This window comes from Halanaerobium saccharolyticum, assembly GCF_004362045.1.
Taxonomy (GTDB): domain Bacteria; phylum Bacillota; class Halanaerobiia; order Halanaerobiales; family Halanaerobiaceae; genus Halanaerobium; species Halanaerobium saccharolyticum_C.
On sequence record NZ_SNWX01000013.1, the window covers coordinates 1 to 57671 of the forward strand.

A 57671-nucleotide genomic window follows, 5' to 3' on the forward strand; every position below is an offset into this window, starting at 1 on the left:
GGGGGAGGGATTCCTGCATTTTATGCAGATTCCTAACCTGACAATTATGATAACTATTAATATTTTTAAAAAAACTATTAGATTTGACGTAACGAATATTATTATGGGAGGAAAATAAAATGATTTTAAGATTATCTTTATTAAGTTTATTTATTACAGTATTTATTGGAGGAATAATTATGTTTAAAAAGACTAAGAAAAGATGGATTAAATACTCGGTTTTAAGTGTAAGTCTAGTTCTGCTGCTGACTTTTGTGATTTTAGGTTCCAATATTGCTCTGCCGGAAAAAGTATATGCTGCCGAAACAGCTGTTAACTCTACTTCTAATAATTTAGGCCTTGGTTATCTGGCAGCCGGACTTGCAGTTGGAATTGCTTCTATTGGAGCTGGTATTGCAGTTGGAATTGCTGGCTCAGCAGCTATCGGCGCCATCAGTGAAAAACCAGAAATTTTAGGTAGGGCTTTAATTATTATTGGTTTAGGTGAAGGTATAGCTATTTATGGATTGATAATTTCAATTATGATTCTGGGAAGATTATAGGTGTCAGATTATGAAAATATACTGTATAAGTGACAATATTGATACAAATATTGGTTTAAGGCTGGTTGGAATTGATGGTAAGGTAATTCATGAAAAAGAGAAAGTTATAGAAGAAATTAATAGAGTCAGGAAAGAGGAAGATATAGGAGTTCTTTTAATTACAAGGAAATTAGCAGAAATGGTACCTGATTTAATTGATGAGCTAAAACTTTCTGCAGAGCTTCCTCTGATACTTGAGATTCCAGATCGACACGTTGACCCTGAAAAAGAACCTGAATATATTACAAAATATGTTCAGGAATCAATTGGAATAAAAATTTAAGAAAATTCAGCGTGCCATGCTCGATGCATAAATGCAGAGTTATCCTTGCGTTTATAAAAGAAAACTCAGCGTGCCATGCTCGATGCATAAATGCAGAGTTATCCTTGCGTTTATAAAAGAAAACTCAGCGAAAGAGGTGAGATATGAGTGGATATTGCAGAAAAAATAATGGCTATTGAAACTGAGATTATTGATGAAGTTAAGGAAAAAAATGATAGTCAAATTGAAAAGAAGAAGGAAGAATTAAAAGAAAGGTATGATGATTTTCAAAAAGAAATAAAAAATGAACAGGAAAATATATTAAATGAATATAAAAGCAGAGCTGAACAGAAAAAGGAACAAATAATATCCAGAGCTATTCTGGAAAAGAAAAATTCCAGGCGAAAAAAATTGAATGATTTAATAAATGATTTTATCGATGAACTACACAGCAAATTAAATGATTTTACTGATCAAAAAGATTATTTTTTGTTTATTATTGATTCAATTAAAGAAGCTGCAGGAGAATTGGATGATAGTGAGTTTATTATTTTATTGAGAAACAAGGATCAAAATTTGAAAGCTGATTTAGAAGAACACCTGGAAAAAGAGATGGAGAATTATAAATTTGAAATTGAACTGATGGATAAAATTAAAACTGGTGGTTTTATTATTAAGGCAAAAAATAGGCAGCAGTTGATTGAAAATACTTTTACTGCTCTAATTGATTCTTTCAGGGAAGAAATTGCAATAGAATTAAAGAATAATATTCTAACATAAAAGTAGATAAATGGATTAGGAGTTGGTGAGTGTGGAAAAACAGGGAAAAATAACCTTTATCAATGGTCCGGTTGTTGAAGCAGAAAATATGACCGGCTATATTATGAGAGAGCTGGTTTATGTAGGTAAACTTAAACTGGTTGGAGAAATAATAGAACTGGATGGAAATTCAGCTACAATTCAGGTTTACGAAGAAACAAGTGGAATGAAACCCGGAGAACCAGTATTTTCTACCGGGCATCCACTTTCTGTTCAGCTGGGACCGGGAATTATAGGTAATATTTTTGATGGTATTCAGCGCCCTCTCCCTTTTTTAGAGGAAAAAGACGGTCCTTTTATCCAGAGGGGTACCAGGGTAAGTGCTTTAGATCCAGAAAAGGAATGGGAATTAAAAATACTGATTGAAGAAGGTGATTATCTTAAGTCAGGCCAGATTGTTGCAGAATTTGATGAGACTTCAGTTATTATTCATAAGATAATGGTTCCTCCTGGAAAAGAAGGTGAAGTGATTGAGAGGGTGCCTGATGGTAGATACTCGATTGATCATGTGATTGCAAAAATAAAAGATAAAGAAGAAAATATAACCGAAATAAAACTTTATCAGGAATGGCCAATTAGAAAACCAAGGCCTTATCTAGATAGACTGGAATTAGGAGTGCCGCTGCTGACAGGTCAGCGGGTACTTGATACCTTTTTTCCAATTGCCAAAGGAGGTACAGCTGCTATCCCGGGAGGATTTGGAGCTGGTAAAACAATGACTCAACACCAGCTTGCTAAATGGTCAGATGCAGACATAATAATTTATATTGGCTGTGGTGAAAGAGGAAATGAAATGACAGATGTTCTGGAGGAGTTTCCAGAATTAGAGGATCCTGAAACTGGTAAATCAATGATGGAGCGAACAGTATTAATTGCAAACACCTCCAATATGCCAGTATCAGCAAGAGAAGCCAGTATTTATACCGGGATTACTCTGGGAGAATATTATCGTGATATGGGATATCATGTAGCAATTATGGCTGATTCCACTTCCCGCTGGGCAGAAGCTTTAAGAGAAATTTCAGGTCGTCTGGAAGAAATGCCGGCAGAGGAAGGATTTCCGGCTTATTTACCCACCAGACTGGCCGAGTTTTATGAAAGAGCAGGTTATGTTAAGACCCTTGGTGAAGAAAATGAAGGGTCAATCTCATTAATTGGGGCAGTATCTCCTCCAGGTGCAGATTTTTCGGAGCCTGTTACTCAAAATACTAAAAGATTTGTCCGCTGTTTCTGGGCTCTTGATAAATCACTTGCTGCTTCCCGACATTTTCCAGCAGTAAGCTGGCTCGATAGTTATAGTGAGTACTTAAATGACCTCGAGCCCTGGTATAAAGATAATGTAAATGAAGAATGGTTTGAGCTGAGAAGCAGAGCAATGTCTTTATTAAAAGAAGAATCAAGACTGCAGGATATAGTGCAGCTGGTTGGAGAAGATGTCCTTCCTGATAATCAACGTCTGATTTTAGAAGTAGCAAAATTGATTAAAATTGGGTTTTTACAGCAGAATGCTTTTGATGATATTGATAGATATTCGGATATAAATAAACAGTACTGGCTTTTAAAGATAATTCTTTATCTTTATGATCAGGCCCAGCCTCTGGTAAAGAAAAGTGTGCCGATCAGTCAGCTGAAAAATGATGAGTTATTTAACAAATTATTAAGACTAAAAAATACTGTTGCTAATGATGAAATAGATAAAATAAAAGAATTTCGGCAGGAAATCGATGATTTTTATCAGCAGCTTGCTGATAGTTATCAAAAATAGTGGGGGAGTATATAATGTTAAAAAAAGAGTATACTGGACTTGCTAATATTAATGGTCCATTAATTGTAATAGAAAATGTTGATGATGTAGCATATGATGAAATGGTTGAAATCACTGCTCCAGATGGAGAAGTGAGAAAGGGTAGAGTATTACAGGTGAGTTCAAATAAAGCTGTTGTTCAGGTATTTGAAGGCAGTACCGGTTTAAATATCAACGAAAGTAGAGTTAAGTTTCTTAAAGAGCCAATGAAAGTTGCACTAAGCAAGGATATTCTGGGTAGGGTTTTTAATGGAGTTGGGGAAGCTGCTGATGATGGTGGTCAGATCTATTCTGAAAATAAATATGATATTAATTCCAAGCCAATGAATCCTTATTCCAGGCAGTATCCACGAAATTATATTCAGACTGGAGTTTCTGCAGTGGATGGCTTAATGACCTTAATTAGAGGTCAAAAACTGCCTATTTTTTCAGGGAATGGGCTGCCTCATAATCAACTTGCAGCTCAAATAACAAGACAGGCAAAACTTGGTAAAGATGATGAAAAATTTGCAGTAGTTTTTGTGGCGATGGGCATCAAGCATGATGAATCAAGGTATTTTATTAAGAGTTTTGAAGAAAGTGGAGTTTTACAAAATGTAGTGATGTATGTTAATTTAGCTGATGACCCTTCAGTAGAAAGAATTATTGCACCTCGAGTTGCCCTTACTGCAGCTGAATATCTTGCTTTTGAAGAAAACATGCATATTTTAGTTGTAATGACAGATATGACAAGTTATTCTGAAGCTTTAAGGGAACTCTCATCCAGGAGAGGAGAAGTCCCGGGACGAAAGGGCTATCCCGGCTATCTTTACAGTGATCTGGCAAGTCTTTACGAAAGAGCAGGGATGATTAAAGGAAGAGAAGGTTCAATAACTCAGATTCCTATCTTAACAATGCCTAATGATGATATAACCCATCCAATACCTGATTTAACAGGGTATATAACAGAAGGTCAGATAGTTTTAAAAAGAGATTTATTTCAGCGAGACGTTTATCCCCCCATTAATATTCTGCCTTCACTTTCTCGTCTGATGAAAGATGGTGTTGGGGCTGAATACACAAGAGAAGATCATTCTGATATTTCAAGTCAGCTTTATGCTGCTTATTCTCATGTTAATGAAGTTAAGTCTTTAGCATCAGTTATAGGAGAAGACGAACTGTCAAAAATAGATCAAAAATACCTTGAATTTGGAGAGAAATTTGAAAACAAATTTCTCAAACAGGATAAATTTAACAGTAGGGATATTGAAGAAACTCTTTCTCTGGCCTGGGATTTAATTTCTGAGCTTCCAGAACATGAATTAGATAGACTATCTGAAAAAATGATTGATAAATATTACAGGAGGAAAGATGAAAATGGAGAAACTTAATATATCTCCAACTAAAAGCAATCTTTTATCGGCAAAAAGTTCACTTGAGCTGGCAGAAGAAGGTTATGAACTTCTTGATAAAAAGAGAAATATCTTAATTCAAGAAATGATGGAAAGAATTGATGAAGCAAAAGAAATTCAATCTCAGATTAATCAGTATTTCTATAATGCCTATGAAGCTCTGCAGATTGTTGATATTACTCAGGGCATAAAGACTGTAGAAGAAATAGCTGCGGGAATTGATTTAATAGATAATCTAAAAATAAGGACTTACAGCGTAATGGGGGTCGAAATACCGGAGGTAGAAGAATTATCACAAGAAATTTCTCCTCATTACAGTTTTTACAAAACAAACCTATCTTTGGATAGAGCCTATAAAAATTTTCAAAGAGTAGTTTATTTAATTAGCAGACTTGCCGAAATAGAAACCTCTGTTTACAGACTTGCAACTTCAATTAAGAAGACACAAAAAAGAGCCAATGCTTTAGAGAATATTTCAATCCCTCGTTATAAAAACACGATTAAGTTTATTGAAGAAAGACTGGAAGAAAAAGAAAGAGAAGAATTCTTTAGAATGAAATTACTTAAAGAAAAATTATAAACAAAACCTCTCTCGACTGGCAGTCACGAGAGAGGTCTATTTTTTAAAACTCTTCAGTTTCTGCAAAGAACTTTATTTCTGCCCATTCCATTTTAACAAATCTTCTAATCACGATTAAAGCTACAATTAAAAATGAAATTATCTCGGCAATCCAGACTCCTGCTACTCCATAGTCGGAAACAACTATTAAGTAATAGGAGAGGGGAATGAAAATAACCCAGAGTCTGATGATAGTAATGTACATGGCTCCTTTTGTATCTCCGGCTCCTCTTAATGCTCCAACCATAATTATTACAAAGGCTAAAAAAGCTTGGTTTAAAGCTACAATTCTTAAGATGGGTGCCGAATAATTAATAACTTCTGCTTCAGTTGTAAAAATTCTGAGGGCAAAAACCGGAAAAATAAGATAAACCAGGGCAAGTCCGGTTCCGATTACTGCTCCCATTACTGCAGCTGTTAAACCACTTTTTAATGATTCATCTGCTCGATCTTCTCCCAGATGCTTGCCGACAATCGTAGTGGCCGCAATCGCAATACCTATTGCCGGCATAAATGATAATGATTCAATGTTCAGCAGGATTCTAAATGAGGCTTCTGCAGTAGTATCCAGTTTAGAAATAAAGATTCCATTAAGAAAAAAAGCTACCTGCATAAATAACTGTTCAATCCCGGCTGCATAACTTAAATTGATTAAGGGTTTAAAGATCTTGCTGCTGATTTTCATCCAGCTGGGATGGAGTTTTAAAATTCCTTTACTGCTGGCAAATAAACCTAAATAGAGAGCCGCTGCGACAAAGCGGGCAAAAGCAGTTGAAATCGCTGCTCCTGCAATACCTAATTCCGGAAAAATCCAGAAACCGGTAATTAGAAGATAGTTACCAATAATATTTAATATGTTAGCAATTCCTGTAACATACATTGGAGTTTTTGTATCTCCAGCCCCTCTTAGTGAGGCAGCAGAGGCAAAGGAAATAAACATAAAAACCTGACCGATAGCAATATATTTCAAATATGTGGTTCCATAAGATTTAACAACAGCTGTAATATCAAAAATATTTAAGATTTGATCGGCAAAAAAGAAAGTAAATAAAGTAACTATAATCCCTAAAATTAGATTTAAAGTTAAATTTTCATTCATTATTTTATTCATTCTTTTTTTGTTACCCTCACCATAGCTGCGGGATACCATGGCAGTTGCACCTGCATTAAAAGCAGAAAAAACAAAAATCAAAGTAAAAATAATTTGATTGGCAAAGCCAACCGCTGCCAGAGCTTCTTTCCCGACAAAACGGCTAATCATGATGGTGTCTGCCATACCTACCAGAGTATTTAGTGACATTTCCAGCATCGCCGGTAGAGCAAGCATAAAAATTGTTTTTGCTCTTCGACTGCTGTTTTTAGTTAGTGTTAATTTCATAATCTTTCATCCTTTATTTATGTAGTTGGATGTGAGAGGACATCAAAAATAATCATCCATCTCTTATCTTAGCATATAATATTATAATATAAAAGAGTGATTTTTAATTGTTTAAATTATTTCTATATGTTAAAATTATAGATGGAGTTGAGACTATGTTGATTGTTGCTTTTTCGATAGTTATTATTTTCATTGATCAATTAAGTAAATTTTTAATTCGAAGTAATTTTCATCAATCACATCAATTATCAATTATTGGAGATTATTTATATCTAACTTTTGTCAAAAATAGAGGAGCGGCTTTTGGGATTCTCAAGGGGCAGCGCAGTTTTTTTATTTTGATAACAGTTTTTCTTTTAATATTTATTATTTATATTTATCAAAATGAGTTGAAGCAGACAGCTGCAGTTAAAGCAGCGATTGGTTTCTTATTAGGTGGGAGTATAGCGAACCTCATTGACCGGCTGCTGCTGCATTATGTGACCGATTTTATTGCTTTTAATCTATTTGATTTTTATCAGCTGCCGGTGGTCAATATTGCAGATATTTTTATATTTTTTGGAGTTTTAATATTAATTTATAACCTGCTTTTTTCGGCAGATAGAGGTGTTTAAATGGAGGAGTACAGTCTAACAGTAGGAAAAAAAAATCAGGGAACGAGAATAGATAAATTTTTAGCAGCTGAGTTTGATGATTTATCCCGCTCTTATATTCAAAAATTGATTGAAAGCGGGAAAATCACTGTCAGTGAGAATACAGTTGATAAAAGTTACAAAATTGCTGCAGGAGATTTTATAAAAATAATTATTGAAGAAAAAGAAAGTGAAATTAAAGCAGTTGAGATGGAACTGGATATTGTCTATGAAGATCAGGATATAATTGTGATTAATAAAAATGCAGACCGGGTCGTTCATCCCGCTCCAGGCCATTACAACGATACCATTGTTAATGCTCTGCTGGCCCACGTGGATAATTTATCTGCAATCAATGGGGTAAAAAGACCGGGCATTGTTCACCGGCTTGACAAGGACACGTCAGGGCTTTTGATAGTGGCTAAAAATGATAAAAGTCACAAAGAACTGGCACGACAATTTAAAAACAGAAGTGTAGAAAAGTATTATTATGCTCTGGTTGAAGGTAATCTGGCCTACGAAAAAGGAAAAATTGAGGCTCCAATTGGCAGAGATCCCAATAATCGAAAAAAAATGGCGGTTCGTAAACACCACAGTAAAAATGCTGTTAGCCGTTTTAAAATTATTGAAGAATTTAAACATCATACTTTAGTAGAAGTAAAAATCGAAACTGGAAGAACTCACCAGATCAGGGTTCACTTTTCCTATTTGGGTCATCCAGTGGTTGGAGATAAAAGATACGGATCTAAAAATCTGCTGAAAGCAGAAAGACAGCTTTTACATGCCAAAAAACTAATTATTATTCACCCCGGTACCGGGGAGAAGATGGAGTTTGAAGCTGAGTTGAAATCTGATTTTAAGGCAGTTCTGGATAAATTAAGAAGAGATAAATAAAATTTTAAAGCAGGAATTTTTGGATTTTAATAGAAATTAATTTATAGAAAATAATTTCAGGAGGAGATTACCTTGTATAATTCAATTAAACTTAGCGAAAATGTGCACTGGGTTGGAGTCAATGATAAAGAAACTGATCTATTTGAGTCTTTGTGGCCTTTACCGGAGGGAATTTCTTATAATTCATATGTGATTAATGATGATCAGGTGGCATTAATAGACACAGTTAAAATTAATTATACAGATACTTTTTTAGAAAAGGTTAAAGATGTGATTGGAGATAAAAAGGTCGACTACCTAATTATCAATCATATGGAACCCGACCACTCTGGCTCAATAAAATCAATGCGTGAGGCTTTCCCGGAGATGAAGATTGTAGGTAATGCTAAAACAATGAATTTTTTAGAAGGATTTTATGGGATTACAGAAGGCACAATGGTCATTGAAGACGGAGATGAACTTAATTTAGGTTCCAGAACTCTCAAATTTTACCTTACTCCAATGGTTCACTGGCCGGAGACTATGATGACCTTTGATCAAAAGGATAAAATTTTATTTTCTGGTGATGCTTTTGGAGGTTTTGGTTCATTAAATGGCTATTTATTTGATGATGAGGTGAATGTTGAACATTTCGAAGAAGAAATCAGAAGATATTTTTCCAATATTATTGGTAAATATGGCCCGGTTGTTCATAGAGCTATTTCCAGACTGCGTCAGGAAATTGATGAAGTTGGAATGGTTGCCTCTACCCACGGTCTTGTCTGGCGCAAGGATCCTGCTCATATAATTGATGAATATGATAAGTGGAGTCAGCAGCAGACAGAAGAGGGAGTTGTAGTAGTTTATGGCTCAATGTATGGTAATACAAAAGTAATGGCAGAAGCAGTAGCTCGTTCGTTATCTGAAAATGGAATTGAGCAGATTAAATTATTTGATGTTTCCCGTAAAGATGTGTCATTTATAATTAATGATATCTGGAAATATAATGGTATTGTTTTAGGGAGCTGCACCTATAATACTAAAATCTTTCCACCAATGGAATATCTGCTTAAAAGCCTGGAAAGCAGAAATCTAAAAAAACGAGTACTTGGTATTTTTGGTTCTTACAGCTGGAGTGGTGGAGCTCTGGATAGATTAGAAGACTTTAAAGAAAAAGTTAACTGTGATCTGGTGGAGCCTGTAATCGAATCACAATTTGCACCTGGAGGAGATATTTTAGAAAAATGTTATTTACTGGGTAAAAATGTAGCAGAACAGGTAAAAGCAAATAACTAAATTTTATTCTGACTGAATGGCTGAATTTAATTCTTAATTAATCTACTCTGTTTTGACCTTGATTTTTTCTGTTTTTCTGAAAGAATAAGTTTGACAGAGTAGATTAATTTTTAAAATAATATTCAAAAAATTAAAGGAATTTAAATAACTATTGTAGAAGTAATGAAATACAGAAATTTTTTTAAAGTGTAATGTCAGAATATTTAAATCAATTATTATGACATCCTATTCAATAAACATTAATAAAATGAAAGGTTGGTGGAAAAATTGAGTAAAATTACTAGTAAAGACATTAGAAATTTTTGCTTTATATCACATGGAGGTGCGGGTAAATCAACACTGACTGAGATGCTGCTCTATAATGCAGGAGTGATTAATGAGCCGGGCAGTGTTGATCAAGGAAATACCCAATCCGATTTTAGTGCAGTGGAGAAAGAACATCATCATTCAGTTCATAATAGTTATTTTAATTTTGAATGGCATAATAAATTATTTCATTTTATTGATACACCCGGTTATGCGGATTTCCGCAGTGAAGTAATCAGTGCCTTAAGAATGGTAGAGAGTGCGGTGCTTTTAGTTGATGCAGCAGCCGGGATTGAAGTTAATACAGGCTATGTCTGGGATCTAGCAGAGAAAAACGATCTGGCAAAGGCCGTATTTATTAATAAAATTGATAAAGAAGATGCAGATTTTGATAATGTGGTTGATCAGCTTCGTTCTACATATGATGACAGTTTTGCAATTGTAACTATCCCGCATTATGAGAACGGAAAATTTGAAGGGATAATTGATTTATTAGATGAAAAATTATATAAAAATGTAGACGGAAAGCCTGAGGCTTTTCCAGTACCTGATTCTGAAAAGGAAAGAGTCGAAGATTATGAATTAAAACTCACCGAAGAGATAGTTGAATTAAAGGAAGATTTGATGATTAAATATCTTGATGGTGAAAAAATAACTATTAAAGAATTAACTAAAGCTTTTGAAGAGGAGGTTGCAAGTGAACAGTTAGTTCCTGTTTTTGCAGGATCTGCCTTAGAAAACTGTGGGGTAGCTAAATTTTTAGATGATTTAACGAAAATATTTCCTTCAGCATCTGAAGTGCATTCCGATCATTTAGTTGAATCAGGAGAAACTCTGGCACCAGAACCGGATAGTAAATTCAGTGCTCAGGTATGTAAAACAATGGTTGATCCCTATATTGGTAAATTATCTATCTTTAGAGTCTTTTCTGGTAAATTAGAGCGAGATGATTTAGTTTATATTCCCAATATTGATGAGGAAATTAAAGTTACTAAACTTTATAAACTTAATGGAAAAGACCAGGATAATGTTGATGATTTAACTGCAGGAGAAATTGGAGCTGTAGCAAAGTTAGAGGATCTGGAGACTTCTTTTACTATGAGAGATCCAGCAGCAGATATCTATTATCATGAATTAGAATATCCGAAGCCGATGTACAGTCGGGCAGTCTATCCGACAGAAGGAATAGATGAAGAAAAAATGGCTTCTGCTTTACATCGTTATAGTGATTCCGATCCAACATTTAATGTTAATTATAATAAAGTGACTAAAGAATTAATTTGTGATGGAATGGGAACAATCCACTTTACTATGGTTAAAGAAGAATGTCAGCGCAAATATGATATTGACTTTACAACTCAGGAGCCAGATGTTGCCTATAGAGAAACTATTCAGAAAAAAGCAGATGTAGAAGAAAAGTATAAAAAACAATCCGGTGGACGTGGTCAGTATGGACATGTAATGATGAAGGTGGAGCCGCTTCCGCGGGGTAGAGGTTTTGAATTTCAGGAAGAAATTTTTGGTGGTGCAATTCCAGGACAGTATATACCTGGTGTAGAAAAAGGTATTATTGAAGCCAAAGCAGAAGGAGTACTGGCCGGTTATCCTGTAGTTGATTTTAAGGTCATTTTATATGATGGTTCTTATCATGATGTTGATTCTTCAGAAATGGCTTTTAAGATTGCAGCTTCTAAAGCATTTAGAAAAGCACTGGCTCAGTCCAAATGTGTTTTATTAGAGCCAATTATGACTGTTAAGGTTACGGTTCCTCAGGACTTTATGGGAGATATAATGGGTGATTTCAACTCCAGACGTGGTAGAATTGAAGGTATGGAACCTCAGGATGGAGTTCAGATTATTAAAGCTAAAGTGCCTCAGTCAGAGATGTTTAACTACGCTGTAGAACTGAAATCAATTACAGGTGGTTATGGTTCCTTTGATATGGAATTTTCTCATTATGATAAAGTTCCAGGAGATATCAGCGAAAAAATTATAGAAGAGGTTAATAAAAAAAATTCTTAACCATAAATTTAAATAAGAAAATAATCAAGACCAGCTTTTATAGCTGGTCTTTTTTCAGTTTATATTATATAATAATTGCTGGAGGCAGAGATATGGAATTTTTATTAATCATTTTATCATCATTATTATTTACAATACCATACTATTTTCCCGCCTTATTTTTCTTGAGCTGGTTTGCTTTTATACCTTTAATTTATTTGATTAGAGATTATGATTACAATCATTCTTTTATAATTGCTTTACTGGTAGGTTTTTTTAACTCTGTTTTTTCTCTTTACTGGCTTTATCAACCCCTGAGTTCAGTCCTTAAAATGCCATCTTCTTTTAATTTATTTATTTTATTTCTATATTTTTTACTTTCAGCTTTACCGCTTGCTGTCTGGGCTTTGGTTAATAAATTTTTGCAGCCGGAACATTCGTATAGCCCTTTTATTGCTGCAATCAGCTGGACAGTACTAGAATATCTGCGCTTTGAGTTTTTAAATTTCAATCCCTTTAATTATTTAGCCTATACACAGAGTTCTTTTGCTTTAATTGTTCAGTATGCTTCCTATGGTGGAATTTTTATTGTCTCCTTTATTGCAGTTTTAATTGCTTCTTATTTTGTTAAAATTCATTTGGATCCGGACTGGAAGAAGGCTCTGCCGCTGCTTGTGCTTTTTATAATTTTAGCAGCTGTCCCAATTTTTATAGAGTCCGATGATGAGGCGGCACTAAGGAGGCAGTCAGTTGATCTGCTGGTATCCAATTCTGGTCAAAAAGATAATGTTTTTGAAAAAATAGAAACAGAGATTGACAATCTATCAGTCCTGGTTGAAAATAGTGAGAGTAAATTTATTTTTACACCCGAAAAAAGTCTCAGTTTTGATTTGATTAGAAATAATTATTATAGAGATCAGCTTTTTTCTCAGCTGGAAAACAGTGAACAAAATTTCTATTTGCAGTTAGGTGCTCGGGCAGCAGCAGATAAGAATTATAATTCTGAAATTTTTAATTCGTTGTTCTTATTATCAGAAGAAATGGAAGTTATTAATCGCAGTAATCAACAGAGAAATATTCTGGCAGGATTCAACTTTCCTTATTTTAGTAAAATAACTGATTTGCTGGCAGATTATTTAAATTTCAGCCTCAAGCAAACTGAATTCCCTGATTCGGCAGCTTCAATTAAGGTAGAAGAGATCCAGTATATCAATCTTTTTGCAGAAGAAATATTTGTTCCCCTTGTTTCAAGAGATAAAAATTATGTTCAGGAACCGCACCTAATTGTTCATTCAGCAGCAGAAGATATAATTGACTCGCCAGTTTATAGCAATTTTAGTTTTGCAGCAGCAGTCTATAGGGCTGCAGAGACTAATACGGATTTAATCAGAACAATTAGAGGTGGCTATAGTGGTTATATAAATCAGCGGGGAAAGATAGTTAAAAAACTTAGAATAAAAAACAGCAGGGAAACTGTTAATCTTGTTTTACAAAATAAAGAGAGTTATTATCAGAAACATCCAGCAAGAATAATAAATATTATAATTGCTGTCTTTTTGATTATTTCCTTAATTAAAATGATTATTATAGTTAAAAATGAATGGAGCAGCAGAAATTAATCTGCTGCTAATTTTTTTAATAATGTTTTATCTGCCGGATCAATATAAATTGTTTGATATTTTTCGTAGTAGACCAGGCCGGGTTTTGCCCCTTTAGGTTTATTAACATTTTCTACTGGAGTGTAATCTATGGGTACATTTGTGGATTCTCTTGCTTTACTATAATAAGCGGCAACTGCTGCTGCTTCAGTTAATGTTTGATCAGGAACTTCTTTTTCGGTGTCTCTTTTAATTATTACATGCGAGCCGGCTATTACTTTGGTATGCAGCCAGATATCACCATCATTAGCAATTTTTTTAGTTAGTCGATCATTCTGCTTATTATTTCTACCCACCAGTATCTGGTAACCATCACTGGAAATGAATTTTCGGGGCGGTAGTTTTTTATTGCTCTTATTCCTTTTATTCTGTTTTTGTTTTTTAATATAGTTTTCTTCTTTTAATTCTTCTTTAATTTCCTCTAAGTCATCTAAAGTTTCTGCCTGTTCAATATTCATGCTGACCTGTTTTAAATATTTTTCCTCATGTCTGAGTTTAGCAATTTCTCTTTTTAAATGCTTAACACTTTTTTTCAGTTTATTGTATTTTTTAAAATACTTTTGAGCATTTTCTGAGGCTGATTTTGAAGGATCCAGTTTGATTTCTATTTCGTTCTGGTCTTTACTGTAATAATCATTAACTACAACTTTTTTATCTCCCCGATCGATCTGGTAAATATTAGCTGTAATTAATTCGCCCATTTTTTTATACTTTTCTGCATTTTTGCTTTCCTGCAGCTGTTTTTTTAATTTTTTCTGTTTTTTAAGATTTTTATTTAAATAAGTGTTAACCACTTTGTTTAATTCTCTGATTCCCCGCTTTAATTCTCTGTCCTTTAAAAATTCTCTGAAATAATAATCCATCATCAGATCGAGGTCCTCAAATTTTTTGATTTTCTCGGGATCTCTATGTTTGAGAATGAAAGCAGAGATATAATCAACTTCGCCTTTTTCTATTGCAAGTACTGGATTATAAATACCCTTTTTAAACTGGGCAAAAAGATTAAGCAGAGATTTAGCAATCCTATTTTTTTCTGAATCAGATAAATCATTATAATTTTCAGAGGGATCTATTCCGGCTCTAAAGACTATCTCGCGAGCTGAGTAGGGACCAATTCCTCTGAAGTTATACATTACGGCCCTAAATGCTGCCTGAGAAAAATCTTCCTCAATAATCTGTCTAAATTCATCTTTGGTGTTTAGTTCAAGCGGATTTAATTTATCCTGGCCAGGTGGGTTTTGATATTTGATTCCAGGATACAACTGCCGCTCAGAATTTTGCTTTTCTGTAATTCTTTTCATGGCATCAAGTACCATTTCATTATCATCTAAAAGAATTACATTACTGTATTTACCCATAAGTTCGGCAATTAAACTGAATTTTTTACCTCTTTTTTCAATATCAATTCTAATCATTCTTTCAAATTTAGGCTGTACTATCTGCTGAATATAAGAATTCTTCAGATATTTGCGGAGCATCATACAGAAGTCAGGGGGATAAGAGGGAAAGTCAAAATCTAATTCAGTTAAATTCATTCTTGCTCCCTGAGGATCAGTAGAAATTAAAAGTTCTAAGTTTTGATTATTATTTCTTAAACGGATAATTAAATATTTTTTGTCTATTTGATAAGCCTTTTCGATCCGGGCACCTGTTATTTTTTCTTTTAAATTATCTTTTAGTGCAGATAACATAATTCCATCAAAGGCCATATAGATCACTCCATTCTTTAATATATTTCTTTAAGTATAAAAGAAACTCAGCTAAGAGTCAATTGATTAAACCTTTGTTCGGACCGAGAACTCGTTCAACCCTTGTCAAAAAAGTAATGCTGTGGTATCATTAATAAAGATAAGAGGCGAAATTATTTTAGCTAAATAAGTTTTTGGGAGGTATAAATAAATGGATGTTAATTTAATTAATATTGGTTTTGGTAATATTATTGCAGCAAACAGGGTGATCGCAGTAGTAAGTCCAGAATCAGCACCTATAAAAAGAATTATTCAGGAAGCACGTGAACGAGGAATGTTAATAGATGCTACCTATGGACGTCGTACAAGAGCAGTTATTATTACAGACAGTGATCATGTGGTATTATCTGCAATTCAACCGGAGACTGTCGCCCATCGTTTGGAAGACGATAAATAAACTGGAGGTATAAATAAATGACAAAAGGTTTACTATTTGTATTATCCGGGCCATCAGGTGTGGGCAAAAATACAGTGCTGGACGAATTATTTAAAAATTTTGATGGAGTTTCTTATTCTGTTTCTGCTACTACCAGAGATAGAAGAGAAGGGGAAATTGAGGGAGAGGATTATTTCTTTATTACTGAAAAAGAATTTAAAGAAATTAATGCAGATGATGGCTTTATAGAAAGTGCAGTTGTACATGGTCATTATTATGGAACTCCTAAAAAATTTGTTGATAAGAAACTAGAAGAGGGAGAAGATATAATTTTAGAAATTGACACCCAGGGTGCCAAACAGGTACGAGAAAAGTATCCAGAAGCAGTTTATATTTTTTTATTACCCCCATCTTTAGAAGAGTTAGAAAATCGACTTGATAAAAGAGGGTCAGAAAGTGACAAAAGCAAAAATATTCGTTTAAAAAATGCTCGTCAGGAACTTAAAGAGGTACATAATTATGATTATGAAGTTATTAATGATAATCTAGCTGATACAGTTAAGGAAATTAAAAAAATCATCATTAAAGAACAAAAAAGGAGAGATTTGCAATGATTACTGAGCCTTCTGCAGAACAATTAATAGATAAAGCAGATAGTTTATATACGGTTATTATTTTGGCATCAAAGAGAGCCAGACACCTTAATGAAGGCGGTCTAGAACTTATGGAAAATTACCGCAGTCATAAGTTAGTTTCCAGAAGTTTAGAAGAAATTGAAAAAGATAAGCTTACTTATGAAAAGAAAAGTGAGGATTTATAGAATAAAAATGATTATTTGAAAATTAATTAATCATTGAAATTATATTGTAAAGGAGTAGTAAAAATGTCTGCAAATATTGTTTTAGGAGTAACTGGTGGAATTGCAGCCTATAAATCTTTGCAGGTTGCAAGCAGTTTAACAAAATTAGATCATAATGTTTATACGATTATGACCGAAGCCGCAGCAGAATTTATTAAGCCAATTACATTTCATTCATTAACTCATATGCCGGTAGAGAGTAAATTATTTAGTACTACGACCAGTGAAGTTAAACATATAGGTCTGGCAGATAAAGCAGATCTTTTTTTAATAGCTCCTGCTACTGCAAATTTTATTGCGAAAGCAGCTGCCGGTATTGCAGATGATTTGTTGACAACAGTAATTTTAGCTACCCAGGCTCCAATTATGATTGCCCCTTCAATGAATGTCCATATGTTTGAGAATCCTGTAGTTCAGAGAAATATGCTGACTTTAGAAGAATTGGGATATAAAATTATTACTCCAGAAGCTGGATATTTAGCCTGTGGATATACAGGTCAGGGGCGTTTGCCTGACCCGCAGAGACTGGTAGAAGAAATAAAAAAAGAACTTTCTCAAAAAGATCTCCAGAATAAAAAAGTGCTTATTACAGCGGGTCCAACCAGAGAAGCAATAGATCCTGTTCGTTTTCTAACAAATTATTCCAGTGGGAAAATGGGTTATGCTTTAGCTAAGGCAGCTTCTTATAGAGGTGCTGATGTAAAGTTGATTTCTGGACCAACTGAACTGGAGACACCTTTAGGTGTTGAACTAATAAAAGTGGAAAGTGCTGACGAGATGAAAAACGAGGTATTTAAAGAAGCTGAAACTGCAGATATTATAATTATGGCTGCAGCTGTTGCTGATTATCGTCCCGGGGAATACAGCACTCAGAAAATTAAAAAAGAAGATAGAGATTTAATCATAAATCTGGAGAGAACAACTGATATATTATCTGAACTGGGGAAAAGAAAAAAGAACTCACAGTTATTAATTGGTTTTGCAGCTGAAAGCGAAAATTTATTAGAAAACGCCCAGCAGAAGTTGAGAAAAAAACGGGCAGATTATATTATTGCCAATGATATCAGCGATAAAAATATTGCATTTGGCAGTGACAAAAATCAGGTTAGTATTTTAAGTGAAGAAAGCACTACTAAATTGCCATTACTTGAAAAAGAAAAGCTGGCCCACAAAATATTTAATTATATTTTGGATAAGAAATAAAATATAAATTTAATTTACATTTATTATATTTTATTACAAAAAGTTATTAAACAAGAATTGACTTAAGTTGAAAAATCAAATATAATATATATAAGCATAAAATTATTTTTGTTAATATTCTATCAATATAATAAATGGAGGTGATTATAAAAAACAAAGGGGTTAAAATTAAATAATTTCTACAAAAAAAGAGGAGGAAGAAGATAGTATGAGAAAAATAACTTTAACAACTTTTATTATTTTAGCAGTAATTATGTCAGTGTTTGTAACAGGGGTAATGGCACAGGAACAGGGTGGGACCTTAGTTTTTGGTCGTGGAGGAGACTCAGTTGGGCTGGATCCAATTCAGGTTACTGATGGCGAATCATTTAAGGTAACTCAGCAGATTTATGATACCCTTGTTGATTATAAACCTGGCACCACAGAAGTAGAGCCAGCTCTGGCAACAGACTGGAAAGTATCGGAAGATGGTTTAACCTGGACTTTCAATTTGCGTGAAGGTGTAGAATTTCATGATGGAAATCCTTTTAATGCAGAAGCAGTAAAATGGAATTTTGATCGCTGGCGTTTAGAAGATCATCCTTATCATATTGGTGGAGAATTCACTTATTATGGTTATATGTTTAAGGGTTTTCCCGGAGTTATTCAGGAAGTTAATGTAGTAGATGAATACACAGTAGAGTTTGTTCTTTCTGAAAAACAGGCTCCTTTTTTAAACAACCTGGCTATGGTTCCTTTTGGTATTGCCAGTCCAGAAGCAGTTAAGAAATATGGAGAGAATTACTTTAAAAATCCTGTAGGAACTGGTGCTTATACTTTGGAAGAATGGCGTCAGGGAGATAGAATTATTTTAAAAGCAAATGAAAATTACTGGAGAGAAAGAGCCTATCTGGATAAAATTGTTTTCCGTTCAATTCCTGATAACTCAGCCAGATATATGGAATTGCAGGCTGGATCAATTGACATGATGGATGGTGTAAGTCCAGAGGATGTAGAAAGTGTAAAAGATTCTGATCAATTAAAACTTTCTTTAAGACCAAGTATGAATGTTGGTTACTTTGCTATGAACTTTAAATTTGAGCCATTTGATGATGTTAGAGTCAGAAGAGCATTTAACCATGCAATTGATAAGCAGGCTATTATTGATGCTTTCTATGCAGGACTGGCAGAACCAGCAAAGAATCCAATGCCACCTTCTATCTGGGGCTATAATGAGGATATAGAACCTTATGAATATAATCCAGAAAAAGCAAAAAAATTATTAGCTGAAGCTGGATATCCAGATGGTTTTGAATTTGATCTCTGGTATTTACCTGTTCCAAGACCCTATATACCTCAGGGTAAATTTATTGGTCAGGCTATTCAAAGTTATTTAAGCGAAATTGGTGTAACAGCTAATCTGGTTACTTATGATTGGGCTACCTATCTTGACAAAACTGAACATCAGGAAGCTCCAACATATATGTTAGGATGGACCGGTGATAATGGTGATCCAGATAACTTCTTATATGTGCTTTTAGACAAAACTAATAGTAACAATGCCTATGAAAGTGAAGAACTGCATAAAGTATTAGTTGAGGCACAAAAAACAATGGATCATGACAGAAGAGTTGAACTTTACATGGAAGCCCAGGAAATCATCCATAAAGATGCACCATGGGTACCTTTAGTTCACTCAACACCACCAATTGCTTTGAAATCAAAAGTACAAAATTATATTCCTAATCCAACCGGAACTGAAAAGTTGCACAGAGTCTGGTTAGAAGAATAAATTGAATATAATTTAATAATTAAATTAATCTGCGGCCTTTTTGAGGCCGCAGATTAACTTTGAATAGGAGGGTATAATGAGGAAATGATTAACTATATTATTAAAAGATTACTTGCTTTGATTCCAATATTGATTGGAGTTGCAGTTATTGTTTTTCTAATTGTCCATTTAATTCCTGGAGATCCTGCTCAAACAATGCTCGGGGAACGAGCTACAACTGAGGCTTTACAGAGATTAAGAGAACAGATGGGGCTTAATGATCCTCTACCAGTACAATTCTGGCGCTATGTTAAAGATCTTTTGAGAGGTGATTTAGGAAGGTCTATAATGAGTAATAATCCAGTGAGTTCAGAATTAGCCCAGAGATTTCCCGCAACCCTGGAGTTATCATTTTTTGCAATGATGTTTGCAGTTTTGGTAGGGGTGCCAGCAGGAATATTTGCTTCTATTAATCAAAATTCCTGGTTTGATAACTTGAGTATGTTGATAGCCTTGATAGGAGTTTCAATGCCTATTTTTTGGCTGGGATTAATGTTTATCTGGCTTTTTGCTGTTGAATTAGGCTGGTTTCCGCCTTCATCAAGAATCGGTGTAGGTCTTAACTTTACTCCGATTACAAATCTATACGTGCTTGATAGTATTCTGCAGTTGAATTTTAATGCTTTAAAGAATGTTTTACATCACCTCGTCTTACCAGCAGTTGCTCTGGGAACAATTCCGATGGCCATAATAGCACGGATGACCCGCTCATCAATGCTGGAAGTATTAAAAAAAGATTTTATTAGAACTGCCTATGCTAAAGGACTAATGAAAAAAATTGTTATATTTAAACACGCTCTAAAAAATGCAATGGTTCCAATTATTACAGTTGTTGGACTTCAATTTGGAGTTTTACTCGGGGGAGCTGTAATGACCGAAACTATTTTTTCCTGGCCTGGACTTGGTAAATTTCTTGTTGATGCAATATATGCCAGAGATTTTCCAATAGTACAGGGAGGAATCTTATTTTTTGCAGGTGTTTTTGTTATAGTAAATTTAATTGTTGATTTATCATATGCTTTAGTAGATCCACGGATTCAGTATGAGTAGGAGAGGAGTGAAAGTAGATGTCAGATAAAAATAAAGTAATGAAAAAGAATACAAACCCCTGGTTTGAAGCCTGGCGGAGATTGCTGCAGAGTAAAATTGGTATAGCTGGTTTAGGTATAATTGTTTTTTTAATAGTTGTGGCAGCTTTAGCACCGGTTTTGGCTCCCTATGATCCAATTAAAACTGATATTTTAGCCCGCTATCGAGCTCCATCTTCAGAACATTTATTGGGGACAGATGGATTAGGTAGAGATATTTTAAGCAGAATTATCTATGGTTCAAGAATTTCACTGCAGGTAGGTCTGCTTTCTGTTGCGTTAGCTTTAGTATTTGGAGTTAGTTTTGGCCTGATTGCAGGTTTTTATGGTGGTAAATTGGATATGGCAATTATGAGATTTATGGATATTATGCTTGCTTTTCCAAGTATATTACTGGCGATAGGTATTGTAGCTATTTTAGGACCACAATTAAAAAATGCAATGATTGCGATTGGAATTATTAATGTTCCTAGATTTGCTCGAATTGTAAGGTCTTCGGTTTTATCAATTAAAGAAAGTGAATATATAAGTGCTGCCAGAGCCTTAGGAGCAGGTGATTTGAGAATAATTTTTAAGCATCTTTTGCCAAATGCTATGGCTCCGTTGATCGTTCAAACAACTCTAAGTATAGCTACTGCTATTTTGGAAGCGGCAGCTTTAAGTTTCCTTGGACTTGGTGCTCAACCACCATCTCCAGAGTGGGGCGCTATGTTAAGTGATGCTCGTAGTTCTTTACAGAAAGCTCCCTGGGTAGCAACTTTTCCTGGTTTAGCAATAATCTTTGGGGTTTTAGGATTCAATTTACTTGGTGATGGTTTAAGAGATGCGCTGGATCCCAAAATGAAGAATGTTTAAATAATATTAAAGCAAGGTGATTAAAATTATTGATCCAATTTTGATACGATTTTTTTCTTTAGAGATAAGATGGTATGGCTTCTTAATTGTATTAGCCCTTCTTATCTCACTTTTTATTTTAAAGCTGCTTTTAAAAGGGGAGGAAAGATTAAATTTTGAATTTTTTCTCGACTTTATAATTATAGCTTTTCCTCTGGGAATACTTGGAGCCAGATTATATTATGTAGTTTTTAATATACAATATTATATTAATAGACCTGCCAAAATAATGGCAGTCACTGATGGAGGTCTGGCAATCCATGGGGGGCTGCTGGTGGGAATAATAATCCTTTGTCTGCTTGCTAAAAGAAAAGAAAAAAATATTCTGCTGGCACTGGATTATTTAGCTCCTCTGACGGCTTTTTCTCAATCAATTGGTCGCTGGGGTAATTTTTTTAATCAGGAAGCTTACGGTCAAATTGTCAGTGAAAGCTATTATAGTTTATTTCCTGATTTTATTAAGAAACAGATGTATATTAGGGGAGCATACCGAGAAGCTGCCTTTTTTTATGAATCAGCAGCAGATTTTATGTTATTTGTTTTTTTACTATTTTATCTGGGTTCTGATATTAAAAAAGATGGAGAAGTATTCTCTCTTTACCTGATTTTTTATTCTATATTTAGGTTTTTTATAGAAGAACAGCGAACAGATAGTTTATTTATTGCTGATTTTAAAGTTGCAAAATTGATTAGCTTAATTTTGATATTTATCGGAATTTCTTTATTCTATTATATTCGTAAAGTAAAAAATTCTGCCTGAATGACTAAATTGACAGCATAAACTTTATATGCTAAACTAAATTTATTGACTGTGATTTCTAATATAAAACTTAAAGAATTGAATACGAATAGATGAAAGGTGATAATATGACACGGAAATATTTGTTTAGCTCAGAGTCTGTAACCGAGGGTCATCCTGATAAAGTTGCTGACCAGATCTCTGATGCTGTCCTGGATGCAATTTTAGAAAAAGATCCGGATGCAAGAGTTGCCTGTGAGACACTGGTTACAACAGGTTTGATTTTGATTGCAGGAGAAATAACTACCTCCTGTTATGTGGACTTAAAGAAGATTGCCCGTCAGACAGTAAAAGAAATCGGCTACACAAGAGCTAAATATGGTTTTGATGGAGAAACCTGTGCTGTTTTAACAGCTATTGATGAACAGTCAGGTGATATTGCTCTGGGAGTAGATCATTCTCTTGAGGAAAAAGAAGGTAAATCTGATTCAGATCTTGGAGCTGGAGATCAGGGCTTAATGTTTGGTTATGCTTCTAATGAAACTGAAGAGTTAATGCCTCTGCCAATTATGCTGGCCCATAAGCTGGCACGCAGGCTGGCTGAAGTCAGGAAAAATGGACCTTTAAAATATTTGAGACCTGATGGTAAAACTCAGGTTACTGTAGCTTATGAAGATAATAAACCAGTAGCTGTAGATAAAGTTTTAATTTCTTCTCAACATAGTTCAAAAATAAGTCAGGAACAGATAAAAAAGGATATTACAAAACATGTTATTAAAGAAATTATTGATGCTGATTTATTAAAAGAAGATACTGAGATTTTAGTTAATCCTACAGGAAGATTTGTTATTGGAGGTCCCAATGGTGATGCAGGATTAACTGGTAGAAAGATTATTGTTGATACATATGGTGGAACAGCTCATCATGGTGGAGGAGCGTTTTCGGGAAAAGATTCAACTAAAGTTGATCGTTCTGCTTCTTATGCCGCCCGCTATATTGCAAAAAATATAGTAGCTGCAGAATTAGCAGAAAGATGTGAGGTTCAGATTGCATATGCAATTGGAGTAGCAAAACCTCTGTCTGTAATGGTTGATACCTTTGGTACTGCAAAGATTTCTGAAAATAAACTAGAACATATTATAAAAGAAGAATTTGATTTAAGACCGGCACAGATAATTAAAAATTTAAATTTAAGAAATCCAATTTATAAACAGGTAGCTGCTTATGGTCATTTTGGACGCCATGATTTAGATCTACCATGGGAAAAAATTGATAGAGTGGATAATTTGAGGAATAAAGCTGATTTAAAATAAAGTAAAGATCATAATTATTGCTTAAGCTGCCGGAGGTTTTTACCTTCGGCTTTTTATAATTTACGAAAAATGAAAAAATTTACTTTTATAATATTTATTTTGCTTAACTTAAGAAGGGAAAAATAATGAAGGATATAGTAAAGGTTGTGGTTGATTTACCTTTAAAAACAATAAATAAAGAATTTGATTATCTTTTACCAGAGAGCTTAAAATCAGAGATAGAAGTGGGGCAGCTTGTCAGAGTTCCTTTTGGCCGCAGAAAATTGTCTGCTTTTGTGACGGGATTTAAGACTAAATCAGATATAAAAAATTCAAAATTAAAGAAAATTGATTCTCTCTTATATAAACAGAGTTTTTTTGGGGATGAATTATTAAAAGTTTTTTACTGGACAGCCGCTTATTATCATGCCTATCTGGCCCAGGTTATAAAAAAAGCTTTACCACCTGGGATTACTGATCAAAAAATTAGTAAAAAAGAGGTGGAATTTCTTAAGTTAAACCCAGAAATTACTAATTATAAAAATGAGCTTAATAAATTAAAAAAAAGAGCACCAAAACAATATTTAATTCTAAAATATTTATTAGAAAATAGTGAAGAAAAACACAAATTCAAGACGGTTGTCGATTCTGCAGAAACTTCTCGTCAGACTGTTTACCGTTTAATAGACAAAGATTTAATAAATATATATACTGATATTAAGGAAAGAATTCCAGAAGTAAGTATTAATTTTAAAAAAGAACATGAATTTAATTTTCAGCTCAAGCAGGAAGAAAAAAAACTTTTAGATCAATTCGTAGATAATGTTTCGGAAGACAATATTTCAGCAAATAATTCATATCTTTTGACTACAGAAAATAGTCAGAGGAGATATAACTTTATTATCAAACTGCTGGAAAAATTGCTGGCAGAAGAGAAAAATATTATACTTTTAATTCCAGAAATTGAAAAGGATAAGGTATTTCTGGGACAAGTAAATAATCAGTTTGGGGATGAGATAGCCTTTATCCACAGTCAATTATCCAGAGGTGAACGTTTTGATCAGTGGCAGCAGATAAAAAAGGGTAAAGTTAAAGTTGCTGTAGGTGCCCGGTCGGCTATTTTTGCTCCTTTTTCTGAGCTTAATGCTGTAATTATTATGGAAGAAAATAATGATAGTTATAAGGGTCAGGAACATCCTTTATATCATGCCAGACAGATTGCCGTTAAGCGTTTAAAAAAGAACAATTCTCTTCTGCTTTTAGAATCACCATTTCCCTCTCTGGAAAGTCAATACCATGCTTCTGCTGGCGAATATCAGCAGCTCAAATTAAGCTCTGAAAAAAGTAGGCTGCAGACGAAAATTATTGACATGAAAAAAGAAGTAGAAAAAGGTAATCTCGGTGATTTAAGCCAGGATTTAAAAGCAGAGATTAAACTTCAACTTAAAAAAAATAATAAAATCATTTTATTTTTAAACCGGCGTGGTTCTGCAAATTATCTAATCTGTAGAAAATGTGGTCATGTGCTTAAATGTGATAACTGTAATATTTCTTTAAATTATCACAGAGAAGAGCATCAGCTGCGCTGTCATTACTGTGGTTTAAAAAAAGAAGTGCCTGATCAGTGTCCGGAATGTGGAAGTCGTTTTATTTCCCGGGCCGGGGTTGGAACCGAAAAAATTATTGAACAATTAAAGGTTCTATATCAGGACCTTAAAATTGCCAGAGTTGATAGTGATTTAAAGGAAAAGGAAGTAAAAAAGAGATTGAATGATTTTAAAAAAGGGAAAATCGATATTTTAGTTGGAACTTCAATTTTGATAAGAAATCAGTTTTATGATCAGCTTAAATTTTTAGCTGTTATTTCTGCAGATACAGCTTTAAATAGTTCCGATTTTAGAGCTGCAGAAGAAAATTATTCTCTATTGATGGATTTAAAATCTCTGCTTATAAATAAGTCGGAGAGTAAATTCTGGCTGCAGAGTTATGATCCTGATCATTACAGCATTCAGTCTGCCCTGGATCCTGATAAATATTCTTTTTATCAGGAGGAAATTAAAATCAGAAGGCAGAGGAATTACCCACCTTTTTGCAGGCTTCTAAATATCATAATTAGTGCAGAAGATGAGGAAAAGGCAGCAGCTAAAAGTAAAAAATTATCAATTTTTTTGGATGGTTATAGAGAAAAGTATCTGGAGAAATTAGGGGCATCACCTGCAGTTTTAAGTAAAATTAGAAATAAATATCGCTGGCAGTTGATTTTAAAATTTAATTCGATGCGTAATCGCGAATATATTATTCAATTAATAGAAAAAAAGTTTATCGAGAAAAATGATAATGATTCAGTTGAAATTCGTATTGATGTAGATCCCTATCAAATGTTATAATATAATTTAGGAGGTAGATATCATGGCTCTTTTAAAGGTCAGAGAAATTGGAGATCCTGTTTTGAGAAGTAAAGCAAAACAAATAGATGCTGTAAGTAAAAAAACTAATGATTTAATAGATAATTTGTTTGATACAATGTATGCAGAAGATGGAGTTGGTTTAGCAGCTCCTCAGGTTGGAATTTTAAAAAGAATAGCTGTAGTAGACATCCGGGAAGAAAATAAAATTATTTTAATAAACCCCGAAATTATAGAAACAGAGGGAAAAGCAATCATGGAAGAAGGTTGTCTCAGTATTCCCGGTGAAACTGGTGATGTAATTAGAGCCGAAAAAATAAAAGTAAGAAGTTTAGATAGAGAAGGTAAGTTAATAGAGTTTGAAGCAGAAGGTTTTGAGGCCAGAGCAATTCAACATGAAATTGATCATTTAGATGGAATATTATTTGTGGATAAAATTGTAAAAATTGCGGAGTGATTTGATGAAAATTGTATTTATGGGAACACCAGAATTTGCAGTTCCTTCACTGATGAAATTAAATAATGATCAGCAGATTGAAATTGAAGCTGTAGTTACCCAGCCTGATCGTAAAAGTGGTAGAGGGCAGAAAGTTCATTATTCTGATATTAAAAAGAAGGCTCTTGCATTGAACTTAGAAATTCTGCAGAGTGAAAATGTAAATCAACCAGATTTTTTGGATAAATTAAGGGCAATGCAACCTGATTTTATAGTTGTAGTAGCTTTTGGGCAGAAATTGAGCCCGGAGTTACTGGCGATTCCGAAATATGGATGTATTAATCTCCATGCCTCTTTACTGCCTGAATACAGAGGCTCCAGTCCGATTCATAAAGCAATAATAGATGGAAAAAAAGTTACCGGAAACACTACTATGTATATGGCTGAAGGCTGGGATGATGGAGATATTATCTATCAGCAGAAAATTGAAATCAAAGAAGACTACACTGTGGGTGATCTGCATGATAAACTGGCAGATAAAGGTGCTGAACTGCTGCTTAGAACACTAAAAGATGTTAAGGCAGGAAAAGCACCTCGAATACCACAGAGTGATTCTGAAGCAACATTTGCCTATAAAATTGATAAATCACTGGGAGAAATCGACTGGAATCAGAATGCTGAAGATATTTATAATTTAATTAGAGGTGTTAACCCCTGGCCTGGAGCTTATACAAAACTTGATGAGCATAAAATTAAGATCTGGGAAAGTAAAATAATTGATGCTGAAGACAGCGATTTTGAGCCAGGAACAATTATCAAAGCAAATCAGGATGAAGGAATACTGGTTCAGACAGCTGATGGAGTTTTATCCATAGAAAAATTACAGCTTCCAGGTGGAAAAAAGATGAATGTTCATGACTTTTTAAATGGTCATCAAATTGAAACAGGGGAAAAATTTACTAGCGCTTAAATAATTGAGGAGGTAAGATTATGATTCCATTTTTATTTGATCCAACAATAATTATAATTATTCCCGCACTACTGCTTGCGGGATATGCACAGTATAAGGTTAAACATACATTTAGTAAATATAATGATATTAAATTGAATTCTGATTTAACTGGTGCTGAAGCTGCCAGAAAAATCTTAGTAAATAATAATTTAGGAAATATTGAAATCAAAAAAACTGATGGCAAATTAAGTGATCATTATGATCCTTCAAATAAGACCCTTAATCTATCAACAGATGTCTATAATAATAATTCTGTTGCTGCAGTTGGTGTAGCAGCTCATGAGGTAGGACACGCTATACAGGATAAAGAAAATTACAGACCGCTTTCTTTAAGAGCCTCTTTGGTTCCTGCTGCTAATATTGGGTCCAGTTTTGGACTGCCGCTTGCAATTTTTGGTTTTTTTATTCGAGCTGATTTTTTGATTATGACCGGATTTGTGCTTTTTTCTGCAGCATTTTTGTTTCATCTGGTTACTTTACCAGTAGAATTTAATGCCAGCAATAGAGCAATTAGTAATTTAAAAAGTACAGATTTATTAACTGAGTCAGAAATCAAGGGTGCCAAAAAAGTCTTGAAAGCAGCAGCTTTTACCTATGTAGCTACAACTCTGGTTGCTCTGGCAAATATGATTAGAATTTTACTTTTAGCAGGTATGGGTGATGATTAATTGAAAAACTTGAGGCTGGAAATTTTAAAAGCACTGCTCAGAGTTGAAAAAGGAAGTTATTCTAATTTGCTGCTCAATTCGAAATTGGAAAACGTTGATGATCAGAGAGATAAAAATCTTTTTACAGAAATTTTTTATGGTGTAATTAGAAATAAATTATATCTTGATTATATAATTGAACATTTTTCTAAAACTCCACTGCAGAAAATGGATGAAGAAGTATTAATGGGGCTGAGAATTGGTGTCTATCAGCTCTTTTTTCTTGATAAGATACCGGCAAGAGCAGCTATTTTTGAGAGTGTAGAAGCGGTAAAGATTTTATTACCTGCCCGCAGAAAGGGAGCTGTTTCTTTTACCAATGGTGTTTTAAGAAATATCAATCGAAACCAGGATAGGATTCAACTTCCTTCTAAAAAGGAGGATCCTGAAAAATTTTTATCCATAAAATATTCCTATCCTATCTGGCTGGTCAGGCGTTTTTGTAAAGATTATGGTTTAGAAAAAACTGAAATGATTTTGAAGGCAGGAAATAGAAGGTCAGAGGTTATTTATCGTCATAATTCTTTGAAAGTCAAGCGGCAAGAATTTATTGATTTGCTGGTAGAAGATCAAATAAAATATGAAAATACATTTTTAGATGCTTTTTATCGACTTAAGGAAGTTAATAATCCTGCAGCAACCCGGGCTTTTAAAAGGGGAGCTGCTTATATCCAGGGTACATCTGCAGGACTAGCCTCTTTATTATTAGATCCTCAGGCAGATATGAAGGTTCTTGATCTGGCTGCTGCTCCGGGTGGGAAAACTTCGCATCTGGCTGATTTAATGAACAACACTGGTCAGATTACAGCCTTAGATATCAGTCAGAACCGTTTAAATCTGGTTAAAGAAAATTTATCCAGGCTGGGAGTTGAAAATGTTATTATAAAAAAAGCGGATGCTGCTCAATATGAGGATAACAAAAAATATGATAGAATACTGGCCGATCTACCCTGTTCCGGATTGGGGCTAATTGCTTCTAAACCGGAGATTAAGTGGGAGAAAGATGAGAAAGTAATTAAAAAAATGGCTGAACTGCAGTATAATATTCTGACTAATAATCTGGATAAACTTAAAATGGGGGGAGAATTATTATATTCTACCTGTACTTTAACCAGGGAAGAAAATCAGGATCTTATAAAAAGAATCCTGGTTGAAAATAAAGACTTTAAATTGATAGATCTTAATAAAAAATTGAAACAGGTAAGTAGTTTAAACATAGAAAACAGGAATAAGTATTTAGAACTTTTGCCGGGAGAAGTAGATTCCGAAGGCTTTTTCTATGCATTATTAAAAAAAGTGGAGAGTGATTAAATTTACGATGAAAGATTTAAAAGAATTAAATAGAAGTGAATTAATAGACGAATTAAAAGAGGCAGGTTTTCCGTCTTATAGAGGGGAACAGATATTTAATTGGCTTTATAAGAATGGTATATCAAGTACAGAAGACATGAAAAACATTCCCAAAAAGATGCGTAACTTTCTGGATGAAAACTATAAATTGACCGATCTGGAAGAAATAAATAGAAGTGCGGCTGCTGATGGGACTGTTAAATACTTATGGCAGTTAAAGGATGGAGAAAACATTGAAGGAGTTTATCTTCCTTTCCCTGAGTCTGGTCGTCACAGTGCCTGTATTTCTACTCAGGTAGGTTGTGGTCTTGGTTGTTCTTTTTGTGCTACTGGAATTGATGGTTTAAAGAGGAATTTAACTGCTGGTGAGATTGTTGACCAGGTAATTAAAGTCCAGAAGGATATCAGTGGTTCGAATTTTGCTGAGCCAAGATTAAGTAATGTTGTGTTTATGGGTATGGGAGAGCCACTTGCTAATTTTGATAATTTAATGAAAGCAGTAGAAATTATAAATGCGGATCATGGCCTAAATATTGGAATGCGAAAAATGACTATTTCTACAGCGGGTTTAGTACCAGAGATTAAAAAGCTGGCTGAGGTTAATGATCAGATTGGTCTTGCAGTTTCTCTCCATGCTCCTAATGATCGTCTGCGAAACAAAATAATGCCCATCAATAAAAAATATAATTTAAACCAGCTTTTAACAGCTGTAGTCGAGTATATTGAAAAAACAGGTAGAAGGGTTACCTTCGAATATGTGTTAATGGACAGTGTTAATGATAGTCCAGAACTCTCTGTGCAGCTGGCTGAACTGCTGCGGGGAATAAACTGTCATGTAAACTTAATCCCAGCTAACCCAGTACCTGAATTGGGTATTGAACGGCCAGTGCAAAAGGTAATAGATAGTTTTTATGGAACTTTACAGAGTAATGGGATTCAGGTTACACTGAGAAAAGAAATGGGAACTCAGATTGATGCTGCCTGTGGTCAGTTAAAAAGAAAAGAAAAATAGAGGCTGAATTTGAAGGAGGAGAAATATGCGGTTTAAAGCTTTAAGTGATAAAGGAAATAAACGCAGTACAAATGAAGATAACTTTTTTATCAGGGAAGAAATTAATTTTTTTATGGTTGCTGACGGTATGGGGGGGCATGCTGCAGGAGAAGTTGCAAGTCAGACGGCAGTAAATTCTGCCTCTAACTTTGATTTTGATTTATCATCTCCTCTGGAAAGTTTGGGCCAGTTAACTTATAAAATTAATCAAGAAATTATAAATAAAAGTCAGCACAATTCTGAATATACAGGAATGGGGACAACCTTTGCTGCTGCGTTAATTCAGGAAAATAAACTTTATTATGTTAATTTAGGTGACAGCCGCATTTACTGTTATAATAGTACAGAAAAGAAAATAAGAAAAATCTCTAAGGATCATTCTCTGGTTGCTAATTTGCTTCAAAGAGGAGAGATTACCGAAGAAGAGGCTTTTAATCACCCCAAAAAAAATATTGTTACTCAGGCTTTAGGTCTGGATACGAATCTGGATTTGGATAGAGGAAAAATTAATATTTCTAGTGATGATTATTTATTATTATGTACTGATGGATTAACAGATATGATCAGAGAAAAGAAAATTGAAGCTGTTTTTAAAGAATATCAGGAAGCTGATATAATAGCTGAGCAGCTGCTTAAAAAAGCTCTGACCAGTGGTGGCCTGGACAATGTTACTTTAATAGTTGTTGATTTAAATGAAAATTAATTATTGTTTAATGATAATAGAGGTGAATTTATGCAGGGCAAGATTTTAAATAACCGTTATAAGATAATAAAAGAAATTGGCCGTGGTGGAATGGCAATTGTTTATTCAGCCCGAGATACTCTGTTAGAAAGAAGAGTAGCTTTAAAAATGATGCGTCCGGAATATAAATCTGATGATAAATTTATTGATAAATTCAGACAGGAAGCAAGGGCTGTAGCTAGATTATCTCATCCCAATGTTGTAAGCATTTATGATATTGTAGTTGATGAAGAAAGAATTTATCTTGTAATGGAAATAGTAGAAGGTAAAACTTTAAAGGACATAATTGAAGAAAGGTCAAAACTTTCTATAGTTGAATCCCTGGAGATAGCCAGGCAGATTGCTGCTGCTCTAACTGTGGCTCATGGTAATCAGATTGTTCACTGTGATATAAAACCTCACAATATCATTCTAACTGATGAGATGGAGGTCAAAGTAACAGATTTCGGTATTGCCAGAGCTGTCAGTAATTCAACAGTTAGAGTAACTGAAACAGTGGTCGGTAGTGCTCATTATTTTTCTCCTGAGCAGGCAAAGGGTGGAGAAATTAAAGCCTATTCTGATATTTATTCACTGGGTGTTGTGCTCTACGAAATGACCACCGGAGAATTACCATTCGAGGGAGAAAGTCCTATTTCAGTTGCTTTAAAACATATTCAGCAGAAGCCGGTTGAGCCATCACAAGTTAATAAAAGTATTCCGGCTAAAGTTAATGATTTGATTATGAAAGCAATAGCCAAAGATCCAGCAGATCGGTTTCAGGATGCTTATGAGATGAGACAGCAGATTACTTATTGTTTAAAACAAATCAAAACTAATCCTGAAAAATCAGAAGAGAAAAATGACTTTAATGACAATGAGACCAGAGTGATAAAAAGGTCAGATATCAGCTTATTGAATGATTCTAAAAAAAATACAGGTCAGGATATTGAAAAAAATGATAGAACTGCAGAAAATAAGAGCTTTTCAGAAAACAAGATGGAAGAAAATAGTGAAAATAGCACAGATGAAAATTTTAATTCTGAAAAAAAAGAGGTAATTAGTGAAACCCCAAAAAATAAAAATGAAGATTTACTTTCAAAGTATAAAAAACCTCTCTTGCTTACAGGTGCACTAATGTTATTTTTTCTTATTCTTATTGGAGGATCATTTTTATTTTTCATTCAATATACAGATGTACCTGTAGTTCAGGTACCAGATATTCAGGGTAAAAGTTTAACAGAGGCTAGAGAAATGGCTTCGGAAGTAGGACTTAACCTGTCTGAGAATGAAGAAAGAGTATTTAGTGAAGAAATTCCAGCCAATCATATTGTTAGTCAGCAGCCTGATGCTGGTGAGAGAATTAAACAGAGTCGACCTCTAAATATTACTGTTAGTAAAGGCCCTCAGTTGATTGAAATACCTGATTTTGTTGGCAATTCTTTAAGAAAAGCTCTGATTTCACTGAAAAACTTGTCTTTAAACAGTGGTGATATCCAGTATATTTTTAGATTGTCCGAAGAACCAGGTACAGTTATCAATCAAATTCCTGCCGCCGGCGCTGAAGTTGAAAAAGGAAGTGAAGTTACTCTTTTTGTCAGCCGCGGAGAACGAGATATTTCTGTTAGAATGCCGGACTTAACTGGTCTTACTCAATCAGAAGCTTTTAGCCTGATTAGAGAAAAGGGCTTAAATATTGGTCAGGTTAGTGTAGAAAGTTCCAATCGATTTGCTGATGGTCAGGTTATCTCTCAAAGTGTAAAGGCTGGCGAGTATTTACCTCGAGGAATTGCTGTGGACTTTGTTATCAGCAGTGGTCCAGAATCAAATTCTGGTGAAGATTTTCATACAAATAGAATTTCTATAAATGTTACTGGGTCGGAAAGAAAAGAAGTCAGAATTGTGATTGAAGATGAGAATGGTCAGGACCTGGTTTATCAGGCAGTACATGAACCTGGAGATAATATTGTTAGAGATATCATAAGCCAGGGTCAAACAGAGGTTAGAATCTATTTTGATGATCAATTAATAAAAACAGAAAGTTTTGGGGGATGATAGTTTAGATGAGGGGTATTTTAATTAAATCAATAGGAGGTTTTTTCTTTGTCGCTGATCAAAACAAAGAAATATATCAGTGTAGAATTAGAGGTAAGATCCGAGAAAAAATTTATCCTGGTGATTATGTAGAGTTTGATAAAAAGAATAAGATTCTAGAAGATTACTATCCTCGTAGTAATTTATTAAAAAGGCCAAAAGTTGCAAATATTGATCAGGTGGTTGTTATGCATTCAGTTAAAAATCCTGACTTTACTCCTTCTTTACTGGATCGATTTTTGCTGTTGGTTGAAAGCTCTGGTTTTGAGCCGCTAATTGTTATCAATAAAATTGATCAGGCAGAAGCTGGTTTTAAAGATACTTTTGAAGAATATAAAAAAGCAGGCTACCAGCTTGATTTTATTAGTGTTAAAGAAAATATAAATTTAAATCAGTTATTTGACAGACTTAATAATAAAATAAATGTTTTAACTGGGCCTTCGGGAGTGGGTAAATCTTCATTTTTAAATAAAGTTATTGAAGATGCAGAACTAAAAACAGCTGCAGTTAGCAAAAAATTAAAGAAAGGAGTTCATACTACGAGAATGGTAGAGCTCATATCTTTACCTAATAAAGGATGGGTTGCAGACACTCCTGGATTTTCTTCAATATCTAAAATCAACTTAGAAATTGAGCCAGATAATTTATCCTGGTATTTTCCTGAGCTTGCAGAATATAATAATCACTGTAAATTTAATGGCTGCTCTCACCTGCATGAACCAGGCTGTCTGGTGCAGCAAAAGGTTGAAAATGGTGAAATTTCAGCCAGAAGATATCAGAGTTATCAGCAAATTTATAATAAATTAAAGGAAAAGGAGAGAAAATATTAATGAAAACAGAATTTGCACCTTCACTTCTTGCTTCAGATTTCAGTCAATTAAAAGATCAGATTCAGCTGGTTAAAGATGCTGATTATCTTCATTTAGATGTAATGGATGGGGTTTATGTTCCTAATATTACCTTTGGCCCGGGAATAATTAGTTCAATTAGAAAACACAGTCAACTTCCTTTTGATACTCATTTAATGATTACTAAACCTGAGAGATATATCAAGAATTTTGCAGATGCTGGTTCTGATATTTTAACAGTTCATCTAGAAGCTACCGATCATATCCATCGAGTGATTCAGCTGATCAAAGATCAGGGAATTAAAGCAGGAGTTTCTCTCAATCCAGCTACACCATTAGACAGTTTAGAATATATTCTGCCGGAATTGGATCAGGTTTTAATAATGACTGTAAATCCTGGCTTTGGAGGCCAGTCTTATATTCCCCAGATGACAGAAAAAATAGCTAAACTAAATAAAATAATTGAAACTAATAATTATGACTGTAAAATTGAGGTGGATGGGGGAATAAAAACTTACAATTTAAAAGAGATTATAGAGGCTGGAGCTGACATTATTGTTGCGGGTTCTGCAATTTTTGGTGCTGCTGATCCTATAGAATCATTAACAGAAATGAGGAGTATTGCTGCAGATGTCTAAACAGAAAGCACTTTTAATTTTGAATGGTGAGCCGGATTTGGATAGAAATGATTTAAAGCAATTAATAAAAGAACAGGAAATAGATAAAATTATTGCAGTGGATGGAGGAGCCAATAAAGTCAGAAATGTAAATTTATTACCTGATCTTATAATTGGTGATCTGGATTCTATTACTAAAAACAACAAAGAATTTTATAATAAAAAGAGAATAGAAATGATTAAATATCCAGTCGAAAAAGATCAGACTGATAGTGAGATTGCAGTTGATTATTGTCTAAAAAATGGTCTAAAAGAACTATATTTAACAGCTGCCCTTGGGGGAAGAATAGATCAGCAGCTTGCTAATTTAAATCTCTTAGAGTATATATATCAGTTAAATATGAAAGCCAGAATAATTTCTAAAAAAAATGAGATTGCATTAATTGACAGCAAAAAACAGTTTATAAACAAAGAGGGATTTAGGCTTTCTTTAATTCCCCAGACTAAGGCTGTCAGGGGACTTAGTATCAAAGGCTGTAAATACAATTTAGAATCTAAAAATATTGAGCGTTCAAAAAGCAGAGGGATCAGCAATTTGATTGAGAGTGATCAGGCAGAAGTAAGCTTAGAAAATGGACTTTTAATTTATGTATTGGAGAATTTAGAGTAGAGAGCAGATAAATTATGGAGGTTTATAATGGATATTTATCAAAAAGCATTAAAATTACATAGTGATTATCAGGGGAAAATCGAGGTTAAATCAAAGGTTAGGGTTAGAAATAAAGAAGAGTTAAGTCTGGCCTACTCTCCCGGGGTGGCAGAACCCTGTAGAGAAATTGAAAAAAATAAAGAAAAAATTTATAAATATACTGCCCGGGGAAATCAGGTTGCAGTTGTCTCATCTGGAACTGCAGTTTTAGGTCTGGGTGATATTGGTCCTGAGGCAGCCCTGCCTGTAATGGAAGGGAAAGCTGTTTTATTTAAAGAATTTGCAAATGTAGATGCTTTTCCCTTATGTATCGGAACAAAAGATGTAAATGAAATTGTTAACTTTGTCAAACTGCTTGAGCCAACATTTGCCGGTATTAATTTAGAGGATATTTCAGCTCCTAAATGCTTTGAAATAGAGGCTAAATTGAAAGAAGAAACTGAAATGGCAATTTTTCATGATGATCAGCACGGAACAGCAATTGTTGTGCTGGCAGCAGTCATCAATGCTTTAAAACTTGTTAATAAAAACTTAGAGGAAATAAAAATTGTTGTTAATGGAGCAGGAGCTGCTGCTACAGCAGTCTCTAAACTGCTGCTGGATGCTGGAGCAAAAAATTTAATTATCAATGATAAGATTGGAATTTTAAATTCCTCTAATCTGGATCAGTATGATTTTTTAAGACAGCAATTAATTAAACGAACTAATCCTGATCACTTAGAAGGTGGGATGGCTGAAGCAGTTAAGGATGCAGATCTATTTATTGGTTTATCTGTGGGTAATATCTTAAAACCAGAAATGGTAAAGGAGATGGCAGCTGAGCCGCTGGTTTTTGCAATGGCTAATCCGATCCCGGAAATTGGCCCTGAGACAGCTTCAAAGGCTGGAGCTGCAGTAATTGCAACTGGAAGATCTGATTTCCCTAATCAGATTAATAATGTGCTTGCTTTTCCAGGAGTTTTTAGAGGGGCACTTGATGTAAGAGCCTCGGAAATAAGTGAAGATATGAAAATTGCAGCTGCTGAGGCAATAGCAGACTTAGCTGCGGATAATTTATCAGCTGAGTATATTATTCCTGATCCCTTTGATCAGCGGGTTGTTCCGGCAGTTGCTTTTGCAGTTGCCAGAAGTGCTATCGATAATGACCTTGCAGAAATAAAAATTAGTGATCAGAAACTAAAAAATAAAATTAATAAAAAATTAAAGAGTTTAAATAATAAATAATCACCTGTAAAAAGTACTAAAGGGAGTAGGGCATTTTTGAAAATGCCCTACTCCCTTTGTTTATCTAAATCTTAATTAGTAAGCTCTTTCAACATTACCTGATTTAAGACATTGAGTACATACCTTAATTCTTTTTGGTGATCCATCAACAATTGCTTTAACTTTTTTAAGATTGGGACGCTGAGTTCTTTTTGTAGAACTGGTGATGTTACGTCCAACTCCACCTTTTTTCTTAGCTTTACCACGTCTTTGTATGCTATTGGCAGTATTTCCACCTTTACCACAAATTTCACAGACTCTGGACATAGAAAAACACCTCCTTATTTATTACAAATCATCGGCTCATAAATCTCTATTTTACAATAAATAGATAGATTTGTATTGAGCGTGTCAAAATAAAATCTCCATCAGGTTATATTTTAACATAGATAAACGGTCTTTAGCAAGTTAATTAAAGTAAGTTTAGAAAAAATATAGACTTAAATATGCAGGAAAGTATTAATTTATCTTGAAATTAATAATAAATGAGCATTTAATTAAACTCATTAAATTTATTTCTTGCATAGAGACTTTATATAAGATAGAATAATTATGTATGAAAAGAGGTGTAAAGAATGGAAAAAGAATTAAAAAATGAACTTGGTAAGATAGTTATTGATGAAGAGGTAATAGCTAAAACAGCAGGTCTTGCTGTCATGGAATGCTATGGTCTTGTTGGTATGTCCTCTAGAAGTATGCAGGATGGTCTTGCAGATCTTTTGGGCTGGGATAATATTAGTAAGGGTGTTGGTGTTGATATTAGGGAAGAGAAAGTTCATCTGGATTTAAATATTATTGTTGAATACGGAACTAATATTCATGAAGTAGCTCATAATGTTATGGAAAGAGTTCGCTATACCCTCGAAAATAAAGTTGGAATTGAAGTTGTAACTATAGATGTTAATGTAAGGGGAGTGAGGGTTGGCGATGCCAATTAATAATGAAGAAAAAATTACTACAGTAGATGCAGAACAATTTAAAGAAATGATGTTTGCATCATTACACTGGCTAAAAGAACAGAAATCTTTTATTGATTCATTAAATGTTTTTCCTGTCCCGGATGGAGATACAGGAACAAATATGTATTTAACCTTTAAAGAGGCAGTGTTCAATCTGGAAGATAACAACGCAAAGAGTGTATCTGATCTGGCGGCAGCGCTGTCTAAGGGTGCTTTAATGGGAGCCAGGGGTAACTCAGGAGTTATTCTATCCCAGTTGATCAGAGGCTTTGCTCAGGCTCTAAAGAACAAGAAGAGAATGAAAGCCAGAGATTTCGCTAATGCACTAAAAAAAGCTTCTGAAGTGGCTTACCATGGTGTTTTAAAACCAGTAGAGGGAACAATTTTGACTGTTTCCAGAGAAGCGGCTGAGAAAGCTGCATCAGAGGTCGAATCTGTTCAGGATCTGGTGGAGCTGCTTGAAATAACAATTGAAGCAGCGGAAGAATCTTTAGAACATACTCCTGAGCTGCTTGCTGCCTTAAAAGAAGCAGAAGTTGTAGATGCCGGGGGACAGGGTTATCTGACAATCCTTGAGGGAATGCTTAAAGGTTTAAAAGGAGAAAAGATAGAATATCAGGCAGCCGCTGTTGAAGGAAAAACTAAAAAGAGAGCTGAAATTGCAGCGGATATTAAATTTACCTACTGTACCCAGATATTAATTGAAATTGATACTAGAAAAAATAATCTTGAGCGGATGATTGATAAGCTTAGAAGAGATATGCAGAGTTATGGAGATTCAATTATGGTTGTTGGTAGTGATGATATAATTAAAATTCACATTCATACCAACCACCCTGGTGTTTTATTAGAATATGGTTTAAAAAAAGGTAAAGTTTTTGATATAAAAATTGATAATATGCGTAAACAAAATCAGGAAAAAGTTAAGCTCGAAAATGAAGCTAATTTTGATCATTCTCAGTTTCATACAGATAAAAATAAAGATATTTCTGAAGATCAAAATGAAGACCAGGCTGAAGCAAAAGCAGATATTGATGAGGAAGAAAGCAGAAATGATAATCAAACAGCTGCAGAAATTACTATAGATAAAAATATAGGAATCATTTCTGTTGCCAATGGTGAAGGAATAGTTAATATCTTAAAAGAACTGGGGGTTGACTATGTAATTAAAGGTGGCCAATCAATGAATCCTTCTACTAATGATTTTGCAGAAGTAGTGGAAAGGATGAATACTGACCAGATTATAATTCTGCCCAATAATAAAAATATAATTTCGGCAGCAAAACAGGTTTCAGAACTTAGTCAAAAAGATATTGCAATTATTGAAACTCGTTCTATACCCCAGGCAGTTACCGCTTTAATGAGTTTTGATGATCAAGCTTCTCCAGCTGAATTGAAAGAAATAATGGAAGCTGAAATCAAATATGTAAAAACATTAGAGATAACTCAGGCTGTTAAAGATTCTAAGGTTAATGGTCTGGAAATTAAAAAAGATAATTATATCGGTCTAAAAAATGACGATATTTTAGTAAGTAATGAAACTAAAAAAGATACAGTAATTAACTTATTAAATAAAGTTGCTGAAGATGAAGAATTAGTCACCATCTATTATGGTGAAGGAATAGATGAGGCTGAAGCTGAAGAAATTAGAGATATTATGGAAGAAAATTTTGATTTTGATGAAATCGAAATTTATCCCGGCGGTCAACCTCTTTATCCTTTTATAATTTCATTAGAATAGGATGTGTTAAGATGATTGCCTTAGTAACAGACAGCACCTGTGATTTACCAACAGAAATACTGGATAATTATCAGATAGAAATTGTTCCTTTAACTGTTCATTTTGGTGAAGATACTTATTATGATAAAGTTGATTTAAAAAATGAAAAGTTCTATCAAATGATGGAGACTGCACCAGAGCTACCTACAACTTCACAGCCCTCAGTAGGGCTTTTTATTGATAGTTACGAAAAATTAGCTGAGAACTATGATCAAATAATTTCTATCCATATATCTTCTGCTTTAAGTGGCACCTGTGAGTCAGCGAGACTTGCTGCTGCTCAGGTGGAAGCTGTAGAAGTTGAAATTGTAGACTCTAAATCAACTAGTTCCGGTCTTGGTTTTATGGTTCTGTTAGCTGCAAAAATGTTGAAAGAAGATAAAGATATTGAAGAAATAAAAGAAATCCTGCTTCGGGAAAGAGAGAAGTTAACAATTTATTTTACAGTTAACGAGTTAACTTATCTGGAAAAGGGAGGTAGAATTGGAAAAGCACAGGCTTTTTTGGGCAGTATTTTTAATTTCAATCCAATTCTGGAACTCTCTGCTGAAACAGGAGAAATTACCCCAAAAGAAAAAATACGGGGTTATAAAAAAACCAATCAGAAATTGGTTGATTTAGCTTTAGAAGCTGCTGCAGGTAGTAATAATGTTAATTTTGCTTATATTTATGGTGAAAACACTGACAACTATCAGCAGTTAAAAGGACTTTTTGAAGCAGAATTAGAAGCTCAGAACGATTTTAACTACCAGCTTTTAGAAAATAAAATTGGTACTGTTTTAAGTTCTCATACCGGGCCTCTAGTTTATGGGATTGTTGTTTATAGAGGAGAATTGTTAGGAAAATGAAATTAAAACTTTCAGATGAAGTTCAATTTGTTAAAGGTGTTGGGCCCAAATGGGCCGAGCGCCTTTCCAAATTGGAAATAAAAACAGTCAGGGATTTACTCTACTATTTCCCCCGAGAATATGAGGATCGCAGTCAGATAAGTCAAATAAAGTATACAGCTGTAGGGGAACAGGCTAATTTCAAAGTTGAAGTTTTGAAAATTGACTATCAAAAAATAAGGTCTAATCTTGATCTACTCCGGGTAACATTTTCTGACGGCAGTGATGTAGTTAATGGGATCTGGTATAATCAGTCTTATCTTCGTGATCAGTTTAACGTGGGAGATAAATATATTATTAGTGGTAAGCTTAGCGAAAAAAACTGGAGAAAATACAAAAGAAAAGAAATTAATAACCCAGTTTATGAAAAACTGGGATCTGATGCTTCAGTTTTAAATACAGGCAGAATAGTTCCTGTATATTCGCTGACTGAAGGAATAACCCTGCGTCGGCTGCGCAGGGTAGTTGCTAATGCCTTAAAGAGTTATGCCTCTTTGCTTAAAGATCAGCTGCCTGAATCAATCAGAAAAAAGAGAAATTTTCCCGGCTTAAAAACTTCCATTCTGGGAATGCATTTCCCTGAAAATGAGAAACATCAAAAAAGTTCTCGCAGAAGGCTGGCTTTTGAAGAATTTTTTTATTTACAGCTTTATGCACTTGAAGAAAAGAAAAAATATAATGATTTAAGCGGCATTCAACATCAGTTTAAAGAAAAGGAAAGTCAGGATTTTTTAGAGGATCTTGGTTTTGAACTTACTGATGCTCAAAAACAAGTTTACTCCGAGATAAGAAAAGATATGGAATCTAAAAAAACTATGTCCAGATTATTACAGGGAGATGTTGGCTCAGGTAAAACGGTAGTAGCGGCCCTGGCACTGCTGCAGACTGTAGCTAATGGTTTTCAGGGAATATTTATGGCCCCCACAGAAATACTGGCTGAACAGCATTTTTTGAATTTCAAAGAGCTGTTAAATGATTTTGATTATGAGATTCATTTATTAACAGGAAGTGTAAAGGCTTCTGAACGTCGACAGATTGAGGCTGAGATTGAGAAAGGGAAAACTGATCTTATTATTGGGACACATGCACTTTTTCAGGAAAGTTTAAATTACAATAATCCTGGTTTGATTGTAATTGATGAGCAGCATCGTTTTGGGGTAGAACAGCGTCACAGTTTGAAGCAAAAAGGCGATAGTCCTGATTTATTGATTATGACAGCAACCCCAATCCCCAGATCAATGGCAATGCTGATTTATGGTGACTTAGATCTTTCTGTTATTGATGAGATGCCCCCTGGAAGAAAAAAGATTGCAACTTTCTGGCGGCGAGAAAATAGAAGAAAGCAGATTTATGCTTTTTTAAAAGAAAAAATTGAAACTGGCAGACAGGCATATATTGTTTGTCCTTTAATTGAAAAATCAGAGGAAATGCCAGAATTGATTTCAGCAGAAGAATTATATAATGATCTGCAGTCTGGAATTTTAAGAGATTATAAGCTTGCTTTAATTCACAGTTCAATCCCTGCAGATGAGAAAAAAGAGATTATGGAGAAGTTTAGAGATGGTGAGATTGATGTGCTGGTGGCTACAACAGTAATTGAAGTCGGGGTAGATGTCAGTAATGCCAGCATTATGATTATTGAAAATGCAGAAAGATTTGGCCTGGCTCAGCTGCACCAGTTAAGGGGCAGAGTCGGTCGAGGTCGGCATCAGTCCTACTGTATTCTAATTTCTAATCCACCAGGAGAGGATGCTTCTCATCGTCTGGAAATCATGTGTAAAAGCAATAATGGTTTTTTAATTGCGGAAGAAGATTTAAAAATGCGAGGTCCAGGAGAATTTTTTGGAACAAAACAGCATGGAATAGATGATTTAAAAGTTGCCAGTTTAATTGATGATCAAAAGCTATTAGTAGAGGCAAGAGATGAAGCACAGAACATTGTAAAAGACGAAAACTGGCAGCAAAAATATAAAAATTTAGCTAAAATTATTTCTAAAATAGAATTAAAGATTTAATATATTTGGAGGAGTTATTTAATGAGGATTATTGCCGGCAAGGCTGGTGGTTTAAAATTAAAAAGTCTAAAAGGAAGAGATGTGCGGCCAACTCTGGATCGAGTTAAAGAATCAATGTTTAATATTATTGCATTTTATTTACCGGGAGCTGAAGTTCTTGATTTATTTTCGGGTTTTGGGAGTCTTGGTATTGAAGCCTTAAGCAGAGGAGCGGTCAGGGCGGATTTTGTGGAAATAAACAGATCTCACCTTAAAATAATTGAGGAAAACTTAAAAAAGGCTAAACTTTTTGAGCAGGCTGATCTTTTTGCCCGGGATGTTTATTTATATCTAAAAAATTGCGGTCAAAAATATGATTTGATTTTTATGGATCCACCTTACGAAAAAGAAATGACAGCTGAGGCTGTAAAGTTAATTATTGAGAATGATTTATTAAAAGAAAATGGGTTAATTGTCAGCGAAAGATCAGGGTCCGAAAAAGCAGAAGAATTTAGTGGATTAAGTATTATTAAAAATAAACATTATGGGAATTCATTATTAACAATCTATAAACTAAACTAAATTATAAGGGGTAGTTAATATGAGCAAAAAAATAGTTTATCCTGGAAGTTTTGATCCGGTTACAAATGGACATCTTGATATTGTGGAGAGGGCGGCCAATATTTTTGATGAAGTAATAGTATCGGTGTTTTGCAATCCTAATAAAGAGCCTGTTTTTACAATGGAAGAGCGAGTTAAGATGCTAAAAAAAGCTACTAAAGACTTTAAAAATGTAAAAATTGATTCTTTTTCTGGTTTAACTACTAAATATGTTCATTCTATTGGTGGGGAGGCTATCTTGCGCGGACTGAGAGCAGTTTCTGATTTTGAGGGTGAGTTTCAGATGGCTTCAATGAATAAACATTTAGATGATGAAATTGAAACTATATTTTTAATGACAGATACTAAATATGCATTTTTAAGTTCGAGTGTGATTAAAGAAGCTGCCTACTTTGATGGTAATATTAAAGATCTAGTTCCCGATTTTGTTTATCAGATGTTGAGAAACAAATTTGTAGAAGAAAATAAGGGGTGAAACATGTGTCTTTAACTGCTTTTTTAAAACTGGTAGAGATCAGGACAAAAATAGCAAGTTTTACACCCTTTTTACTTGGTAATTTATATCTTTTATATCGATATTCAAATTTTAATTACCTTAATTGTCTACTTCTCTTTTTTTCTATTCTCTGTGTAGATATGGGGACAACTGCGGTTAATAATTATCAGGATTTTATTAGAGCTGAAAAAAAAGAGGGTTATAATTATGAAGAACACAATGCAGTTGTCAATTATAATTTGAGTAAAAAGACTGTAAAAACTATAATTTTTATTCTTTTTTTTCTGGCGGTAGTAAGTGGTTTACTTCTTTATTTAAATACTGATGTTATAGTATTATTGATTGGGGTAATTTCATTTATAATTGGGATTTTATATACCTCCGGGCCGGTTCCAATTTCCCGGACTCCTTTAGGAGAAATATTTTCCGGTTTTACAATGGGGTTTTTTATTACTTTTCTGGCGGTATATGTACATAATTTGAATTTAATAAATCTGATTTTAAAATCAGATTTATTAATCATTGAATTAAAATTTTTAGAAATTATTAAAATATTAATTTTATCACTGCCGCTAATTTTTGGAATTGCCAATATTATGCTGGCAAATAACATCTGTGATATTAAAGATGATTTAGAAAATAAGCGCTATACACTGCCAATTTATATTTCCCGCAGCAGCAGTCTTAAATTATTTAGATATCTCTATTATTTGTCATATTTGAGTATCATAATTGCAGTTATATTTAAGATATTACCTCTTATTTCTCTGTTTTCATTATTAAGTAGTTTTGTGGTTCAAAAAAATATTAATCAATTTGTAGAGCACCAGAACAAAAAAGATACTTTTGTTTTATCGGTTAAGAATTTTGTAATCATTAATTATGCTACGGCTTTAACTTTGCTTTTAGCAATTATATTTTAAAGTATCGTTAAAAAATGATAGTCACTGAGGAGGGGTTTTATGACATTATTAGGTAATATTATCTGGTTTATTTTTGGGGGTCTGATTGAAGCAATTGGATGGTGGATTGCCGGAATTTTATGGTCGCTCACTATTATTGGTATCCCAGTTGGTAAACAGTGCTTTAAAATGGCTAAAATGCAGATTGCACCATTTGGAAAAGAGATAGTGGAAAAAAATAATTCGGCAATTGGTTTAATTGCAAATATCATCTGGATCGTTGTATTTGGCTGGGAACTGGCTGTTATTAATTTAGTTTCTGCTTTGATTTTTGGAATTACCATTATTGGTATTCCTTTTGCCAGACAGAGTCTAAAACTTGCTTATTTATCTTTAATGCCTTTTGGAAAAGATATTAGAAAAGTAAAATAAAGAATAAGGAGTAATTATGGATTTATCTTTTGATAGTTCTATTACAGCTAAAGTTGTAAAAGCAGTGGCAGAATTTAATTTAATTAATGAAGGTGACCGGGTGGCAGTTGGTCTTTCCGGTGGTAAAGACAGCACTTTTTTATTAATGATTTTAAAAATATTTGCAGAACATTTTAAGAATGACTTCAAGCTTCAAGCAGTACATGTGGATCCGGGTTTTGAAAATTCAACTTCTGAGGAAATCAAAAACTTATCTAAACACTTAAATATTGAATTGAAAATTATAGAAAGTAGAATTGCTGAATATATAACTGACGCAGATACAGAAAATCCATGTTCAAAATGTGCTCATTTCAGAAAGGGAGCTATTATTAATTATTTAAAAGAAAAAAATTTTAATAAGTTGGCATTTGGTCATCACTTAGATGATGCGGTGGAGACCTATTTGATGAGTATTTTTTATTCAGGTCAGTTAAAGGCACTGCAGCCAAAAAGGTATTTAAGTGAAAGTGGAATAGAAATTATTCGCCCTTTGATTTATCTAAGAGAAAAAATTATTATTGAAGAAATAGAAAAAAGAAATATTGTAATCAATAAAAGTTCCTGTCCCTTTGACGGTAATACAGCTCGAGCCCAGGTTAAAAAAGATTTTGCCCGGTATTTCAAGGATCAGCAGCTTTTTTCTAATCTACTTTCAGCAATGAGAGAAAAAGATAACCAGGAATTATGGCCGCCAGAAGAAGATTTTCAATTTTTAAGTAAAAAAATGAAGAAATACTGGAAATAAGAAGGGGATTACATGTCAGATTCAAAAAATGAAGATTTTATTGTTGAAAAATTAAAGTATACTCAAAAAAGACTCAATTCAATTTATCAAAATTCTCCGCTGGCTTTTATATCCTGGAATCGGGAAGGCGATATTATTGATCTAAACCAGGCTGCAGAAGAACTATTTGGCTGGGATAAGGAAGCCATTAAAAATAAAGACTTTATTTCCACAATTATTGCAAAAGAGGACAGAGATGTCTGGCGCAACTGGAAAAGTGGTGAACTGAATCATCTTCCCCATGATTTTATGAGTCGGGCTTTGAAAAGCGATGGTTCTATAATTAACTGCAGCTGGAATAATGCAGTTATTGAAGAAGATGGAAGTATAGAAGAGGTTATTTCTATAGCTGCAAATTTAAATAATGATTTAGAACGAGAACTGGAAATGATCAAACTGGTCAAAGCCATTAACGAAACTGATAACTGGATTGTAATTACCGATCAGGAGGGGGTTATTGAGTACGCCAATACCACCGTTCAGGAAATTACCGGGTATAAAAAAGAAGAAGTAATCGGAAAAGCCCCTTCTTTATTTAAATCGGATAAACATAACATTAAATTTTATAAAGATCTCTGGCAGACAATTAAATCAGGTGAGGTTTTTAATGATGTGATCATCAACAAAAAGAAAAATGGTGATTATTTTTATTCAGAACAGACTATAACTCCGATAAAAAATCATAATGATGAGATAATAAATTATATTTCTGTTGGTAGAGATATAACTCAAAATGAAAAGTTGAGGCGAAAAATTGAATATATCTCTAATTATGAAGTTTTATTTGGATTACCCAATCGTAAGTCTATAAGAAATAAGATTGATAATTTAATTGAGGTTAATACAGATAGTAAAATAGCAGTTTTAGTTATTAACATTAATAAGATTAAGTATTTAAATGATATATATACTGAATCCGAAAATAATAGTACATTAATTAATCTGGCAGCTGATTTAATAAATAAAAAAGCTGCTTCTAGTCAGAATTGTGTCAGACTTGATAAGAATAATTACATATCCTATCTGGGTGGAGATAATTTTGCTTTAATAGTTGATAAAATTGATTTAGCTAATCAAATTTATAAAATAGCAGAAAATCTATTAAGTGCTTTTACTGATCCGATTGATTATAATTTAGAACAATTTATGCTTAATGCCAGGATTGGAATTTCGGTTTATCCTGATGACTGTATAAGTTCTCAAAATCTATTATCAAATGCTGAAATTGCTTTAATTAATATTAAAAAAAATGATTATGCTTTTTTTGATCAGGAAATGAACCAGAAAATAAAAGAATTTACTAAGATGGAAGCAAAACTTGACCAGGCAATAAAAAATGATGAATTTATAATTTATTATCAGCCATATTATAGGGGTTCTAATAGGGACCTTTATGGAATGGAAGCTCTAATTAGATGGCAGGATCCTGAAAGGGGTATAATTTCTCCTGCTGAATTTATTCCGATTCTGGAAAATTCTAAACTGATAAAGAAAGTTGGTTTGATAGTTACTCAAAAAGTAGTAAACAGTATAAAAAAATGGTTAGATAATGGTTATGAAGTTGTTCCTGTTTCCATTAATTTATCAGCAAAACAGCTGGAGGACATTACTCATCTGCAGAATATTTACCAGATTATTGCTGAGAGTGGTATTGATCATTCTTTGATTAAGTTTGAAATAACTGAATCAAGTGCTATGGATGATGTTAATTATAGTTTAAAAGTAATGAATGATATGAAAGCAAAAGGTTTTGCGATTTCTATTGATGATTTCGGCACCGGTTACTCGTCTTTTAGTTATCTGCAAAAATTTCCTATTGATTATCTTAAAATTGATATTTCATTTATTAGAAATATGACCTTAAGTGATGATGGAAAGAATATTGTTGAATCAATTATTAATATTGCTCATCTCTTAAAATTAAAAACAATTGCCGAAGGTGTAGAAAGAGAAATAGAAATGCAAAAGCTGAATCAGCTGGGGAATGATTTTATTCAGGGTTACTATTTTAATCAGCCAATGTCTGAGTTTGAAATAGAAGCTTATTTACAGATGAAAATTAATGTTTAATTGCAGAAAGACCGCTCTCTTTAATGAAAGCGGTCTTTTATCTTACAGTTTATTTTTTATGTTTAAGGAAATAATTTAAATTACATTTTCTGCTTTTTCACCAAAGGTCTGAACAATTGCATAAAGTACAATTATTCCCAGTGGTAATAGATAAATTGCTGAAAATCCAAATCCTGCAGGTAAAAATCCAAATAGCGCTGCTACCAGCCCCACAGTTAAAGCATAAGGCATTTGAGTGTTAACATGATCCATATGATCTACTGCAGAAGCAGTAGAAGACATAATTGTTGTATCAGAAATTGGTGAACAGTGGTCTCCCATTACACTTGCTGTCAATACTGCTGCTATTGTTGGCAGCATAGGAATCCCAATTGAATTGGCAAGAGGAATAGCAAGTGGCATTACGATTGAAACTGTTCCCCAGGAGCTTCCAATTGTGAAAGCAATAAAAGCAGAGAAAACAAAAATCATTACAGGAACGATTTCTGGTATAATATTACCTTCCAGAATTGAAACTAAGTAATTCGCAGTTCCTAAATCATCAGTGATGCTGCCAATTGACCAGGCTAAAACAAGTATTACACAGGCAATAAACATTGATTTGGCACCATCAATCCAGCCGTCAACAGTTTCGCTGACATTAAGGATTCCCTTTGCAAGAGATAGAATTCCTGCAATAAAACTACCTGTGATTGCTGCCCAGAGCAAAACAATACTGGCATCGGCATTACCAAAAGCGTCTCTAATAGAAGTGCCTGCTTCCAGACCACCTCCATTATACCAGAGACCAATTAAGGTAACCAGAATTACTCCAATAATCGGCAAAAATGAATTTGTAAAAGTAAAACTTTTTCCTGCGGGCTGTTTAATTTCTTCCATTTCCTGAGAAACCATCGGAGTAGAACCAGGTCGTAAAGTTTCTCCGGTTGAGCGAGCTCTTTTTTCTGCTTTTAACATTGGACCAAAGTCTTTAGCAGTGAAAATAATGATTAAAGCAAAAGCAAGAGCAAATAAGCTGTAAAAACGATAGGGTATTGTCTGGACAAAGGTTCCATAAGCACTCATTTCTAAACCTAACGAATCAAAGCCGTCTCTAATAACCCCAACCTCAAAAGCAATCCAGGTTGAAATTGGAACAATACTCGAAACTGCAGCTGCGGTTAGATCAACAATAAAAGCAAGTTTTTCTCTTGAAATTCTCATTTTATCAGTAATTGGGCGCATAGTATTACCAACAATTAAAGTATTGGCATAATCATCAAAAAAGATAAGCACTCCCATTACCCAGGCAGCAAATTGTGTTTTAACTACAGAATTTGCTTTTTCTGCAACATATTCCCCAATTGCAACTATACCACCTGATTTATTAATTATTCCAATCATACCGCCCATAGCCAGTAAAAACAAAATAATTCCGGCATTCCAGGGATCAGCCAGTGAAGCTAAAATATAATCGTCCAGGGTTTGCATAAAAGCAAAAATAGGGTTATAAGAATTTGTAATTAATGCCCCTGCAAAAACTCCCAAAAATAATGAGAGTACAACCTGTTTGCTCCACCAGGCTAAAATAATTGCAAGCAGTGGTGGTAGTAAAGAAATGATTCCATAACTTTCCATAAATAAAGCCTCCTAGTTTTTTAAAATCAAATTAAATATTTAGGCATAAAAAAATATCCAGCGATATGCCGGATAAATAGCAAAAATCGCCTCATCTTTTAATATGAGATAGCACAACATAGTAAAAATTACTATGACAGTACTGTATATTTTATATACAGTCCCAGCAGAATTTTTGAACCCTTAAAAAATCCACTTCGGCAGAAAAACCTTTTATTTTAGCTTTAAGTCTGGGTTCAAACCAATTCTAAAATTACTGATTTTTTCTGCTCCTCTACCTCATCTACTAGATGAGGTATTTATAATGACTAACATAAGCTAATCATTCCTCAATATTCAATTTCATATAAATTATAACTCAGGCTGTAATTTATGTCAAGAAATCGCTAAAAAATTTTGCATTAAGTAGGGTTTATAATATATAATAGTTGTGTTGACTTTTTTTAATCAAAGGTGGAAATTGCATCTTGAGCAAAATTAATCTCTAATAAACTCTATTAATAAATAATTATAGAAGGAAGATAAATATGAGAAATAAAAATCTAGAAAAAGTGTATTCTCGTTTAATTGGAATAATTTTTATTCTGTTTGTAATAAGTCACTTTATTCCGATCCCTTATCAGGTTATGCAGCCAGGAATTGCAGCTGAATTATCACCGATGATTGAGGTAGAAGGTGGTTATAAAAATGAGGGTGAGTTTTTGCTGACTGCGGTCAGCAGCCGGAGAGCTGTGGCCTGGGATTATTTTTATATTTCGCTATTCCAGCCTGAAGATAAAGGATTAACAGCTCTTTCTGAACAGATGCCGGAAAATATGGATATGAATGAATACATTGATTTAATGGCGCAGCTGATGGAAGAAAGCAAACTTCAGGCTCAGGCTGTTGCTTTTAAACAGGCGGGATATGAAGTTGAAGTTTCTGGAGAAGGGGCTAAAGTTGTAGAAGTTATGAAAGAAGGAAGTGCCTATAATAAATTAAAAAAAGGTGATCTGATTATTGCAGTAGCCGACAAAAAAGTTGAGATGGCTGCAGATGCTGTTAATATCATTCGAAACAGAGAAATTGGTGATACTGTAGAGATAACTGTTTTAAGAGATGGAGAAAAAATGACGTTTAGTTTAAAAACAGTAGAGTTAAAAGGTAATCCGGGCAACCCATCCATCGGAGTTTTAATCAGTTCCCAGGGTCTGAATTACAATTTTCCCCGGGAGGTTAAATTTAATACTAAAAATATAATTGGTCCTTCTGCCGGCAGTGTTTTCGCTATGGAAATTTATAATCAATTAATTAAAAAAGATATTACCGGGGGAAGAAGAATAGCAGGAACAGGAACCATCAGTCTTGATGGAGAGATTGGTCGAATAGGTGGAGTGAAGTTTAAGGTAATGGCAGCAAAATCAGCTGGTGCAGATTTGTTTTTTGTACCTGAAGAAAACTATGAGACAGCAGCTAAATATGCTGGTGATTTGAAACTGCTAAAAGTTAAGACCATTGATGGCTTGATAGAATTACTGCAGAGGGAACTTCAATCATAAAAAATATCTAGCTTTTGCTTTAGATTTTAATAAACTTTTGATAGAAATCTCTTTGGGCGCTACTGTGATCTGAGTTTTGATATAGTAGAGCGTAAAGATCTGAAGCCAGCAGATCAAAACTCAGAGAAAGTACAAGAGGATCTTGAGCATTCAGATTTATCTTATTTATTTTTGCAGCTGGATTGATAATAATCTCAACCTCAGATTTTTGCTGTAATCGGGAAAGTAAATATTCTTTATCCTTTTTAAGGCCGAGAACTCTCAAATAGTGGGGGGCATTGTTTTCAGCTAGATTAATTTTTTCTGCATCAAGTCCAAAATACACCTGAAGTAGTTTTCTTTTGATTCTGCTTTCAGTTAGATTTTTAGATTTAAGAGAGTCTAAAAATAAGTCAGCTTTAAATGAAGCAGCAGCTTTTTCCACAAAGCGATTTTCCAGTCCATTTTGGATACCTTTAAACTTTTTTAAATCCTGAGCTCTATAGCGTCTAAGCTGATCAACTGTTTTACTTAAAATTTTTGTTTTGTAGTCCTTTTTAACAAATCTTCCTTTTTCCATCTCTTTTTTGAGAATTTCCCAGGAACCAGCAGGCATTAATTTGTTGGCAGCAGTCAGAGCTTCTGCCTGAGTTCTGGAGTTGATTAGATTTCTAATCAGAGAAGCACTGGCATAATTTTCATTAACTTCCTGACTGTGATAATCTGTGCCAACTCTTTTGATAGTATGGGCTTTTATAGTAGAATTCAATCTATAGATGGCTTTTAAATATTCAATACCTAAAATGTTATTTGGTGCTTTTAATATCCTTTTGATTCTGTTTTTATTATATTTTTTAAGTTCAGAATTATTCTGATAGCAGCTTAGGAGAGCTTTACGTCGGGCAGTTGGGAAATCAACACCATTAGCTAAATGCTGCTGTAATTCTTTTTTAAACTCAGAGCTTTCTTTGACTAAAGCTTCGGCTACAGCAGTAAGTATTTCAATATCTCCTGCTTCACTGCCAAAAACGATAGAGTCTACTAGATTGCTTTTTGCTAAACTCAAAACAGAATAATAGGCAAAATACTCGGCACTGCGGATATTGTAAGTTAAAGGTAATTCAAGCACCAGATCCGCGCCGCAGTTTAAAGCCTGTTCTGTTCTGGCCCATTTATCTAAAAGAGCAGCTTCTCCACGTTGAGTAAAATTTCCACTCATTATTACGATCAGATCATCATTTTGAGTAATTTTTTTACTTTGATTTAAATGATATTGGTGACCATTATGAAAAGGGTTATATTCTACAATTAAAGCTGTTACACTCATAAGAACACCTCAAAAGTTAAATTTATTAATTAATTAGTATTTTAAGTTAAAAGTTTTACTTTTCGAACTTCTTTCAATAAAAAAGGATTTAATAGTTTAATATAGTATTATATATATAATAGCAAAAAATTATACAAAGAACAACTTACATATTTTTAAAACCACGGGGGAGGATATTTATAAGATGGATGTACTGAAAAACTTTAAAGAAAGAGCAGCTTCTGATTTAAAGAAAATTGTTTTTGCCGAAGGTGATGATGAGAGAATAGTAAAAGCAGCAGCAGAAATTGAAGCAAAAAAAATTGCTGAGATCGTAATTTTGGGTAGTATAAAATCTATTGAAGACTCTGCAAATGAGTATGGAGTTGATCTGGATGGGGTTGAAATTATCGACCCGGGGAATTCTGAGTACATAGCAGAATTTAGAGATGAATTTTATGAACTAAGAAAACATAAGGGAATAAGCAAAGAAGAGGCTGAAAAAGCAATCAAAGATCCACTTTACTTTGGAACAATGATGATTTATACTAATAAAGCTGATGGAATGGTTGCCGGGGCAGCTAATGCAACCGGTAATGTCTTGAGACCAGCTTTTCAGATTGTAAAGACTGCAGAAGGGATTTCTACGGTTTCCAGTGCTATTATTATGGTTTTGAAAGATAAATCTTTTGGTGAAGAAGGAGTAATGGTTTTTTCTGATTGTGCAGTAAATCCGGCTCCTAATTCCGAACAGCTGGCAGAAATTGCAATCTCTACTGCCGATACAGCACACAGATTGTTGGATTTTGATCCTAAAGTTGCTATGCTTTCCTTTTCTACAATGGGCAGTGCCCGGCATGAGAATGTAGATAATGTACGGCAGGCAGTTAAAATTGCACATCAGAATGCACCTCATTTAAAAATAGATGGAGAAATGCAGGCCGATGCAGCTTTAGTAGAAAGTGTTGGTCAGAGAAAAGCTCCTGAAAGCGAAATTGCAGGATCAGCAAATGTTTTAGTTTTTCCTGATTTACAGTCAGGTAATATTGGTTATAAGCTTGTACAGAGACTTGCGGGTGCAGATGCAGTTGGACCTATTTTGCAGGGGCTGGCAGCACCGATTAATGACTTGTCCCGCGGTTGTTCAGTCGAGGATGTCATTAACTTAACAGCAATCACAGCAGTACAGGCTCAAAATAAATAAAATTTCTAGGAGGAAAAAAATGAAAATACTTGTTATTAATAGTGGAAGCTCTTCTCTAAAGTATCAGTTATTTAATATGGAAACAGAAAGTGTACTGGCTAAAGGGTTAATTCAAAGAATTGGAATTGAAGATTCATTTTTGGAATATGAAAACGGTAGTGGGGAAGAAATTGTAATCGAAAAAGATATTCCTACACACAAGGTGGGAATTAAATTATTATTAGAAACTTTATTATCAGAAGATCACGGAGTACTGGAGGATATGGACGAAGTAGAAGCTATCGGCCATCGGATTGTTCATGGTGGTGAGACTTTTTCCGAGTCCACAGTTATCGATGAGGCAGCAATTAAAAAGCTGGAGGAAGTTGCCGATTTAGCCCCTTTGCACAATCCTCCCAACATTATGGGGATTAAGGTCTGTAAAGAATTAATGCCTGACAAACCACAGGTGGGAGTATTTGATACTGCCTTCCACCAGAGTATGCCTGAGAAAGCCTATATTTATGCTCTACCATATGAATATTATAAAAAGTATGGAGTCAGAAGATATGGTTTTCACGGTACCTCCCACGCTTATGTTGCCAAAAGAGCAGCTCAGATGATGGATCAGAACTTATCCGATCTTAAAATAATTACCTGTCACCTGGGTAATGGTGCCAGTGTAGCAGCAGTTAAAAACGGTAAATCAGTTGATACCAGTATGGGACTTACTCCTTTAGAAGGTCTGGTAATGGGAACCCGCTGTGGAGATATAGATCCTGCGATAATTCCATTTATTATGGATAAGGAAGATATTTCTGCTTCGGAGATGGATGATATCCTTAATAAAGAAAGTGGACTCTTAGGTGTTTCTGGTGTCAGCAGTGATTCCCGTGATGTTGAAGATGCAGCTGCGGAAGGCAATCATCAGGCAGAGATTGCACTTGAACTTTTCAACTATAGAGTTAAAAAGTACATTGGTGCTTATACTGCAGCAATGGGTGGAGTAGATGCAATTGTCTTTACAGCTGGTATTGGTGAAAATTCTAAAGAAACCCGCGCGGGAATTTTAGAAGGACTTGAATATCTGGGTGTCAAGGTAGATCAAGAAGCTAACGACTGTCGCGGTAAAGAGGTATTTATTTCTACTGATGATTCTAAAGTTAAAGCAATGATAATTCCTACAAATGAGGAATTAGTTATTGCCAGAGATACAATGGAATTAGTTAAGTAGTTAAAATTCTTCTTGACAGTTAAAGCTGCTTTTTATATAATAAAATGTGGTTATTTACAGGGGTGATCAAATAAATTGTTTATAAACCTCAGTGATTTAAAAGAGATTGGAAGTAGAAAACAGGTTTCACTGGAGCTTAAATTTCATAATTTGGAATTTGTTAATCGTGAAATAGAAATAAAAGATCCAATTAAGCTTGATTTAGAGATTTTCAATACTAGTGATTCATTTGTAGTAGAAGGAAAGCTCAAAGCTAACTTGATTTTAAGCTGCAGTCGCTGTTTACAAAAGTATAGTTCTCCAATTGAATTGGATATTTCCGAAGATGTTTCAAAAAGTGAAATGGAAGATGAGGAAGAACTATATTTAGACGAGATTATTGTGGATAATATTATTCTCTCTCTGCCAATGAAGCCTCTCTGTTCTGATGATTGCAAAGGGATTTGCCCTGAATGCGGTCAGGATTTAAATGAAGGTGAATGTGATTGTGAGGTAGAGGCGTTAGATCCACGTCTTGCAAAACTGAAAGACTTTTATGATAATAATGATTAATTAAAGGAGGTGTATAGAATGGCTGTACCAAAGAAACGGACTTCTAAAACACGCAAGCGTAAAAGACGTACCCATAAAAAACTGAGTGCTCCAAACCTTGCAGAATGTTCAAACTGCCATGAAAAGATTTTACCTCATCATGTATGCCCTGAATGTGGACATTATGATGGCAAAAAGGTGAGCGGAAATTAAATTATTTAAGATAAACAGAGATCTCTGCCTTAGAGATTCTCTGTTTTTTTCTTGTCCTTAACTTGCAATTGACCGACGGTTGAGATATAATGTTTTGCAAATGATACAGATATAAATTTTCTTTTTTTGAACCCGGGAGGCGGCAATATTGTATAGAATAGCTGTTGATGTTATGAGTGGAGAAAAGGAGCCTGCTGAGTTAATTACAGGTGCTTTAAAAGCTTTAGAAGAAGAAGCAGAAATAGAATTGACCCTGATTGGTGAATATGATATTATAAGCAAAGAGTTAGCAAAAACTGACTTTGATTCGAAAAGGCTTAAAATCGAAAGAGCAGATCAAATTATTACAATGGATGAATCACCAATTAAAGCTCTGCGCAAAAAGAAAAATGCTACAGTAAATGTTGGAGCAGCTTTATTAAAAGAGTCAAAAATTGATGCTTTTATTTCTCCAGGCAATACAGGCTCAGTTATGGCAGCTGGTTTATTAAGAGTTGGTAGGATCAAAGGGGTTTCCCGACCACCAATTGCAATTCAGTTTCCTGCTGTTAATGGAAGTACTTTAGTTTTAGACAATGGAGCCAATACTGACTGCAGTCCCGAAAATTTACTGCAGTTTGCTTTAATGGGACAGCTTTATGCAGAAAATGTAATGAAGATAAAAAACCCTAGAGTAGCTCTTTTAAATATTGGTGAAGAAAAGAGAAAAGGTAATAATTTAACCAAAGAAAGTTATAAGGTTTTGAATGAAGATCAGAGAATTAAAAATTTCATTGGGAATGTTGAAGGAAGAGACATTTTCAGTGAACAGGTTGATGTAGTTGTAACAGATGGTTTTGTTGGTAATGTTGTTTTAAAGACAACTGAAGGAGCAGCTTCATTTTTTCTTGATTTAATCAAAGAGAGTTTTCAAACTAATTTTAGATCAAAAATTGCTGCTTTACTCATAAAGCCATATCTAAAAAAAGTATTAAATAAAATTGATTACAGACAGTATGGTGGAGCTCCGTTACTGGGAGTTAATGGTGTTGTAATCATCAGCCACGGCAGTTCAGATAGAACTGCTATTTATAATGCAGTTAAAGCTGCTAAAAATACTGTTCAAGAAGATATAGTATCACTAATTAAAACTGAGTTAGAAAAGAATGAGGAGTTGGAATAAATGGCATTGAAAACAGAGCTTTGTGATTTACTGGAGATCGAAAAGCCAATTATTCAGGGAGGTATGGCCTGGGTTGCAACCGGGGAATTAGCTGCAGCAGTTTCCAGTGCAGGTGGCCTGGGTATTATTGGAGCAGGAAATGCTCCGGCAGATGTAATTGAAAAAGAAATTGAAAAAGTTAGAGAGCTAACAGATAAACCATTTGGTTTAAATATTATGCTACTTTCTCCTTTTGCAGATGATATAATAGAACTTGCGATAGAAAAAAAGGTCCCTGTAATCACAACAGGAGCCGGGAATCCTGGCAAACATGTAAAGAGGTTTCAGGAAGTAGGCTCAAAAGTTATTCCGGTAATTCCTTCTGTAGCTTTAGCAAGAAGAATGGAAAGACTTGAGGTAGATGCGGTAATTGTGGAAGGAACAGAAGCCGGGGGTCATATTGGAGAACTAGCTACTATGGCACTGGTGCCTCAGGTTGCAGATGCCGTAGATATCCCTGTTATTGCGGCAGGTGGTGTTGCAGATGGTAGAGGTTTAGCTGCAGTTTTAGCTCTGGGAGCAAAAGGAGCTCAGATTGGGACTAGATTTGTCTGTTCTGAAGAATGTACAGCTTCAGATGCTTTTAAAAAAGCTATAATTGGAGCTCGTGATAGAGATGCAGTTGTAACAGGCCGCAGTACGGGTCATCCAGTTAGAAATCTAAAAAATAAACTGACAAAAGAGATAGAAAGACTGGAAAAAGAAGGTGCAGCTCCTGAAAAAATTGAAGAAGTAGGCTCAGGCAAGTTAAGAGATGCTGTAATTGACGGTGATGTTCAGGAAGGCAGCGTAATGGCCGGCCAGGTTTCGGGAATGATCACTGAAATTAAAAGTGTAAAGGAAATCATAGAAGAGATTGTTCTTGAAGCTGAAAATACAATTCAAAACAGCTGTGATTTACTGAAATAATATCTATTTATAATTTTAATTTTTTTAATAATTATAATGCAGACAAAAGAGGTGTCAAATTTGATAAACCTTAACGATAAAAAAATATTAATTACAGGAAGCTCCAGAGGTATCGGAGCTGAAATTGCTAAAAAAATGGCTCTTTTAGGAG

The 57671-nt window shown here is 34.2% G+C and carries 55 protein-coding genes and 1 riboswitch (1 of these 56 running past the window's edge); of the genes, 50 read left to right on the forward strand and 5 right to left on the reverse strand.

Annotation, left to right across the window (positions count from 1 at the left end):
* Positions 1-119 precede the first annotated feature (119 nt).
* The 6 genes from DFR79_RS08905 (at position 120) to DFR79_RS08930 (ending at position 5437) form a co-directional block, all read left to right on the forward strand.
* Entirely contained in the window at positions 120-542 is a 423-nt protein-coding gene (locus DFR79_RS08905; RefSeq protein ID WP_133515156.1) for an ATP synthase subunit C, read from the forward strand.
* A 10-nt stretch (positions 543-552) separates the two neighbouring features.
* The gene (locus tag DFR79_RS08910) at positions 553-864 is read left to right on the forward strand and encodes a V-type ATP synthase subunit F (RefSeq protein WP_133515157.1); all 312 of its coding nucleotides are present in this window, start codon (positions 553-555) and stop codon (positions 862-864) included.
* A gap of 147 nt (positions 865-1011) precedes the next feature.
* Positions 1012-1623, forward strand: a complete 612-nt coding sequence (locus DFR79_RS08915) for a V-type ATP synthase subunit E (RefSeq protein WP_133515158.1) — start codon at positions 1012-1014, stop codon at positions 1621-1623.
* 31 nt (positions 1624-1654) lie between these two features.
* Positions 1655-3427, forward strand: coding sequence for a V-type ATP synthase subunit A (locus tag DFR79_RS08920; protein WP_133515159.1), 1773 nt, complete (start codon positions 1655-1657; stop codon positions 3425-3427).
* 14 nt (positions 3428-3441) lie between these two features.
* On the forward strand, positions 3442-4836 hold the full coding sequence (locus DFR79_RS08925; RefSeq protein ID WP_133515160.1) for a V-type ATP synthase subunit B: 1395 nt from the start codon (positions 3442-3444) through the stop codon (positions 4834-4836).
* The gene (locus tag DFR79_RS08930) at positions 4823-5437 is read left to right on the forward strand and encodes a V-type ATP synthase subunit D (protein WP_166638021.1); all 615 of its coding nucleotides are present in this window, start codon (positions 4823-4825) and stop codon (positions 5435-5437) included. Before DFR79_RS08925 ends, DFR79_RS08930 begins: the two co-directional genes overlap by 14 nt.
* Before the next feature lie 43 nt (positions 5438-5480).
* On the opposite strand, the gene DFR79_RS08935 is transcribed toward DFR79_RS08930, so the two are convergent.
* Positions 5481-6854 (reverse strand): MATE family efflux transporter, encoded by a 1374-nt coding sequence (locus DFR79_RS08935; protein ID WP_133515162.1) that lies wholly within the window; start codon positions 6852-6854, stop codon positions 5481-5483.
* A 107-nt stretch (positions 6855-6961) separates the two neighbouring features.
* Between DFR79_RS08935 and lspA the strand changes: the two genes are divergently transcribed.
* From lspA to DFR79_RS08960, 5 genes are all read left to right on the forward strand, one after another.
* Entirely contained in the window at positions 6962-7468 is a 507-nt protein-coding gene (gene lspA / locus DFR79_RS08940; protein ID WP_243727753.1) for a signal peptidase II, read from the forward strand.
* On the forward strand, positions 7469-8380 hold the full coding sequence (locus DFR79_RS08945; RefSeq protein WP_133515163.1) for an RluA family pseudouridine synthase: 912 nt from the start codon (positions 7469-7471) through the stop codon (positions 8378-8380).
* A 72-nt stretch (positions 8381-8452) separates the two neighbouring features.
* The gene (locus DFR79_RS08950; protein WP_133515164.1) at positions 8453-9655 is read left to right on the forward strand and encodes an FprA family A-type flavoprotein; all 1203 of its coding nucleotides are present in this window, start codon (positions 8453-8455) and stop codon (positions 9653-9655) included.
* 258 nt (positions 9656-9913) lie between these two features.
* On the forward strand, positions 9914-11983 hold the full coding sequence (gene fusA / locus DFR79_RS08955) for an elongation factor G (protein WP_243727754.1): 2070 nt from the start codon (positions 9914-9916) through the stop codon (positions 11981-11983).
* Positions 11984-12075: 92 nt separating this feature from the next.
* Entirely contained in the window at positions 12076-13581 is a 1506-nt protein-coding gene (locus DFR79_RS08960) for a copper homeostasis protein CutE (RefSeq protein WP_133515166.1), read from the forward strand.
* Here the strand turns inward: DFR79_RS08960 and DFR79_RS08965 are convergent.
* Positions 13578-15329: an Rqc2 family fibronectin-binding protein gene (locus DFR79_RS08965; protein ID WP_133515167.1), complete on the reverse strand. Its 1752-nt coding sequence runs from the start codon at positions 15327-15329 to the stop codon at positions 13578-13580. The two genes, DFR79_RS08960 and DFR79_RS08965, sit on opposite strands and share 4 nt — an antisense overlap.
* A 190-nt stretch (positions 15330-15519) precedes the next feature.
* Here DFR79_RS08965 and remA point away from each other — a divergent pair, with 190 nt between their 5' ends.
* From remA to DFR79_RS09070, 21 genes are all read left to right on the forward strand, one after another.
* Entirely contained in the window at positions 15520-15765 is a 246-nt protein-coding gene (remA, locus tag DFR79_RS08970) for an extracellular matrix/biofilm regulator RemA (RefSeq protein WP_133515168.1), read from the forward strand.
* Between the two features lie 17 nt (positions 15766-15782).
* A complete protein-coding gene (gene gmk, locus DFR79_RS08975) occupies positions 15783-16358 on the forward strand; it encodes a guanylate kinase (RefSeq protein WP_133515169.1) in 576 nt (191 codons plus the stop codon).
* The gene (gene rpoZ, locus DFR79_RS08980) at positions 16355-16564 is read left to right on the forward strand and encodes a DNA-directed RNA polymerase subunit omega (RefSeq protein WP_133515170.1); all 210 of its coding nucleotides are present in this window, start codon (positions 16355-16357) and stop codon (positions 16562-16564) included. The genes gmk and rpoZ overlap by 4 nt, the downstream gene beginning before the upstream one ends.
* A gap of 63 nt (positions 16565-16627) precedes the next feature.
* The gene (gene coaBC, locus DFR79_RS08985) at positions 16628-17806 is read left to right on the forward strand and encodes a bifunctional phosphopantothenoylcysteine decarboxylase/phosphopantothenate--cysteine ligase CoaBC (RefSeq protein ID WP_133515171.1); all 1179 of its coding nucleotides are present in this window, start codon (positions 16628-16630) and stop codon (positions 17804-17806) included.
* A 208-nt stretch (positions 17807-18014) separates the two neighbouring features.
* On the forward strand, positions 18015-19577 hold the full coding sequence (locus tag DFR79_RS08990) for an ABC transporter substrate-binding protein (protein WP_133515172.1): 1563 nt from the start codon (positions 18015-18017) through the stop codon (positions 19575-19577).
* A gap of 84 nt (positions 19578-19661) precedes the next feature.
* On the forward strand, positions 19662-20666 hold the full coding sequence (locus DFR79_RS08995; RefSeq protein WP_133515173.1) for an ABC transporter permease: 1005 nt from the start codon (positions 19662-19664) through the stop codon (positions 20664-20666).
* A 17-nt stretch (positions 20667-20683) separates the two neighbouring features.
* Positions 20684-21559, forward strand: a complete 876-nt coding sequence (nikC, locus tag DFR79_RS09000; protein WP_133515174.1) for a nickel transporter permease — start codon at positions 20684-20686, stop codon at positions 21557-21559.
* 16 nt (positions 21560-21575) lie between these two features.
* Complete coding sequence (lgt, locus tag DFR79_RS09005; RefSeq protein WP_133515175.1) at positions 21576-22358, forward strand: prolipoprotein diacylglyceryl transferase; 783 nt, start codon at positions 21576-21578, stop codon at positions 22356-22358.
* Between the two features lie 107 nt (positions 22359-22465).
* Entirely contained in the window at positions 22466-23650 is a 1185-nt protein-coding gene (gene metK / locus DFR79_RS09010) for a methionine adenosyltransferase (RefSeq protein WP_133515229.1), read from the forward strand.
* A 125-nt stretch (positions 23651-23775) separates the two neighbouring features.
* Positions 23776-26016 (forward strand): replication restart helicase PriA, encoded by a 2241-nt coding sequence (gene priA / locus DFR79_RS09015; protein ID WP_133515176.1) that lies wholly within the window; start codon positions 23776-23778, stop codon positions 26014-26016.
* 22 nt (positions 26017-26038) lie between these two features.
* Positions 26039-26491, forward strand: a complete 453-nt coding sequence (gene def / locus DFR79_RS09020) for a peptide deformylase (RefSeq protein ID WP_133515177.1) — start codon at positions 26039-26041, stop codon at positions 26489-26491.
* Positions 26492-26495: 4 nt separating this feature from the next.
* Complete coding sequence (fmt, locus tag DFR79_RS09025; RefSeq protein ID WP_133515178.1) at positions 26496-27440, forward strand: methionyl-tRNA formyltransferase; 945 nt, start codon at positions 26496-26498, stop codon at positions 27438-27440.
* Positions 27441-27460: 20 nt separating this feature from the next.
* Entirely contained in the window at positions 27461-28150 is a 690-nt protein-coding gene (locus DFR79_RS09030; protein WP_133515179.1) for a zinc metallopeptidase, read from the forward strand.
* Positions 28151-29500 (forward strand): 16S rRNA (cytosine(967)-C(5))-methyltransferase RsmB, encoded by a 1350-nt coding sequence (gene rsmB / locus DFR79_RS09035; RefSeq protein ID WP_133515180.1) that lies wholly within the window; start codon positions 28151-28153, stop codon positions 29498-29500.
* 7 nt (positions 29501-29507) lie between these two features.
* A complete protein-coding gene (gene rlmN / locus DFR79_RS09040) occupies positions 29508-30551 on the forward strand; it encodes a 23S rRNA (adenine(2503)-C(2))-methyltransferase RlmN (RefSeq protein ID WP_133515230.1) in 1044 nt (347 codons plus the stop codon).
* Positions 30552-30576: 25 nt separating this feature from the next.
* A complete protein-coding gene (locus DFR79_RS09045; RefSeq protein WP_133515181.1) occupies positions 30577-31293 on the forward strand; it encodes a Stp1/IreP family PP2C-type Ser/Thr phosphatase in 717 nt (238 codons plus the stop codon).
* Positions 31294-31323: 30 nt separating this feature from the next.
* Entirely contained in the window at positions 31324-33366 is a 2043-nt protein-coding gene (pknB, locus tag DFR79_RS09050; RefSeq protein ID WP_133515182.1) for a Stk1 family PASTA domain-containing Ser/Thr kinase, read from the forward strand.
* 8 nt (positions 33367-33374) lie between these two features.
* Positions 33375-34235 carry a ribosome small subunit-dependent GTPase A gene (gene rsgA / locus DFR79_RS09055; RefSeq protein WP_133515183.1) on the forward strand — a complete coding sequence of 287 codons (861 nt, stop codon included), beginning with the start codon at positions 33375-33377 and terminating at the stop codon, positions 34233-34235.
* A complete protein-coding gene (gene rpe / locus DFR79_RS09060) occupies positions 34235-34891 on the forward strand; it encodes a ribulose-phosphate 3-epimerase (RefSeq protein WP_133515184.1) in 657 nt (218 codons plus the stop codon). The genes rsgA and rpe overlap by 1 nt, the downstream gene beginning before the upstream one ends.
* A complete protein-coding gene (locus DFR79_RS09065) occupies positions 34884-35540 on the forward strand; it encodes a thiamine diphosphokinase (protein ID WP_133515185.1) in 657 nt (218 codons plus the stop codon). The genes rpe and DFR79_RS09065 overlap by 8 nt, the downstream gene beginning before the upstream one ends.
* Before the next feature lie 27 nt (positions 35541-35567).
* Positions 35568-36803, forward strand: coding sequence for an NAD(P)-dependent malic enzyme (locus DFR79_RS09070; protein WP_133515186.1), 1236 nt, complete (start codon positions 35568-35570; stop codon positions 36801-36803).
* A gap of 75 nt (positions 36804-36878) precedes the next feature.
* Here DFR79_RS09070 and rpmB read toward each other — a convergent pair whose 3' ends face one another.
* Positions 36879-37109 carry a 50S ribosomal protein L28 gene (gene rpmB / locus DFR79_RS09075; RefSeq protein WP_111573473.1) on the reverse strand — a complete coding sequence of 77 codons (231 nt, stop codon included), beginning with the start codon at positions 37107-37109 and terminating at the stop codon, positions 36879-36881.
* A 308-nt stretch (positions 37110-37417) separates the two neighbouring features.
* Between rpmB and DFR79_RS09080 the strand changes: the two genes are divergently transcribed.
* From DFR79_RS09080 to DFR79_RS09125, 10 genes are read left to right on the forward strand one after another with little or no spacing between them, the layout of a single operon-like run.
* Positions 37418-37780 carry an Asp23/Gls24 family envelope stress response protein gene (locus DFR79_RS09080; RefSeq protein WP_133515187.1) on the forward strand — a complete coding sequence of 121 codons (363 nt, stop codon included), beginning with the start codon at positions 37418-37420 and terminating at the stop codon, positions 37778-37780.
* A complete protein-coding gene (locus DFR79_RS09085; RefSeq protein WP_133515188.1) occupies positions 37770-39542 on the forward strand; it encodes a DAK2 domain-containing protein in 1773 nt (590 codons plus the stop codon). The genes DFR79_RS09080 and DFR79_RS09085 overlap by 11 nt, the downstream gene beginning before the upstream one ends.
* Before the next feature lie 11 nt (positions 39543-39553).
* The gene (locus tag DFR79_RS09090) at positions 39554-40429 is read left to right on the forward strand and encodes a DegV family protein (RefSeq protein WP_133515189.1); all 876 of its coding nucleotides are present in this window, start codon (positions 39554-39556) and stop codon (positions 40427-40429) included.
* On the forward strand, positions 40426-42483 hold the full coding sequence (gene recG / locus DFR79_RS09095) for an ATP-dependent DNA helicase RecG (protein WP_133515190.1): 2058 nt from the start codon (positions 40426-40428) through the stop codon (positions 42481-42483). Before DFR79_RS09090 ends, recG begins: the two co-directional genes overlap by 4 nt.
* A 21-nt stretch (positions 42484-42504) precedes the next feature.
* Positions 42505-43044, forward strand: a complete 540-nt coding sequence (gene rsmD, locus DFR79_RS09100) for a 16S rRNA (guanine(966)-N(2))-methyltransferase RsmD (protein ID WP_133515191.1) — start codon at positions 42505-42507, stop codon at positions 43042-43044.
* 19 nt (positions 43045-43063) lie between these two features.
* A complete protein-coding gene (coaD, locus tag DFR79_RS09105) occupies positions 43064-43558 on the forward strand; it encodes a pantetheine-phosphate adenylyltransferase (protein ID WP_133515192.1) in 495 nt (164 codons plus the stop codon).
* A gap of 5 nt (positions 43559-43563) precedes the next feature.
* On the forward strand, positions 43564-44502 hold the full coding sequence (menA, locus tag DFR79_RS09110; RefSeq protein WP_133515193.1) for a 1,4-dihydroxy-2-naphthoate polyprenyltransferase: 939 nt from the start codon (positions 43564-43566) through the stop codon (positions 44500-44502).
* Positions 44503-44541: 39 nt separating this feature from the next.
* Positions 44542-44913, forward strand: coding sequence for a YccF domain-containing protein (locus DFR79_RS09115; protein ID WP_133515194.1), 372 nt, complete (start codon positions 44542-44544; stop codon positions 44911-44913).
* A gap of 16 nt (positions 44914-44929) precedes the next feature.
* Positions 44930-45700 carry a tRNA 2-thiocytidine biosynthesis TtcA family protein gene (locus DFR79_RS09120; RefSeq protein ID WP_133515195.1) on the forward strand — a complete coding sequence of 257 codons (771 nt, stop codon included), beginning with the start codon at positions 44930-44932 and terminating at the stop codon, positions 45698-45700.
* 12 nt (positions 45701-45712) lie between these two features.
* Complete coding sequence (locus tag DFR79_RS09125; RefSeq protein WP_133515196.1) at positions 45713-47809, forward strand: bifunctional diguanylate cyclase/phosphodiesterase; 2097 nt, start codon at positions 45713-45715, stop codon at positions 47807-47809.
* Positions 47810-47884: 75 nt separating this feature from the next.
* On the opposite strand, the gene DFR79_RS09130 is transcribed toward DFR79_RS09125, so the two are convergent.
* Entirely contained in the window at positions 47885-49426 is a 1542-nt protein-coding gene (locus DFR79_RS09130) for a Na+/H+ antiporter NhaC family protein (protein WP_133515197.1), read from the reverse strand.
* Between the two features lie 101 nt (positions 49427-49527).
* Positions 49528-49711, reverse strand: a riboswitch (Lysine riboswitch).
* A gap of 242 nt (positions 49712-49953) precedes the next feature.
* Between DFR79_RS09130 and DFR79_RS09135 the strand changes: the two genes are divergently transcribed.
* Positions 49954-50964: a YlbL family protein gene (locus DFR79_RS09135; protein ID WP_133515198.1), complete on the forward strand. Its 1011-nt coding sequence runs from the start codon at positions 49954-49956 to the stop codon at positions 50962-50964.
* A 19-nt stretch (positions 50965-50983) separates the two neighbouring features.
* Here DFR79_RS09135 and DFR79_RS09140 read toward each other — a convergent pair whose 3' ends face one another.
* Positions 50984-52270, reverse strand: a complete 1287-nt coding sequence (locus tag DFR79_RS09140) for a tRNA(Met) cytidine acetate ligase (protein WP_133515199.1) — start codon at positions 52268-52270, stop codon at positions 50984-50986.
* A gap of 184 nt (positions 52271-52454) precedes the next feature.
* On the opposite strand from DFR79_RS09140, the gene pta reads away from it, so the two are divergent.
* From pta to fabG, 7 genes are all read left to right on the forward strand, one after another.
* Positions 52455-53453 (forward strand): phosphate acetyltransferase, encoded by a 999-nt coding sequence (gene pta / locus DFR79_RS09145; protein WP_133515200.1) that lies wholly within the window; start codon positions 52455-52457, stop codon positions 53451-53453.
* Between the two features lie 19 nt (positions 53454-53472).
* The gene (locus DFR79_RS09150) at positions 53473-54666 is read left to right on the forward strand and encodes an acetate/propionate family kinase (RefSeq protein WP_133515201.1); all 1194 of its coding nucleotides are present in this window, start codon (positions 53473-53475) and stop codon (positions 54664-54666) included.
* Positions 54667-54741: 75 nt separating this feature from the next.
* Positions 54742-55218, forward strand: a complete 477-nt coding sequence (locus tag DFR79_RS09155) for a YceD family protein (RefSeq protein ID WP_133515202.1) — start codon at positions 54742-54744, stop codon at positions 55216-55218.
* A gap of 18 nt (positions 55219-55236) precedes the next feature.
* Positions 55237-55410, forward strand: a complete 174-nt coding sequence (gene rpmF / locus DFR79_RS09160) for a 50S ribosomal protein L32 (protein ID WP_111573106.1) — start codon at positions 55237-55239, stop codon at positions 55408-55410.
* Between the two features lie 148 nt (positions 55411-55558).
* Entirely contained in the window at positions 55559-56572 is a 1014-nt protein-coding gene (plsX, locus tag DFR79_RS09165) for a phosphate acyltransferase PlsX (RefSeq protein WP_133515203.1), read from the forward strand.
* A complete protein-coding gene (fabK, locus tag DFR79_RS09170; protein ID WP_133515204.1) occupies positions 56573-57520 on the forward strand; it encodes an enoyl-[acyl-carrier-protein] reductase FabK in 948 nt (315 codons plus the stop codon).
* Positions 57521-57580: 60 nt separating this feature from the next.
* Positions 57581-57671, forward strand: partial view of a 3-oxoacyl-[acyl-carrier-protein] reductase gene (gene fabG / locus DFR79_RS09175; RefSeq protein ID WP_133515205.1) — the 5' portion only. The gene runs 656 nt beyond the window's last position; the window shows 91 of its 747 coding nt (coding positions 1-91); its start codon is at positions 57581-57583; the stop codon falls past the right edge of the window.

Excerpts from the sequence above, each read along its gene's own strand:
- DFR79_RS09070 (WP_133515186.1), top strand. The coding sequence starts at position 35,568 with ATGGATATTTATCAAAAAGCATTAAAATTACATAGTGATTATCAGGGG.
- def (WP_133515177.1), top strand. The coding sequence starts at position 26,039 with ATGGCTCTTTTAAAGGTCAGAGAAATTGGAGATCCTGTTTTGAGAAGT.
- DFR79_RS09090 (WP_133515189.1), top strand. The coding sequence starts at position 39,554 with ATGATTGCCTTAGTAACAGACAGCACCTGTGATTTACCAACAGAAATA.
- DFR79_RS08930 (WP_166638021.1), top strand. The coding sequence starts at position 4,823 with ATGGAGAAACTTAATATATCTCCAACTAAAAGCAATCTTTTATCGGCA.
- DFR79_RS09115 (WP_133515194.1), top strand. The coding sequence starts at position 44,542 with ATGACATTATTAGGTAATATTATCTGGTTTATTTTTGGGGGTCTGATT.
- DFR79_RS09125 (WP_133515196.1), top strand. The coding sequence starts at position 45,713 with ATGTCAGATTCAAAAAATGAAGATTTTATTGTTGAAAAATTAAAGTAT.
- DFR79_RS08960 (WP_133515166.1), top strand. The coding sequence starts at position 12,076 with ATGGAATTTTTATTAATCATTTTATCATCATTATTATTTACAATACCA.
- DFR79_RS08935 (WP_133515162.1), bottom strand. The coding sequence starts at position 6,854 with ATGAAATTAACACTAACTAAAAACAGCAGTCGAAGAGCAAAAACAATT.
- DFR79_RS08990 (WP_133515172.1), top strand. The coding sequence starts at position 18,015 with ATGAGAAAAATAACTTTAACAACTTTTATTATTTTAGCAGTAATTATG.
- DFR79_RS09080 (WP_133515187.1), top strand. The coding sequence starts at position 37,418 with ATGGAAAAAGAATTAAAAAATGAACTTGGTAAGATAGTTATTGATGAA.
- coaBC (WP_133515171.1), top strand. The coding sequence starts at position 16,628 with ATGTCTGCAAATATTGTTTTAGGAGTAACTGGTGGAATTGCAGCCTAT.
- DFR79_RS09045 (WP_133515181.1), top strand. The coding sequence starts at position 30,577 with ATGCGGTTTAAAGCTTTAAGTGATAAAGGAAATAAACGCAGTACAAAT.
- metK (WP_133515229.1), top strand. The coding sequence starts at position 22,466 with ATGACACGGAAATATTTGTTTAGCTCAGAGTCTGTAACCGAGGGTCAT.
- DFR79_RS09065 (WP_133515185.1), top strand. The coding sequence starts at position 34,884 with ATGTCTAAACAGAAAGCACTTTTAATTTTGAATGGTGAGCCGGATTTG.
- rpmF (WP_111573106.1), top strand. The coding sequence starts at position 55,237 with ATGGCTGTACCAAAGAAACGGACTTCTAAAACACGCAAGCGTAAAAGA.
- rpoZ (WP_133515170.1), top strand. The coding sequence starts at position 16,355 with ATGATTACTGAGCCTTCTGCAGAACAATTAATAGATAAAGCAGATAGT.
- DFR79_RS08995 (WP_133515173.1), top strand. The coding sequence starts at position 19,662 with ATGATTAACTATATTATTAAAAGATTACTTGCTTTGATTCCAATATTG.
- DFR79_RS09120 (WP_133515195.1), top strand. The coding sequence starts at position 44,930 with ATGGATTTATCTTTTGATAGTTCTATTACAGCTAAAGTTGTAAAAGCA.
- priA (WP_133515176.1), top strand. The coding sequence starts at position 23,776 with ATGAAGGATATAGTAAAGGTTGTGGTTGATTTACCTTTAAAAACAATA.
- fabK (WP_133515204.1), top strand. The coding sequence starts at position 56,573 with ATGGCATTGAAAACAGAGCTTTGTGATTTACTGGAGATCGAAAAGCCA.
- DFR79_RS09150 (WP_133515201.1), top strand. The coding sequence starts at position 53,473 with ATGAAAATACTTGTTATTAATAGTGGAAGCTCTTCTCTAAAGTATCAG.
- DFR79_RS09140 (WP_133515199.1), bottom strand. The coding sequence starts at position 52,270 with ATGAGTGTAACAGCTTTAATTGTAGAATATAACCCTTTTCATAATGGT.
- remA (WP_133515168.1), top strand. The coding sequence starts at position 15,520 with ATGGATGTTAATTTAATTAATATTGGTTTTGGTAATATTATTGCAGCA.
- recG (WP_133515190.1), top strand. The coding sequence starts at position 40,426 with ATGAAATTAAAACTTTCAGATGAAGTTCAATTTGTTAAAGGTGTTGGG.
- DFR79_RS08905 (WP_133515156.1), top strand. The coding sequence starts at position 120 with ATGATTTTAAGATTATCTTTATTAAGTTTATTTATTACAGTATTTATT.
- fmt (WP_133515178.1), top strand. The coding sequence starts at position 26,496 with ATGAAAATTGTATTTATGGGAACACCAGAATTTGCAGTTCCTTCACTG.
- rsmD (WP_133515191.1), top strand. The coding sequence starts at position 42,505 with ATGAGGATTATTGCCGGCAAGGCTGGTGGTTTAAAATTAAAAAGTCTA.
- DFR79_RS08910 (WP_133515157.1), top strand. The coding sequence starts at position 553 with ATGAAAATATACTGTATAAGTGACAATATTGATACAAATATTGGTTTA.
- gmk (WP_133515169.1), top strand. The coding sequence starts at position 15,783 with ATGACAAAAGGTTTACTATTTGTATTATCCGGGCCATCAGGTGTGGGC.
- rpmB (WP_111573473.1), bottom strand. The coding sequence starts at position 37,109 with ATGTCCAGAGTCTGTGAAATTTGTGGTAAAGGTGGAAATACTGCCAAT.
- pta (WP_133515200.1), top strand. The coding sequence starts at position 52,455 with ATGGATGTACTGAAAAACTTTAAAGAAAGAGCAGCTTCTGATTTAAAG.
- rsgA (WP_133515183.1), top strand. The coding sequence starts at position 33,375 with ATGAGGGGTATTTTAATTAAATCAATAGGAGGTTTTTTCTTTGTCGCT.
- coaD (WP_133515192.1), top strand. The coding sequence starts at position 43,064 with ATGAGCAAAAAAATAGTTTATCCTGGAAGTTTTGATCCGGTTACAAAT.
- DFR79_RS08925 (WP_133515160.1), top strand. The coding sequence starts at position 3,442 with ATGTTAAAAAAAGAGTATACTGGACTTGCTAATATTAATGGTCCATTA.
- rlmN (WP_133515230.1), top strand. The coding sequence starts at position 29,508 with ATGAAAGATTTAAAAGAATTAAATAGAAGTGAATTAATAGACGAATTA.
- DFR79_RS09135 (WP_133515198.1), top strand. The coding sequence starts at position 49,954 with ATGAGAAATAAAAATCTAGAAAAAGTGTATTCTCGTTTAATTGGAATA.
- nikC (WP_133515174.1), top strand. The coding sequence starts at position 20,684 with ATGTCAGATAAAAATAAAGTAATGAAAAAGAATACAAACCCCTGGTTT.
- DFR79_RS08945 (WP_133515163.1), top strand. The coding sequence starts at position 7,469 with ATGGAGGAGTACAGTCTAACAGTAGGAAAAAAAAATCAGGGAACGAGA.
- DFR79_RS09030 (WP_133515179.1), top strand. The coding sequence starts at position 27,461 with ATGATTCCATTTTTATTTGATCCAACAATAATTATAATTATTCCCGCA.
- DFR79_RS09130 (WP_133515197.1), bottom strand. The coding sequence starts at position 49,426 with ATGGAAAGTTATGGAATCATTTCTTTACTACCACCACTGCTTGCAATT.
- rpe (WP_133515184.1), top strand. The coding sequence starts at position 34,235 with ATGAAAACAGAATTTGCACCTTCACTTCTTGCTTCAGATTTCAGTCAA.
- DFR79_RS08965 (WP_133515167.1), bottom strand. The coding sequence starts at position 15,329 with ATGGCCTTTGATGGAATTATGTTATCTGCACTAAAAGATAATTTAAAA.
- pknB (WP_133515182.1), top strand. The coding sequence starts at position 31,324 with ATGCAGGGCAAGATTTTAAATAACCGTTATAAGATAATAAAAGAAATT.
- DFR79_RS09085 (WP_133515188.1), top strand. The coding sequence starts at position 37,770 with ATGCCAATTAATAATGAAGAAAAAATTACTACAGTAGATGCAGAACAA.